Below are 56,608 nucleotides of genomic sequence, written 5' to 3'. Positions count from 1 at the left end.
GGAGGTCTCCAAGTGGGAGGAACAGGTCGGTCTGACCTTCACCACCTTCTACCGGGGCGAGCGCAAGAATGACGGCTCTCCCCATGAGCCCCTCAGCGATGGCGCCGTCAGTGCCATTAATCATCGGCTGGATCAGGCCTACGACCTCTTCGTCAATGCCGTCAGCAAGTACCGCGGCCTGGCTACTGACGCGGTGATCGCCACCCAGGCCGGACTGTTTAGCGGTCCAGAGGCCATTGGCGTTGGGCTCGCCGACGAACTGGCCAGTCCGCAAGACTTCATCAACGCCCTGGCCGCCAAGGTGACTCAAGAAAACACGCCTACCCAGCGTATCGGCCTGCGGGCCCGCGCCATGGATCAGCAAGTCACGCTCTAGCCCTGCGGCGGAGCACACACCACTAGGCCCCGAAAGGGGCTTTTTTTATTCCAAAAGGAACCATCGATATGAAGACGATCGAAGAACTCCGCCGCCAACGCGCCGACATCAATGCCAAGGTTCAGGCCCTGGCCAAGGTTGAGGCCGAGGGCGGCTCTCTCTCCGCCGAGCAGTTGACCGAATTTAACCAACTCTCCGGAGAGTTTGAACAACTCTCAGCCCAGATTGGTCGCATGGAAGCGGCTGAACGCATGAACGCTGCACAGGCCAAGCCGGTGACGGCAATCATCGGCGGCGCGAGCGCTGCTGTACATGTCAAGCCTGAGCTGAAGCAGTATGAAGGCGCCAAGATGGCTCGCTTGGCCATGTCGATTGCCGCAGGTAAGGGCGATCTGCAACTGGCCGAGCAATTTGCCTCCCAGGAAATCGGTGATGCCGAGGTGGCGATGGCCATCAGCACCGCCTCCGGTTCCGGTGGGGCCTTGGTGCCTGAAGCCTTTCACTCCGAGGTTATTGAGCTGCTGCGCCCCCGCACCGTGATCCGCCGCCTGGGGGCCCGCTCCGTACCGCTTCCTAACGGCAACCTGACCATGCCGCGCATGGCTGGCGGTGCCACTGCCAGTTATGTCGGTGAAGGTGTTGATGCCAAGGCAACCGAAGGCAGCTTCGATGACGTCAAGCTCTCCGCCAAGACCATGATCACCATCGTGCCCATGTCCAATCAGTTGATTGGCAGCGCAGGTTATAACGTGGAGCAACTGGTGCTGGGTGACATGCTGGCTGCCATGGCGGTGCGCGAAGACAAGGCCTTCCTGCGTGATGACGGTACCGACAATACCCCGACCGGCTTCAAGGCCGTGGCCACTGCCGCCAGCCGCACCAAAACCTGGTCCGGTACCGCCGACCTGGCGACCATCGACGCCTACCTCGATGCTCTCATCCTGATGCTGATGGGTTCCGATTCTCTGATGATCAATCCTGGCTGGGCCATGAGTCCGCGCAGCTACATGAAGCTGTTCGGCCTGCGGGATGGCAATGGCAACAAGGTCTATCCGGAACTGGCCCAGGGCCTGCTCAAGGGCTACCCCATCGCCCACACCAACACCATCCCGGTTAACCTGGGCGCCGGTACCAACGAGTCTGAGATCTACTTTGCCGATTTCAACGATGTGGTGATCGGTGAGCAGGACAACATGACCATGGACTTCTCCCGTGAAGCCACTTACGTCGATGCCGCTGGCACCATCGTGACGGCATTCTCCCGTAATCAGTCCGTATTGCGGCTGGTGGCCAATCACGACGTCGGCTTCCGCCACCCGGAAGGCCTAGCACTGGGTACCGGCATCACCTGGTAACTCATCTGGGCCTCGTTGTTTCGGGGCCCATCAACTTCCAATCTCGATTCCATAAGGAGCCGACATGGCTACTCAGAAGTCTACCGATGACAAATCGAAACAAGATGGCGCCGCCCAGGGTGAGCTGCAATCTCAGAACGCAAGCGTGACCACTGATACCCTGGTCACCCTGCTTGGCCCCTACAAGAACTACAGCAAGGGGGATATCACCCGTTTCTCTGCCGAGGTAGCGGAGCGCCTCATCAAGTCCAAGCTGGCCGTGCCGTATCAAGCCCAGTTGTCTGGCAATGAGGCTGCTTCAGATAAGGATCAGGAGTAACCCATGCTGATCAGCCTGGATGATGCCAAGCGCCAATGTCGACTTGAGCTGGACGATACCAGTGAAGATGAGCACCTGACGGTGCTGATTGAAGCGGCGATCGCAAAGATCGAGAACGACACCAATAAGCAGTTGATTGCAGTAGATCAGACGCCCGTTGTTAGCACTGATCCTGACAGCGGTGCAGTGGTGCCGCCCTATCAGCAACAGCTTACCCCGGCACTGCGTATGGCTGCGCTCTTGCTGATCAGTCATTGGTACACCAACCGGGAGGCGGTGGTCACCGGTACCATCGCCACCACCATGCCGCTGGCGTATGAGAGCCTGATCCAGGCTTATCGTGATCTGGCGGTCGGGTAGGGGGACGCATGCTCAAAAGTGGTGAACTCAATACTCGGTTGACTTGGATCGGCCAAGGTGATGGAACGCCGCCAAGTTGGACAGTGCTGGGGAGCATGTGGGGCAAGCTGGTGGCCCCCAAGTCTGCCGGCCGGGAATCACAGGCAAGCATCTACGCCAGCGGCACCACCTTCATCAGTATCCGACCCCGGTCAGGCGTACTGCCAGGTCAATTGCTTAAGCAAGGTGGCGATTGGTTCCTCATTGAGGACATCAATGGGACACCGGGCGAGCTGCAGCTGGCCGCCCGCAAACTGGCTGGCGAACCGGCACAGTACATTCCCAAATCTGGCGAATCCTATATGGTGACCGCTTGGCTTGCCCAGGAGAACATCCTGGTTGGCGCCCGTTCCGAGCCTCGCCAACAGATAGACCTGATCCTGCCGGAGCTGGTCTGGCCCTTTGCCCGCGTGGGTGATCAGTTGTCAATGCGTGGCCGGCTCTATCGGATCGAAGGCAAAGTCGAGGGCTCCGACAACGGCACTACCCTCAGGGTCATGGTGAGCTGATGCCGGGAGGAACGAGTCGCAAGCGCCAACCGAAGGCAATCAGTCTGACCGGGCTGACCGAGAACAAACAAGCCTTTGCCGATCTGCCGGCAACCCTGCGGAAACAGGTATCCGCGATCATCAATACCAAAGCCAAGGCGATCCAGGCCGACCTGATTCAGCGCATTAGCGCCGACGGATTTGCTCCGGCCTCGGTCAAGGCACGGATCAAGCTCACCACCGCTTCATCAAAGAAAGACGAGGCCACCCTCACGCTCAACACCAAGCGTGTGCCGTTCTCCCGCGTCAAGTTCACCACCCAGATCCAGGACCAAACCGGAACCCGGGCCAGCGTCTTTGTGCTGAGGGGCGGTAAGCGGGTGCAGGTCTACGGCTTCGTGAATCCCTACGGTAAGAAGCAAAAGCCGCTGATCCGCTATCAGAAGGCGGGCAAGCAGCGGCTGGTGGCCGCCGGCGGGATCGGGCTGAAACAGTGGTGGGATGGCATTCTCACCGATGACTATCTGGCCAGGATCCGCAATGAACTGGCCAGCCAGATCACCCAGGAGCTGACTAAATGACCCAGGCTACCGAGATAGTGAATGCCATGCTGGCCAAGTTACGGGGGGTAGCGGCGTTTGAAACACCTGAACAGGTGTGCGATGCCGACCCTCAGTTGGATGAGTACACGATACTGCCCATTGCCCATCTACGTGAGATCCGGGAAAGCAATATCGAGCGCCGGGCAGGCGGTTGGAAACGCAGCCGGGTACTGCAGTTAGATCTCTATCAACCGGCTGAAGATGGACGGGCCGGGCGCGACGCCTTGCTGGATGCCGTACTCGAACAGGTGTCGCCCATAGGAAATGGCATACCGTTCCCGGGTACAAAGCTGATCAAACTCACCATAGGGGAAATCACCCTGGAGCCCGAGGAGATAGCGGCCTCCGTGCTGCTGACCCAGATCCCCATCACCATCGAATACCTCGCCAGCAACTAACCCTGGCACCACACTACCACCGGCCCTGCGCCGGTTTTTTTATACCTGGATCCTGCATAGGAGAATCCAACTATGAGTCTGTTTGTTGATACCGGCCTGGTGCTTGCGGGTGACGTATACCTGGCAGAAATTACCAATGGCGTGCGCGGCCCCCTGATTGGCCCCATCAACCTCACCGGCATCTCCATCACGCCGCCCACCACCGAAGAAAAGAACCGGCTGTCCAATAAGAAGATCGACTTCGGCCAGAACCTTGGCACAGTGAATATTCCCAAGGATCCGGCCAAGCTCAAGATCTCCTGGGACACCATGACCAAGAGCTTGTTGGCGGACGCTCTGGCCGGTACCGGCGAAGAGTTCAGCGTGGCCGAGTCTACCGTCACCGATGAGGCTATCACGCTCACCGGTGCGGGCTATGTCACCCTGGCCAACGACGGCATCAGCAATGTTGTCGTCAAGCTGGCGTCAGACAACTCCGTGCTGGTGGCGGACACCGACTACCAGGTCAATCTGGACATGGGCATGATCATCGCCCTGACAGAAACTGCGGCGGCAGCGGTAACGGTCAGCTACACCGTCGATGCCAAGACCGGCTATGTGGTTTCCGGCGCCACCGAGGTCTTAAAGCCCCGCTACATTCTCATCGATGGCGAAAACAAGGACACCCAGAAGCGGGTCAAGATGGAAGTGTGGCAGGTTCAGCTTTCCGCCACCGGGACCGCTGAATTGATGTCCGGTGACTACATGGAAGGTGAGCTGGAAGGCTCCATGGTCACCCCGGCAGGTAAAACCGCCCCTTATACCTACAAGGAATTCAACTGATCTATCCCCTAGGCCCGGCGCCTGTCGGGCCTACCTCCTTTCTCAATCCAGATCCTCAGACCCCGCCATCGTGCGGGGTTTTCTTTTTGTGAGATCCCATGGCCAAGAATCAATCCGACATTCAGCTCAAGATCACCGCCGCCATCGATGGCCTGGTGGAAGTCGGCAAGCTGGTCAACGAGCTGGACAAGCTGGGCGGCCAGTCGGATGAGTCCAGTACCGAGGTGGAGCGGCTGGTCAAGGAGCTGGACGAGCTGCGCCAGCAGGATCAGCTCATCAGCCAGTTCGCTCAGCTCAAGAAGGGCACCGCCGATCTGGCTGCCACCCTGGAGACTACCCGCACCAAGGCCACCGCCATGGGCAAGGGGCTGGCCGAGCAAAAGCAGCAGCTCACCCAGACCAATCAGGCCTATAGCCAGAGCAAGCGCGAGACCGCCGCCCTGGCAGATGAGTGGACCCAGGCCAAGGCTAAGGTAGATCTGCTGGCCCAGGGGATCCGCAACAGCAACAAGCCCACCCGCGAGCAGCGTGACGAGCTCAAGCAGGCGAAGGTGGAAGCCAAGGCACTGGGGGAGCAATACCGAGTATCCGTCAACCAGACCAAGGATCTGCAGCGGGAGGCCACCGCCGTCGGCAAGGCCGTCGGCCAGCAGGAAAAGGAGTTCACCGCTGCCCGCAAAGAGGTTACCCGCCTCGATGCCCAATACCAGAAGCAGAACGCCAGCCTCAACAGCCTGCGGACCAACCTGCAGCAATCCGGCGTCAACACTCGCCAGCTGGGGAATGCCCAGCGGGAGTTGGCCTCTGCCACCGCTCAGGCCGAACAGAAGGTGTCGGCGCTGGCGACAGACATGCAGAGCTCGGTGGAGCGCCAGCGCCAGCTTAACCAGCAGCTGGCCAGCACCAAGCAGGGGATGGGGCAATATGCCAGCGGGGCAGCCAATGCCCGCGGTGCCACCGCAGAACTGACGGCAGAGCTGGGCCGTGGCAACAGTGGTCTGCTGGCCTGGACCAAGGGGCTGCTGGCCAGCGCCGCCGCTCTGCTCTCCATCGGCAAGGCCAAGGATGCCCTGGTGGATGTGGTCAGCACCGGCGCCGACATGGAGCTGATGGCGAAGAATGCCGAGCGGGCCGGGCTGTCGTTTGATGAGCTCAACCGGTTCGCCGGTGACACCGCGCTGCAGCTGACCGAAGTGATGGACGTAGCCATCAAGACCAAGAACTACGGTCTGGATCCCATGTCAGGTGCCCTGCAGGCCGCCACCGATGCCGCCGCCGCCAGCGGCAAGGGTTATGAGCAGGTGGATGGCATCCTCACCGCGCTTGGGCAGGCCTACACCAAGACCAAGCTGCAGCAAGAAGAGATGAACCAGCTGGCCGAGCGGGGCATCCCTGCCTGGTCGCTGCTGGCTGAGGCTACCGGCAAGTCGGTACCCGAGCTGCAGGCCCTGGCCACCGCCGGGGCCCTGGGCCGCGAAGAGATCGACCTGCTGATCCAGGCCATCGGCACCGAGTTCGCCGGGGCCGCTAAGAAGGCCATGGATAACACCAAGGGCCTGGCCTCCAACCTGGCGGACGAATTCACCAAGGCCAAGACAGAGGTGGCCAACGCTGGGCTGATGGAGTACGTCAACGACCAGCTGCGGGATGTCATCGCCTACCTGAAGCAGTTACGCCAGGATGGCACCCTCAAGGAGTGGGGCAAGGACATCACCGACACGCTCAAGGCGGTGGGGGATTACACCTCGACCGCCATTGCCGGCATCAAGGCTATGAGCGGCGAGTTGAAGCTGCTGGCCCATATCTGGATCGGCCTCAAGATCATCCAGTGGACCAAGGACATCAAGAGTCTTGGCACAGGGTTCCTTGGGCTGGCAGATAGCGCCCGCAAAGCCGGCGAAGCCATGACGACCACCCAGGTTTCCTCGTCGATGGCCACCGCCTCCTTCGGCAAGATGGCGCCAGCCGTCAAGGGACTTACCTCCCTCGTTCAGGGTCTCAAGACCGCGGCGGCTGGTTTGGCCGTCAGTTGGGGTATTGGCAAGATCCTGGAGGCGGTGGATGCCTACCGCCAGATGAAGAATGCCCAGGAGGCAGCGGCCAAGTCTGCCTCTCTGCAAAAGCAGACCTCGCTGCAGCTCAAGGAGCAGTACGCCCTGCTCTCCAAGCAGTTGGGCATCACCATCACCAATATGGGTGAGTTCGATGCGCTGATGGAATCCGGCGCCATCCATTTTGATGAAGCCACCGGGTCTTACAAAAAGGGCCCCCCGGCCATTGCCGCCGTGGGGGAGGCCGCCGCCAAGGCGGCACCCAAGTTCGATCCGATCAACGAGCGCATCGAAGAGCTGAAGAAGAAGCTGACCGAGCTCAAGCCAGGCAGCGATGAGGCCACCAAGGTGGTGGCGGACATGTTTGGCGAGATGGAGGCCAGCAGTCGCACCTCGGTGGCGTTCGTGCTGCGCCAGCTCACCGACCTGCAAGCGCAGGGGGCACTGACCGGCAAGAACCTGACCGACGGCTTTGGGGCCGCCATCAAGCAGCTCACCGCCGAGCAGCTTGGCCAGCTTCGCGAGAGCCTGGCTGAAACCGGCAAGCTGATGACCAGCACCGGCACCCAGGCCAGAGCTGCAGCGAAGCAGATCAACCAGGAGCTGTTTGCCCGCATCGGCTTAGATCTGCAACAGATGCGTAATGGCTTCACCGAGGCTGGGCAGGCCACCATCGATACCTTCAGCCAGATAGTGCAATCCGGCCAGTTCTCCAGTGCCGAGATCCGCGCAGCTTTTGCCAAGTCCATGGACAGTGCCGCCACTAAGGCAGAAGCCAACAAGCTGATCACCATCTATCAAGAGGCAGGTAAAAGCGGCTTGGTGGCCGGCACAGACATTCAGAAGGGACTGGCGCTGGCTAACAAGCAAACTGGCCAGCTACAAAACGCCACCGGTGATCTGGGAAGCGCCTATACCCAGCTTGGCATCAGCTCTGCTGCCGCCCTGGAGAAAACAGCGGCGGCCAACCGCCAGGCTTGGCAAGAGATCCAGCGTTCAGGGGCCACCATAGAGGTGCAGCGAGAGGCCTTCCTGTCCTATGCCAAGGCAGAACTGGAGGCGGCTAATGCGGCTCATCGTGTTGCCGATGGCTCACTGGCCAGCCAGGCCGCAGCCTTGGGATTGAGTCAGCAGTATGAGGCGCTCAAAACGGCAGCCAAGACGGCCGGTGCAGAAAATCTGGTGCTGGGTGATGCCATCGATCATGTCAAAAACAAAGCAGGTGAAGCTGGCGACGCTGTTCAGCAACTCACCCAAGACGAGCTGGAACTAAAGGCTGCCCACGAAGGCGCGGCCACCGCCAGCCAGTTCCTGGCGGATCATACGTCCTCTCTGCAGGCCAAGCTGGCCGAGTGCTCCCCCCAGGCCCAGAGCCTGATGAACAGCATCATGGGTTGGCGCAATGCCAGCGCAGCCGCCAGCTCCGAGCTAGAAACCCTCAACCAGCGGCTGGCCGAGAACGGCGAACGGCTGCGCACCGTCCGCTTGGCCGTGACCCTGGATGACATTCAGGGCTATCTCAAGGACACCTCCGAGGCCTATTTGACCGCCGAGCGGGCCTACCTGCGCCAGGCCGTCGCCGCCGAGAAGATGAAAACCCGCTTGGAGGACACCTCCGGGATCAGCCAGACCCTGGTGACCCGGGGCGAGGCCATGGTTACACAGATGCGCCTGCTGGATGATGAGGACCTCTCCTGCCTGCGCAGCGCCATCGACTCCGCCAAGCAGAAGTTGGCGAGCATGAAGGATGAGGCCAAATCCGCCGCCGACACATTGGCCAATCTGCAGAACGAGTGGGATTCCCTCAATGGCAACGACGCCGCCGTGGCCCAGCGTGAGCAGCTGCAAAAGCTGGCCGAGCTCCAGGCCAAACTCACCGAAGCCCGCGCCGCTGGCAACAGGGAGGCCATCCAGAGCTACCAGCAGGCCATCGATCTGCAAGAAAAGCTCTACGCAGCCAAGGAGAAGCAGCGCCAGGCCGATGAGGCCGCCGCCAAATCTCAAGCGCAGGCCGATAAGACCGCCAAGCAAGCCACCTCCCAAACCATTCAGGCATCCAGCCGCACCATCACCCTCCAGTTTGAGGGCAAACAAGCCCAGATCCAGGTCACACCCACCCAAGAGGCGAGCCTGGATAGCTTACTGGATCAATTGCAGCAGCAAGGGCTGCGCACATCCTAAAGGACCGCCATGGCCATCACCCTGGACGAGATTGAGCTGCCGGAACAGTTGGACTGGCAGGACGAGTTTTTCTGGGCGCCTGTTGCCCAGACCATCACCCCAACCCTGACCGGCTACCTCATCGTGGAGGAGAACGCCGCGCCAATGGGCCGACCCATCACCTTGGTGAGCGATGGCGGCGTCTGGGCTCCCCGCGCTCTGGTCAAAGCCGTCAAGGCAAAAGAGGCCCAGGTTAACACCCCCATGACTCTGACCCTGCACGATGGCCGCCAGTTCAAGGTGGTTTGGCGGCGTGATGACAAGGGGGTGGATGCCAGCCAGATCATCCGCATCTGCGATCCAGACGATACCGACCTGTACGACATCAACTTGAGATTCACGGAGATCGACTAATGCCCATTTTACAAGGCGACATCAAGCTGCTGGCCAGCCAGGTGATGGCGGATACGGATGACGGTGGCGGCGCCATGACCAACACCGAGATTGTGGATGGCGAGCATAACGCCATGTTTCCCGACATCAGCGATCTGGACCGGGCCTATGGCCGGGTGAACCTGCGCAAGGCCTTTATGGCGGTGCAGACCGATGATACCGAGGTCTATTACGGGTCCCATATCATCGTCAAGAAGCCGCCGACCGACCCCAATGTGGCCATCACCCTGTTTTCTACCGATGACCCCTTCGATGTGCGGGCCGACGCCCAGGATCGGATGGAAAGCTATCTGGCCCGTGGCCCGCGCTGGCAGGGGTTCTTGTACGACACCCAGATTAAGGGCCAGCGGGCGCTGCGCTTCTTCCAGCGCCAGGCCGTGCGCCTGCCGGAAGTGGGGGAGGTGCTGGTGCTCATCGGTGACGAAGGCAAGGCCACCGAGTTTGAGCAGTATGTCCGCATCACCGGCGTGGCGGCGGTGGACACCAAGTTTTTGGTGAGCGGCTACAGCCAGGAGTTTGTCCGCACCGTGGTGACGGCCGAGATTGCCGACCCGCTGCGCTACACCTTTGAGGGGCAATCCCCGACGCCGTTTGACGATGCCAAGCAGGCCACCGGCTTTCGGGAGACGGTGGTGGCCGATGCCGCTCAATACTATGGCACCGTCCGGCTGGCCAAGGATGCCGACTTTGGCAGCCTGCAGGTGCAGGCCGAGACCATTTTCACCCAGCTGGTGCCGTCCAGCCGCACCGAGACGCCGGCCATTGACCTGACCGCCGGCGGCAAGTCCAGCACCCTGAGTCCGTCGGATAATGGCACGGTCGCCATCAGCACCACGGTGGCCATCGCCGCCGGCAAGGCCTTTTACCTGGGCACCGGTTGCCAGCCTGGCAGCCTGGCGATTGTGATCGGCGCGGCCACCATCAGCGACAAGGGCGGCGCCCTGCTGCTGGCCGGCACCCAAGTGGGCACCATCGACTATGCCGCCGGCACCCTGAGCTTTACCAGCCAGTGCCCGGATTACGGCACCGCCAGCAAGGCCATCAGCTTCAAGCCGGCCAGCGCCATCATACGGGTGAGCGATACCCAGGCCATTGAGGTCAACGAGAACACCCGGGGTTATGCCTATGTCGGCACCCTGTTGCCCATCCCGGCCCCGGGCAGCCTCACCTTCTCCTACATGGCCCAGGGCAAATGGTACGAGCTGACCGACAACGGCCGCGGCGAGCTGTACGGCGCCGATAGCGCCTATGGCTCCGGCACCCTCAACTACACCACCGGCAGCTACATGGTGACCCTGGGGGCCCTGCCGGATACCGGATCCCATATCCTGCTGGCCTGGGGGGCCCCCACCACCAGCTTTAACCGGGCCAACGTGGCCAGCTCGGCCCTCAAGATCCGAGCCTGTCTGGGGGATGCCCTTTATCCGGACACCCGCAATGGCGGCCAGGCCTACCTGGGCAACATCGCCGCCGGCACCTGGACGGCTACCTGGGACGAGAACGGCACCGAGCGCACGGCTACCGCCGATGCCGCCGGGGTGGTGAGTGGCGATGCCACAGGCAGCCTGGATCATCGCACCGGCGATCTGGTGCTGATCCCCAACAAGCTGCCGTCCGTCGGCACCACGGTGGCCATGAGCTGGCAGCGCAACGGCGAACGCACCGAGCTGGCACTGGATGACCTGGGGCTGATGGTAGCCGGCCAGCAGGTCACCGGCACCCTGCCGAACGCGCCGACCATTCCTGGCCGCACCTTGCTGCGCTTGCCGCTGCAGCTGACCGACGAGGTGGAGGCGGTCAACCCCTTGGTGTATGTCACCCTGTACGACACCCCGGCGGGTCAGCTCATCAACCAGGCCGACGGCAGTGTGCTGGGCAGCCTGGACGCCGCCACCGGCGCCTTTAGCATCGAGGCCCCCAGTACCGCCAAGTTTCTGGTGCGCCAGTACGAACGCCGCCGCGACCCGGCGAACAACTATCTCTATGCCTGGATGGTCACCAGCACCGGCTGGTCAGTGCAGCACTGTGCCCCCGCCGCCGAGGGGCTGGCCTGGGCCCGCACTCAGTACAGTGATGCCAGCAGCACGGTGAGCGCCGAGCAGACGCTAAGCGCCCTGTCCTGGGACTTTGTACCCAGCGCCGGCGAGCAGGTGGCCATTGGCTCGGTGCGCTTCGCGTTCGGCGGTTCCACCTACATAGACCGACAGGGGCTGCTCTATAAGGACGTGGATCCGGCCACCAACTCAGGCACCCAGGCCGGCAGCTTCGACTATGCCAATGGGGTGGCCAAGGTGACCCAGTGGACGGTGGGGCAGGCCAACGGGGATGTGGTGCTGCAGTCCTTGCTCACCTACCTGGACGAGCACACCGTCTCCTCGGTGGCCTTTCGCACTCCGGGTGCGCCGCTGCGCCCGGGCTCACTCTATGTCCAGTGCCTGGATACCGATGGCAACCTGCACAGCTTCACTGCCAGCGCCGATGGCGTGATCAATACCGGCATTTTTGACGGCAGCGTGGATCACGACACCGGGGTGGTAAAGCTGCACTTTGGCAGCCTGGTGGTGGCCGACGAGAACACCCAGGCCGAGTGGTACGATCAGGATCTGGTGGATGCCAACGGCTATATCTGGCGCTCAAAGCAGATCCGGGCCGACTCCATCCGCTTCAACTGTGTGACCTACAGTTACCTGCCGCTGGATGCCGACATCATCAAGCTGGATCCGGTCCGCCTGCCCTCAGACGGTCGGGTGCCTATCCTGCGCAAGGGCAACGTGGTGGTGATCCACTCCACCCGCCGCACCGAGTTTCCCAATCCTGTCTCTGCCGGCTATCAGCTGGACTTGAACCGGGAGCGGATCTCCCGCCTGAGTCTTGAAGATGCCACCGGCACCCAGCTCGATGGCGCCCTGTGGCAGGCGGATCTTGATTACGGGATTGTCACCCTGGCCAGCCCGCTGGATCTGTCTGGTTACACCCAGCCCATCACGGTGGTGCATGAGGTGGAGGACATGAGCCTCATCACCGACGTGGAGATCAGCGGCAAGCTGACCCTCTCCAAGGCGCTGAGCCATGACTATGCTGCCGCCGACACTTACGTTAGTTCGGCGCTCATCATCGACGACATGTGGGCTAGGGCCAACAATGTCTTTGACCAGACCACCTGGACCGGCGCCTGGTCGAACACCCTCATCGGAAGCCAGACCAATGCCCAGTTTAACGCCACCGATTACCCCATCACGGTAACCAACCGGGGCGCCATCACCGAGCGCTGGGCGCTGGTGTTCACCAGCACCACCACCTTCAAGATCATCGGGGAACACCTGGGGCAGATCGGCACCGGCAACATCAACGAGATCTGTGCCCCGCTGCGGCCCGCCGTAAACGTGCCCTATTGGTCTATCAACCCCCTGGCGTTTGGCGCCGGCTGGTCTGACGGCAACGTGGTGCGCTTCAACACCATCGGGGCCAATGCCCCTTTCCAGACCGCCCGCACCATCTTGCAGTCGGATGCGGCCATCGATGACGACGAATTTGCCCTGCAGCTGCGCGGCAACATCAATAAGGAGTAAGGCATGAGCCATTCCGTTAAGTGGTATTCCAGCGCCATGCAAGGCGCCCCCCTGCTGTCCAGCGGCAGCGGCGGCGCCGCCCACACCGTGCCCCAGGGCAGCCTGATTGCTCTGCTCAAGGCCATTCTGGTGACCGGGTTCGGCGTCCAGGCCCTGGGCTCAGCGGTGTATGACAGCCAGGCGGCCACCATTACCCTGACCCTTTCCAGTGGCCATGCCTATCTCAAAGACTCGATCATTGAGGTGAGCGGGGCCAACGAGGCAGGCTTTAATGGTGAGTTTCGGGTGCAGTCAACCACCACCAATACTGTGGTGGTGGGGCTGGAGAATGGCACCCCGGGCGCGGCGGCCGCCACCGGGGATCTGGCCATCAAGATCCCCGGCCTGGGCTGGGAGGTGCTGTTTGAGGATGCCGCCAACTACAAGATCATCTTTGGCCGTACCGACGAGAACGCCACCCCCATCAAGCTGATGGTGGATAACAGCGCCTGGACCAACTGGAACGCCTATTCAGGGCACTTGGCCAAGGTGGCCATGGTGGAGGATGTCACCGACATCAACACCTATACCACCGTCTACGAGCACCGTTGGCCCTGTTCCCACAACTATGCGGTGCCAGAGTGGCAGGCGGTGGGGGATAGCTTGCTGCTGTACTTTATGCCGGCCTATGGGATGGGTGGCACTTCCAACTACAAGACCCGCGCCCTCTTTGCCTTTGGTGACATCAACAGCGTCCGGCCAGGGGATCAGTACCACTGCCTGCTGATCTCGTACTCACAGACCTCAAACACCAATTACTGGAACAACACAGCAACGAGCATTTATAACGACGCCCTGCTGTTTTCCAACGCAAACTACAAAACCATGGCGCGCAGCCATCACCAGCTGCCTGGTGCTGTGAGCGCACTCTGGCGCGGTCTGTCAGGGGCATTTGGTGAAGGCATGAGCTTTCCCAATCCGGCCGACAACGGTTTTTATGTTTCGACTGAACCGGTGCCGGTGCATGACAACCTGAGCTATCGCGGCAGCCTGCCCGGGGTGGTGGTGCCTTATGCCTCGCCAATTGCCTTTGACAAGACGCATCTGAATAATCTGCCTGGTCTACCGGATAAGCTGATCCGTCTGTTGCTGTGCAATAACCAAACGGCTGCTGGATCAGGCACTGATTATCGCCGGCTCATCGGCTTTGACATCAAGGGGCCGTGGCGATGAGTAGCTATGGCACAGACTTTTCCGCTGGATTGCCTGCTGCCAGCGAGTACGTCACAGGGTTTGCCGTTGCAGGCACCACCATGGACATTAGCTTCAACGCCATAGAGCAAGCGGCTGAGCTGAGCGTCGCATCCGTCAACAGTGGTTGGTTTTTCCCATCCTGGGTAAACGATGGGCAACAAGATCAATTGGTCTGCGAGCTTGATTATGAGTTTCTCTCAGACCCATCCGGTAGACGACATGCTGGCTTGTGGTTGGCAACCTCTACCGGTGTTATCGGTTACCGCATCACCCATCTGGATAGCATCTGGAGAATATCAAAAATCACGGCATGGACTGGTTCGGAAACAGTCATTCAGGAGATAGCTGATACGGCTTTCCCCATGGAGATAGGCGCTCGGCGCACCATCAGAGTGGAGAAGTTAGGTGAAACAATTACTGTCATGATCGATGGGTATCTGTGCGCAGTGTTCTTTGATAACACCTACAACAGCCTATTCCCGGGGGTTCACCTGTACGGCTGCACCGTCAGAGTCTACGAGCTGAGCTATCAATCGCCAGTGCAGTTGGGTGCCGTTCGGGCGGGGTTATCCGGTGGCAGTCTAGAATGGGCCAACGCTGAAACCCAGGCCCAAGCCTTCCCTGGGCAAAACCACTGGGCCCCCCTGGCCGCCAACCCGCCTGAGTTGGCTGTGCCGATCAGCCAGGTGCCGCACCTTACCACCCCTCCGACCCGCGCCGAGCTGGGCTATATCGCCGGGGTGGTGACGGTCAAACAGGTGCCGGCCCCGGGCCGCACGGTACGCTGCTTTGACCCAACCATGACCCTGGTGGCCGAGACGGTGAGTGATGCCGGCGGCCATTACCGCTTTGATAACCTGCTGCGCAATCGGCGCTATCTCATCCTGGCCCAGGACACCTGGGAGTTTAACTATGCCCCGGTGGGGGCGGACCGTAGAACGCCGGAGGCCTACCCATGAGCATGACTTACTCCCTGGCCATCAAGCAGGCCCGGGCCAATATCCTGGCCAGCGCCCTGGCTGCAAACGGTCAGTCCACCATCACCCTCTATACCGGCGTGGCGCCGGATGGCGTGGGGGAGATCACCGACCAGGCGGCGGTGGTGACCCTGACCCTGGATGCCAGCCCGGTGGCGTCGGTGGAGAGCGGGGTGATCACCTTGGTGCCCATCGAGGAGCAGATGATCCTGGTGACGGATACCGTGGGCTGGGCTCGCCTGGCCGATGGGGCAGGCACTGCATTGGCGGATCTGGCTGTCGGCCTGCTGGCTTCCGGGGCCGATCTGGCTCTGCCCACCCTGGACCTGATTGCCGGCAGTTACCTGCGCCTGTCCAACGTCCAGATCCGCGAGGCCTAACCCCGGGAGCCACCCATGGCAGAACCGTTAAACCTGGACCTATGGCAGGCGCCAGCGGGTGATGGGCCGCTTAACCTGGACCTGGGGGCCACTGGCGAGGCGATCAGCCGGGTCTATGGCACCCTGGATGCCCAGGGCCCTACCAGCCAGATCAGCCTGCAGGCGCGCCTGACCAGCCAGGGCAACCTCATAGGCCGCAGCCTGTGGCAGCGGGCCATCACCCAAGCCAGGCTGACCCTGGTGGGCCAGGGTGGGGCAGTTTGCCCCACTGAGACCCTGCGTGGGGATCTGCACTGGCTGTGGATCGGCAACCTGTACGCCACGCCCCCCGGCCCTGGCCGGGCCCATGCGGTGACCACCGTCGATCTGAATGTCTACCGCGACCCCATGGGCCTGGGTGGCGACACCTGGCGCAAACAGGGGCAACCCATCGCGCCGGCGGCCACGGCCATTGACTGGCAACATGCCCCCCGGCTCACCGCCAAGCCTGCCACCGCCTGGCAGCAGGCCGAAGCCCAGCAGCAACAACCCGGCTGGCACCAGGCCCATCTGCCGCGCTTGCGTCATGCGCCATCGGCCTGCCATAGCGAGGCGCCAGAACTGGGGCAGGGGGCCGCCTTCTCCCATGGGGATCTGGCGCGGTTGCGGCGCACTCCCGCGCTGGCCCATGCCGAGGCACCGGGCATCGACCGCCAGCCCAGGCTGCTGTTCATGGATCTGCTGCCACGGCGGCACCGGCTCGCCAGTCTCGCCTGGCGCAGCTGTGATCCGGCCATTATCCGCCATCAGACCGATAAGACCGCCCGCGCCCTGGCCCGCCATCTGGCGCTGGTCAGCCGCTATGAGGAGGCGATTTACCCAGGGCCTGGCCGCCATGATCTGCCTCCGCCTGTACCACCCCTTGAGCCGCCATCAGGCTGGGTGGAGCTGGATTTTCAAGCCCTACGCCAGGCCACCACCGATCTGGAATTTGTCTGGGTCGAGCTGGCCGATGCGGCCGTTATCATTCCCACCCGGAGGGTGTATCTGGTGAGCAATAGTGCCTCTATCGTGCGGGCCTCCGATGGCCGCAACATCCCGGCCTCCTCGGTGAGCCTGGACGTGGACTGTGATTCCTGGGCCTGGCAGTTTTCCGCCAGCCTGCCACGGATTGTGGATGCCGAGGCCCTGGAAGGGGAGCAGGTGATCATCGAGGTGAACGGGCATCAATGGACCTGCCTGGTGGATGGCTGGAAGGATAACCGCGCCTGGAATAGCCAGGGGGCCACCATTAGAGGTCGCAGCCTGAGTGCCGAGCTGTCCGCCACCCACCTGCTGGCGGCGAGCTATGCCGAACCGGAGGCCCGCACCATGGGCCAGCTGGCCGGCCAGTTGCTGCCCGGCGCCTGGAGCCTGGACTGGCAGGCGGCCGACTGGCTGGTGCCGGGGGGCTGCTGGAGCTTTGATAATCAGGTGGCCATCGCCGCGCTGCAGACCCTGGCCGAGGCGGCCGGGGCATTTATCCGGCCGGATCACATGGCCCGCGCCCTGACGGTGCTGCCGCGCTATGGCATCAAGCCATGGGAGTTGGCCAGCAGCCAGGTGGATCTGTATGTGCCAGATGCCATCCTGGTGACCAAGGGCCGCGACCGGCAGGCTCGCACGGCAGGCGAGGGGATCTGGCTGTCCGGTGGGCAAGCCGGTGGCATCCAGGCCCTGGTGAAGCGTACCGGCACCGCCCCCAGTCAGCTGCTGCCGGATCTGGTCAACCCGCTGATCACCCATGTGGACGGCGCCCGGGCGCTTGGCATCCAGCAGCTGGCCGCCAGCATGTCGGTGAGCCTGGACACCCTGGAGCTGCCCATCAGCAGCGATACCGGGCTTATCTTGCCCGGCACCACCCTGCAGACCCTGGACGGCAAGGGCTACGGCCGCAGCCTCAAGGTGGCGGCGAGTATGAGCCAGGATCGCAAGCTGACGGTGCGGCAAACCATCGAGCTGGAGCGGCCGCTGGGCCTGTAACGAGGAGAGAAGCATGAACCTATTTCGCAAGTTCATCAGCCTGCTGCCCCAGACCGACCGGCGCGGCCTGGGCACCGTCACCGCCACCACGGCCACCACCACCACCCTGAGCACACTGGGGGGTGGCAGCATCACGGTGCAAGGCACCGGCGTGGAGGTCGGCAGCCAAGCCTACTACAAGGGCGAGGTGCTGGTAGGCGAAGCGCCCAACCTGCCGAGCTATGAAATCGAGGTATGAGATGGATCCGCGCCGGGCAAATCTAGTGCTGCGCACTCCGGCCATTACCTGCCCCCCATGACATCACATGGCCGTGCGTAGGAGTGTCTCCAAACTGGCAGTTTTATTCCTAATACTCACTCCATGACCACAAGCTAATCAATGGGATATGAAGGCCAATGTTTTAGGAAAAACCTCATTCCACCCTGACGAGACGGTGATTCACTGCGGATTTAAAATCCCTCGCTGGCAACGGCGTGCCGGTTCGACCCCGGCACCGGGCACCATATCGATCAATAAGTTATGGATGGCGGCACAGTCTTCTGTGCTCACCTTCCTAATATGCTTTCCTAATATTCCGCTCGAGTTTTGTTCCGTTGGTGCTGCCTCATGCTCATGGGGTGAGGGTGGCGCTGTGGTCAAGTCCGTGTGCCAAAACTGGGGGCGGGCTGGAAGCTGGCTATCGTTACATCCGTTCCACTTCATCAGATAACCGATTCGTGACTTTCCTCTAGGTTTTGCGGTTTGCAAGATTATTGTCTGTGTGCTACCGACGGAGTATGGTGGGGCTGTCCTTAGACCAGGGGTAGCTAATGGCGCTATTGCCGGCGCCAGCAGCGGGGAAAGGGCATGGCAGATTCGGCATCTGTGTCGGTGTGAGAACAGGGTATCGCCGATCAAGCGTGGGAGGGGGGATATGGCGAGTGAAGCGCTATTGACGGCCGAAGAGTTGGCCTTTATCCATGAGTTGGAGTGTGATCCCAGCCAGCTCAGCCGTTCCGATGCATCAGTGATTGAGTTGGGTGGTGATGCCCATGCCAATTCCCTTCTGGCCCGGCTTGGCCTGGCTAATGAGCTTAAGCTGGTGACCCTCTTTCGCCAGCACGAGCTGGTTTTCCCGGTCGATGTGGTGATGGATGAGACACAGTCCTTTCGGCTGGAACTCCATAGCCCCGAGATTTTCGAGTTGGGCGTTCGTCTGCGCAACTGGCGGCTTAAGTTGGCGACGCCGCTGCCGGTGCGCAGCCGGTTGGATCGGCGCCCGTTGGCGTTGGCCGAGATTTCGTCCACGGGCTTTTGTATTGATGGACGGGATGATGACGCGCCTGAGTTTCTCGAGCTGGACTTTCGCTTACCCGAGAGCCAGGAGCTGCTGCAGCTGAGTGGCATCAAGGTGCGTCGCACCCAAAGTGGCTGTACCGCCTACAGCATGGCGCTGGCCCCCGAACCCAGGGAACCGCTGCGTCGCTTTCTCTATCAATGCCACAAGCAAAATTATGAGGATTTGTCAGGGCAGAGCCCGGTTGCCTGAGACTATTTTGCTCGGCTCAATCACCTTTCTTCTATTTTCTCCTGCCAGATTGGCGGGCTTTTCTTGTTCCTCTTGCCTGCTGGTGTATGCTGCGGCCGTCTCGCCGGGGCACGTGTGTTATCGTGCCGACGTCATGTGGCGATAAGGGGTGTTGCACAGTGGACCTGATACGCGTCTTGTTGGCCTGGGCTGTCTTGCTCCTTGGCGGCGGCTGTCTGGCTCAGGAGTTCCGTTTTAACATGGGGCCAGCGGGTTATCCGCCTTACATGATAGTGCCAGCGCCGGGGCATGCGGCCGGTGGCATCATGTTTGATGTGTTGCAGCGCGCCAGCCAATCGCTGGGCCGGACGGTGAGCATTCGCCTGATCCCCCGCAAGCGGGTGAATCTGGCCCTGGCGGATCATGAGTTGGATGTGACGCCGCGGGCGCAGGAGTGGGAGCCTGATGCCGATCATTACGCCTTTACTCAGCCGGTGGTGATGTTGGGGGATGTGCTGTTTTGTCATTCGCGCCAGCCGCAGACCTTGGCCGATCTGAGCGGCCTCACATTGGGCACCAAGCTGGGGTATGCCTACCCTGAGCTGGCGACCGGGTTCAGCCAGGGCCAGTTCACCCGTCAGGATGCCAAGACCGAGCTGGCCATGCTGCGTAAGGTGCTGGCTCGGCGTACCGATTGCGCCGTGGTCAATCAGGCGGTGGGCCAATGGCTGATCCGCGCCAATCCTTCACTGGCCACCTTGCTGATGGCCGATGTGGGACTGCCCAAGGTGGGCTTTCGCTTCATGTTCCGCCAAGAGGATGCCGCGCTGGCATTGGCGCTTGACGAGCGGCTGAGCCAGCTGGCATCAAGCGGCGAGCTGCAACGCATCATTGCCCGCTATCTGCCCTGACCTGCAAACCGTAAAAAAAGCGAGCCCGAGGGCTCGCTTTTCGTTGATGAGTAGACTGTTGACTTACTCGCTGACGGTGATGAAGTCCGCCGCGCTGGTGCCATCGGGCAGGGCCAGGGCACCGGCCGTGGTACTGCTCACCACTATCTCCTTGGCCACGCTGAAGGTGACCGGCGTGGTGCTGGCGACATCGGCGGACGGGCTGACATACACCTGATAGGTGCCCGGTTCGATGATCCACTCATTGTCATCCGGGCTGAAGCTGGCCAGGATATAGGCCGGGATCTCAAAGCTCAGCTGCTCGCTGCTGCCGGCGTCCAGACTGGCGGTCTTGGCGTAGGCCTTCAGCTCGATGGCGGGCTTCTTGAGCTTCACCTCCGGAGCACTCACATAGACCTGGGCGACTTCTTTACCGGCCACACTGCCGCTGTTGGTAATGGTTGTCGTCACAGTCACGCTGCCCTTGGCACCATCACTGTCCAGCGTATTGCTGCCCACCGCCGTGCCCGCGTAGCTGAAGCTGGTGTAGGAGAGGCCATAGCCGAACGGGAAGCTCACCGCCTTGTCGAAGGAGCTGAAGTAGCGGTACCCCACATAGATGCCTTCGTTGTAATAGATGTCATCCGGGCTGCCGTCACCGTCCGTGTCCTCACCGGGGAAGGTGCTGGCCGATGGAATATCGTCATAGGATTTGGGGAAGGTCTGGGCCAACTTGCCGCTGGGGTTGACATCGCCGGAGAGCAGATCCGCCACCTGACGGCCGGTCTCCTGACCGCCCATATAGGCCAGCAGTATGCCGTCCACCTTGTCCTTCCACTGCTCGGTGTCGATGACGCCGTTGACATTCAGCACCACCACCACGGGCTTACCCTGGGCCTTGAACAGGGTGGAGACCTGGTCGATGAGCGCCAGCTCGGCGTCGCTCAGGTAGTAGTCACCGGCCTCGGCGCTGCGGTCCGCCCCTTCACCGGCCTGACGTCCGATGCTGATCACGCCCACATCATCGGCGCTGGCTGCCGTTGTGATCAGGCTGGTCAGCTCATCACTCAGGCTGGACTCGTCACAGGTGTAATAGCCCGCCGCCCCGAAGTTGCCGGTATGATAGACCTTGTTGGCCTCGTAATAGCTGGCGTAGAAGCTCTGCAGATCCGCGTTCACGGTGAAGCGCTCCGCCAGGCCGTCTGCGATGTTGACGGTATAGGCGGCATTGACGTCACCTGAGCCGGTGCCGCCCTTGTAGGTGGCGATCTGGTTGACGCCGAAGGTGGCCACCGTGTTGCTGTCGGCAATCGGCAGGGCGTTATTGTCGTTTTGCAGCAGCACCATGGACTCGTCACCGGCACGCCGGGCCAGGGCGGCGTGGCTGTTGAGATCCGGGTTGTTGCTGTAGGCATAACCCTGATAGCTGGGGCTCTTGAGCACCTGAGTAAGGATATGCAGGGCTGCGGTGTCCACGTCGCTCTGACTCAGGGTGCCGGCCTCCAGGGCGGCCGCCAGCTGGGCCTTGACGCCGCCCGGCTCGATGAGATCCTGCCCGGAGAGCACCTGCTTGTGGGCATTGTTGGACACATCGCCGGCAAACCAGTCGGACATGGCCAGGCCGTTAAAACCCCATTCATCCCGCAGTATGCTGGTGACCGCATCCCGACGCTCGTTGACATAGCTGCCGTTGACCTTGTTGTAGGAGGTCATCAGGGCCCAGGGTTGCGCTTCGGTGACCGCGATCTGGAAGCCCCGCAGGTAGATCTCCCGCCAGGTGCGGGGCTCGGCGATGTCGTTGATGCTGCTGCGGTTGGTCTCGGAGTTGTTGCCGAAGAAGTGCTTGATGGTGGTACCGACCCCGTTGGTCTCGATGCCGTTCACCATGGCGGCGGCCGTGTGGCCGGTGAGCACGGGATCCTCGGAATAGTATTCGAAATTTCGGCCGTTCAGCGGGTTGCGCTGAATGTTCATCCCTGGCGCCAGCAGGATATCCACGCCGTATTCCTTCACCTCGTTGCCAAAGGCTTCGCCCACTTCTTCTTGCAGTGCCGTATCCCAGCTGGAGGCCAGCAGGGAGCCGATGGGCCAGGCGGTGGCGTAGAAGGTGCCGCTTTGGCCATCCCGGCTTGACGAAATCCGCAGCCCGGCCGGGCCGTCCGCCAGCTTGAGGGCCGGGATATGCACGCCGGTCTCGTCGTTGAGGATGCCGTTGATGTAACCCGCCACGCCGGAGACATCGTTCACCAGGTTGGTGGGGCTCTCACCGTAGTAGGTGTTGGGGCCGGAGAGCAGATCCAGCTTCTCGCTGGTGCTGAGTTGCGCCAGCAGACCGGTGGCCTGGCTCAGATAGTAGGCATCATCTTTGGTGGTCGTTTGGGTCTGCTCGTCATCCGAGTTGCAGCCGACCATGGCGCCGGTGAGGGCCACCGCCACGGCCAGGGCCAGCAGTGTGCGTGTAGGGGTATGCGTCATCATATCGCGTCCTTTGGTGTTGTTGTCGATCCGGCGCGACGTTGGCGTCGGATGGCCACCTTGTGTGGCAGCGAACTGACGATAGCGAACTTGGCTTGGCGGGATTTGACCGATTGGTGCAGAAATTTGACCAACTGTTGCAGGCTGTGCAACTTTCGAAAGCGCTTTCAAATTTGCACTTTGTTACAAAAAAGGCGTGCTGCAGCGGCGGGACTCGGCGCGGGCAGATGAGGCTGGCGGGCAAACGGCATGCCGTTTGCCCGGGATCGGCTAGGCGCTGAGCCAGGGCGGGGTCAGCAGGGGGGCGGCGGGCCGCTGGGCGATGATCTGGCCCTGGCGCACCGACAGCCGTACATCCCCCTGGCGGCGCAGCACGCTGTAGTCGTCTTCGCCGTCCAGCAGGATGAGGTTGCCGGGGTTGCCCACGGCGATGCCGTAATCGGCGATCTGCAAGGTGCGGGCACTGTGGTCCGTGATGAAGTCCAGCGCCCGGCTGAAGTCCTGGTGGCCCATCATCTGGCAGATGTGCAGGCCGAAGTCCAGGGTGCGCAGCAGCTTGCCGTTGCCCAGGGAGTACCAGGGATCGAAGATGGAGTCCTGGCCCAGGCAGACGTTGAGGCCCGCCTTGTCCAGCTCCTTGACCCGGGTGACGCCCCGGCGCTTGGGATAGCTGTCGAAGCGGCCCTGCAGGTGGATGCTCTCGGTGGGGCAGGCGATGAAATTGAGATCGGCACGCTTGAGCAGGCGGAACAGCTTGGAGCAGTAGGCGTTGTCGTAGGAGTGCATGGCGGTGGTGTGGCTGGCGGTGACCCGGGGGCCCAGCCCGGCCTTCAGGGTCTCGTAGGCCAGCACCTCCAAAAAGCGCGACTGGCCGTCGTCCGTCTCGTCACAGTGCACGTCCACCAGCTTGTCATGCTTGACCGCCAGGGCGATGACCTGCTGCATGGAGGCCACTCCCAGCTCCCGGGTGTATTCAAAATGGGGGATGCCGCCGATGACGTCGGCCCCCACCTCGATGGCTTCTTCCATCAGCGCCAGGCCGCCCTCATAGGAGAGCAAACCTTCCTGAGGGAAGGCCACCACCTGCAGGTGGATCTTCTCTTTTAGTTCATCCCGCAGGGCGCAGAGGGTCTTGAGGCCGACCAGGCTGGGATCCGAGATGTCGGCATGGGTCCGCACATGCTGCACCCCCTGGCCGATCAGCAGCTCCAGGGTCTCGTGCACCCGGCGGCGGATATCGGCTTCGCTCAGCAGGGGCTTGCGCTCGGCCCAGCGCTCTATGCCTTCGAACAGGGTGCCACTTTGGTTCCAGTTCGGTTCGCCGGCGGTGAGGGCGGCATCCAGATGGATATGGGGTTCGATGAAGGGGGCGCAGGCCAGCAGCCCTTGGGCATCGTATTGGCCGCTTTGCGGGGCGAGCGGACCGGATTGGGCTTGGATGGCGGTGAAGCGCCCGTCAACCATGGTGAGGCTATGGAGCGCCGCCTGATGGCGCAAGCGGGCATTGATGATTTGCATAGGGACCTCGTGGGTGTCGGTCAGGCCTTAGCCTGATGAATATGGTGATGCTGCAACAAAATTTGTTCGATCAGCAGGGCATTTTGCAGGTTGAGGCGGCTGAAGGGGTCGCTCAGGCTGCGGCCGGTGAGTTGCTCTATTCGTTTTAGTCGATAACTCAAGGTGTTGCGGTGGATCCCCAGCTGCTGGGCCACCTCCTGCTGATTGTTGAGCTGATTGAGGTACTGGCTCAGGGTCTGTTTGAGCTCCCAGGGCTGTCCCTCCCGGGCAAAACAGAGCACGCCCAGCTGTTCACGGCAGAACTGGGCCAGCAGCTGACGTTGCGGGATGGCGGCAAACAACCGGGCTATGCCCAACTGCTCGGAGAAAAACAGGGGGCTGCCGGCCTGTTGGCCAAATTGCACCGCCTGACGGGCCTGATCCACGGCGCAGGCCAGCTGGCTCAGATCCGGCGTCAGCTCGCTGATGCCCAGATGGAGCGCCAGATCCGGGAACTTGCGCGTCAGCACCGCCAGGGCCTGCCGCAGTTCCTCGTCGAGGGCGGTGGCACTGCTCTGCTGGGTGGGCCAGAGGGCCAGCAGATCCTGATCCTGCCCCAGCACCGGCCAATCGATGTGCCGACGCTGCAACAGCTCCCCCAGGGCCTGTTCCAGTTGCTGGCGGCGGTGGAGCAGGGCGCAGCCAGGCGCTTGCTCAGACGTCTGCAGCTCGGCCCGCAGGGCCAGCACCACATAAGGGTGCCGGTCGGGCAGCCCCAGTTCGCTGGCCCGCAGGTGGATAAGTTCGGGCGCCTCGGCAAAGCCATTGATGAGGCGCGAGAGGAACAGCCGCACCGACTGGCCCAGCAGGTTGTCCTGGACGATGGCATTGCTGATCACCTCGGTGACCAGCACCATCTTGAGGGCATAGGGCTGCTCCAGCAGGGTGAAGTTCAGGTGGTTGGCCAGGGCCAGCACAGGCCCGGGTATCGCCTTGATGTATTCGGGCCCGGTGAGGATCACCATGCCCGCCACCTGCCGCTCCACTCCCTCGCGGATGAGCTGCTTGAGGTTCTCTTCGCTGCGCCTGTGGTTGATGCCGGTGACAAACACCAGCTCGCCGCCCTGTACCCAGGGGGCCAGGGTGTCATTCTCCACCACATAGGGCCAGCGGATGGGCTGTTGCGAGCCCTGCAGGCCGGCCCGCAGGCGGATGCTCTCCAGGCCGGGCAGATGGGGAATGTCGGCGCAGCGAATCGTCATAGCGGCACCTTAACGATCTTCCAGTGCCAGGCTGGCATCGGTCAGTGGCAGGCGCAAGAACAGGGCGTAGGCCGTCACGGCCACCGCCACGCCCACCACCGGCGGCACCAGGGGCGAGAAGTAGGCCGCCGTGGAGCCCAGGGCGTAGGCCAGCAGGCCGCACCAGTTGAAGGCCGGCAGCTGGGCTTGGGCCAGGCGCGGGTACTGCCCCTTATGCTTGAGCCAGAAGTCCGCCATGATGACGCCGCCGATGGGCGGGATGAAGGTGCCCAGCAACACCAAGAAGGGGATCAGCAGGTTGTACATGCCGCCTAAGGCCAGCAGGGTACCGATGGCGGCGCCGCCCAGGGTCACCAGACGGCGCTTGTCGGTGCGCAGCAGGTTGCAGCCGGCCACGGCGAAGTTGTAGATGGTGTTGTCCTGGGTGGTCCAGATGTTGAGAAACAGCATCAGCACCGCCAGCACCACGAAGCCCTGGGCCAGCATGACGTCCACTATGTCGGCCTGCTGGTAGATGAGGGTGCCCAGAGCACCGGTCAGCACCATGAGGCCATTACCGATGAAGAAGGCCGCCAGGGTGGCCAGCACGGCTATCTTGGGGGTGCGGGCGAAGCGACTCCAGTTGGTGGCCTGAGTCCCGCCGCTGACGAAGGTGCCTATGATGACGGTGATGGCCGAGGCCAGGCTCATCTGCTCGCTGGGGCTTTGCCCCATCAGGCCGCCCAGGCCGCCGATCTGGGTGAGGCCTGTGTACAGGCTGATGAGGATAAACAGCATCATCAGGGGCACGGCGATGCGCGAGAGCCAGTCCAGGCCGCGATAACCCACCATGGCGGTGATGCAGAAGGCCAGCCCGAAGAAGATGATAAGCGGGGTGCTCCAGGCCGGGTCCAGCCCAGTGGTCTTCACCAGCACCTCGACTATGGTGGCGGCGCCCCAGGCATACCAGCCGATCTGGGTGAAGCCCAGGATGAAGTCGGAGAGCTTGCTGCCCACCTCACCAAAGCAGAAGCGTCCCATCAGCACAGAGTTGAGACCGCTCTTGGCGGCAATATAGGCCAGGGTGGCGGCGTAGGCCCCCAGCAGCAGGTTGCCGATGAGGATGATCCCCATCAGTTCGCCAAAGCTGAAGGCCTTGCCGAGGGAGCCGCCGGCCCACATGGTGGCGGTGAAAAAGGTAAAGCCCAGCAGCACCACGGAGGTGGAGAGCAGTCCCTTGCGTGCCGCGTTGGGCACTTCGCTCAACGGATAGTCGGATTGTTCCATATCTGGCTTCCTTTAATGGATAGGCGCCCCAATGCGCCAGGCTGAGTAAGGCAACGGTCATGCCAGGAGGTGAGGCATTAAGGGTGCCCCCTGTTTGCTTGTCAGGCCTGTCGAAAAGTGCAACGGCGATTTTGTGCGAGCTGCACAAATCATACCGTCGGCCGGGATGGGCAATCACGGCGTGCCAGACCGACCTGGCGTGCCAGTTTGGTGCGATTGATCTGGGTTAGCCCCTAAGCGGTGCGGACCAGGCTGTTGACCGCGCACTTGGCTGACAGCCCGCCTGCAAAAATTCCGGCAAGAATCTGGCGCACGGCCTATGATGGCGGCCTCTTGTCTTAAGTTGTGCTTGGCTTAGGTCATTCTTGTTGTTGGTTGTGTCAGCGTGTCGGAGGAGTCGTGGCCGGTGTCGGTGTTTCGTTGATCGGATCCTTGCTGTTTGCCTTCTTGTATTACTACACCGGCTGGCTGCGGCCGCTCTCCGGTGAAGCCATCTATGGCTGGCGGGTGCTGCTGACCTTCCCCTTTTTGACCCTGCTGCTGTTGGTGCGGGGCCGCTGGGGCCAGGTGGGGCAGATAGGTCGTCGGCTGGCCCTGGGGGGCTGGCGCTCTGGCCTCTGGCTGCTCTCTTCGGCGGCCATGCTGGGGGTGCAGCTGTGGCTGTTTCTCTGGGCGCCGGTGAACGGACAGGGACTGGCGGTGTCCTTGGGTTACTTTCTGCTGCCCCTGACCCTGGTCCTCACCGGTCGGCTGCTGTTTGCCGATCCGGTATCCAGGCCCCAGTGGCTGGCCTGCGGCCTGGCCCTGTTGGGCGTGGGGCATGCCTTGCTGGGGGCGGGGGCCCTGGCCTGGCCTACCTGGCTCGTCTGTCTGGGCTATCCCGTTTACTTTGCCCTGCGTCGCTGGCGTGCCATTCCTTCCTTGGGGGGGCTCTGGTGGGATCTCTTGCTGAGCCTGCCGGTGGCCCTGTGGTTTGCGCTGGAACACAGCCCGGTTGAGCTGTGGCAGGGGGGGCGGCTGGCCTGGCTTATCCTGGGGCTGGGCTTTATCAGCGCCCTGGCGTTGTCGTGCATGATGCTGGCCGGCGAGCGGCTGAGCCTGCCCTTGTTTGGCCTGCTGAGCTACGTGGAGCCTGTGCTGCTGGTGGTGGCGGCCTTGCTGCTGGGTGAGAGTCTCAGCGCCGAGCAGTGGTGGACCTATGGCCCCATCTGGCTGGCGGTGGCCCTGCTGGGGGGCGAGGGAGTCTGGCGGCTTATGGCGCGCCGACGCCCTGGCGCAGCGCCTGGATCTGCAGATTGATCACCCTCATCAACTCGGCCTGCCGGCGATTGCATTGGGCCGTGGTGATGAGTCCCTGCAGGGTGACGGCGAGCCAGGTGGTCAATACATCGAGATCGGCCTCTGCTGCCAACAGGCCCTGTTGCTGGGCCCGCAACAGGCTGGCTCGCAGATCGGTGGCGACTTCCTGGTAGTTGCCCTGGATCTGCGCCTGCAAGGCGGGATCCTGTTCGGCCAGCTCCATCAGGGTGCGGACCAGCAGGCAGGCGCCCCTCAAGGTATCGTCCACCACCTGGTTCATGTAAGCGGCGATACCATCCAGGGCATCGCCGGCGGCCAGACAGGCATGGCGGCGCGCGCGCTTGGTGTCGATGTAATGATCCACCACGGCGGTCAGCAGGCCGCGCTTGTTGCCAAAGGCGGCATACAGGCTGCCCGGATGCAGACCGGTGGCGCTGACCAGCTCCTGCATGGTGGTCTTGGCATAGCCCTTGGTGCTGAACAGGGCCATGGCCTGCTGCAGCACATGCTGGCGATCGAATTCGGCACTGCGCATGGTGTCTCCTCTTGGGGCAATCAGTGTACCCTAGTTGCTGCTGGCCTCCAATAATCTTGAATGAGCGTTCAAAAATAAGTTGCAAACCGGGCTGAAAGGATTTTGAATGGCCATTCAAGAATCAGCCTGGAGCTAATCATGACCGCCACCTTGCTTGAACCCTATGTGCTCAACGACACCCTCACCCTGGCCAACCGTATCCTGATGGCCCCCTTGACCCGTTGCATGGCCGGCCCCGGTCTGGTGCCCACCCAGCAGATGGCTGATTACTATGCCCGTCGCGCCCAGGTGGGGCTCATCATCTCCGAAGCCACCATCATTCGGCCTGACGGCCAGGGCTATCCCAATACCCCCGGCATCTACAGTGCCGGACAGATCGCCGGCTGGCGCTTGGTGACCGATGCCGTTCATGCCCAGGGCGGCAAGATCTTCGCCCAGCTGTGGCACACGGGGCGTATCTCCCACTCCTTTTTCCATGGCCAGACACCGGTGGCGCCGTCGGCGGTAGCCTGGGAGGGCACCTTGCCGCGGATGCGCGAGCTGCACTACGAGTTGCCCCGCGCCCTGAGTGAGGCCGAAATTGCCGAGTTGGTGAGCCAATATGCCCAGGCGGCAGTCAATGCGCGGGAGGCCGGCTTCGATGGCGTGGAGATCCACGGCGCCAACGGTTATCTCATCGATCAGTTCCTGCACCACGAGACCAACCTGCGGCAGGATGGCTACGGCGGAACCCCGGAGAAGATGGCGCGCTTCGCCCTGGAGATCGTCGATGCGGTGTGCCGGCAGATCGGTGGTGAGCGGGTGGGGCTGCGTCTCTCCCCGGGTGGCTATGCCCACCTGAAGGGGGACGCGCGGGATCGTGCCGTATTCGATCACCTGCTGGCTGAGCTCAACGAGCGAGAGCTGGCCTACCTGCACCTGGGGATCTTCGATGACAGCCTGACCTTCGATTACCTGGGCGGCCGCGCCAGTGACTATCTGCGGGCCCACTATCAGGGGCATCTGGTGGGTGTGGGTAACTACAACCCGCAGTCCGCCCAGGAAGCCATCCTGGCCGAGCGCTTCGATCTGGTGGCCATCGGCCGGCCGCTCATCGCCAATCCGGATTATGTGGCCCGGCTGCAGCAGGGCGAGCCCCTGGTGGCCTACGACGAGAGCATGCTCACCAGCCTGGTGTAAACCGGTTGAGTCGACAGTAAGGCGCTGGACGGCGCCTTTTTTCATCTGTTGGGCCCAGCCTGTCGGGTAGCCAGCGGGAGACCCCGGCTAAATTGACATCAAAAGGTCATGGGCATGTCACCTGGGCATCATCCGGCTGTCGCAGCCTTAACGGGTCCGCAGCCAGCAAGGAGATGCCCATGTCTGCCGTCAGCCCCCTCTATTTTTGCCGCGCCCTGTTTCTCTCCGATCTGCACCTGGGCAGTAAGGACTGCAAGGCCGACTACCTTCTCGATCTACTGGCTCAGGTGCGCCCCGAGCAGCTGTTCTTGGTGGGGGATGTGATCGATCTGTGGTCCCTCAAGCGGCAACCCTACTGGCCTGAGAGTCATCAGGCGGTGCTGGTGGCGCTGCGAGCCCTGGCCCAGCGCGGTACCCGGGTGATGTATATCCCGGGCAATCACGATGCAGCGCTGCGGGAGTTTGTCGGCAGTCAGCTGCTGGGGGTCGAGCTGCAGGAGGAGTGGGTCTACACCACGGCCCAGGGCAAACGGCTGCTGCTCATTCACGGCGATCAGTTTGACGGGGCCGTCATGGTGGGGCGTTTCACCAGCTGGCTGGGGGACAGAGGCTACGATCTGCTGCTGTGGCTCAACCGCTGGAGCCACTATGGCCGCCGTCGCATCGGCCTGAGTTATTGGTCCCTGGCCAGTTTCCTGAAGCATAGGGTGCAACTGGCCCAGCAGGCGGTGGAGCGGTTTGTGCGAGCGGCCGTGCATGAGGCCCGGGAACGGGGGCTCGATGGCATCGTCTGCGGTCACATTCATGCGCCGGATCTGCGCAGCCAGGCGGGCCTCCTCTACTGCAACACCGGCGATTGGGTGGAGAACTGCACCGCCTTGCTGGAGCAGCGGGACGGCCAGCTCACCCTGCTGCACTGGAGTGAGGTGCAGCGCCAGCTGGCGGTGCATCAACAGCCATCCGCCGCCTGAGCGTTCAGGCTGGGAGTGGGCCGTCCGCTGGGGTACAATCGCTGCCTTCGAGTTGGGAGGAGTTGGTGATGCAAACCTTTATGCTGGCGGGACACCCTCATGTGGCCCTGTGTGATCTGCTCAAGTTGCAGGGGTGGAGCGACAGCGGCGCCCATGCCAAATCGGCCATCGCCGATGGTCTGGTGACCGTGGATGGTCAGGTGGAGACCCGCAAGCGCTGCAAGATAGTGGCCGGGCAAGTGGTGGGCTTTGAAGGCCAGTCGGTGACGGTGACCGAGTAGTCATCTTGTGATGTCGACAGCAGTATCAAACATCAGGGGCCTCAGGGCCCCTGAGTCATTTGAGAAACTGACAGAAGTGACAGGGCACAGCAGTGCCGGCTGACTACAGTGATCAAGTGGACTCGGCAGTTGCTAGGTCTGACAGTCTTTGTCCTGTGGTCGACAGTGAGGGTGCCATGTCCAAGGAACTGTTCTGTTTTGCGCCGGAAGTGAATGAGGGGCTGGAGTCTGTGACGGGGGCCTGGCAGGTGCTCAGTGTCGAAGATGATCCCCAGTATCAGGCCACCCTGCATTTTTCATTACGCAACCTGCAGGTGCTCGGGCGGCCGTTGCAATTGCTCAAGGCCCAGTCCGCCGCCCAGGCCGTGAGCCTGATCCCGCAATACCCCAATCTGAGCGTCATTTTGCTGGATGTGGTGATGGAGCAGGATGATGCCGGCTTGCGACTGGTGCGCACCATCCGCGAGGTGCTGGGCAATGCCACGGTACGCATCATCTTACTCACCGGCCAGCCGGGGATGGCGCCGCGTGAAGATGTGATGCGGCGCTTTGATATCGATGATTACTGGTGCAAGTCCGAGCTGACCAGCGAACACCTGCACACCATCATCACCGGCAACATCCGCACCTGGCAGCAGCTGACCCAGCTGCAGCAGGCTCGCCAGAGCCTGCAACTGCTCATCGATGCCAGTCATAACCTGTATGCCAAACGGGATCTGGACAGCTTTGCCCAAGGGGTGCTCGAAGAGATCAGCCAGCTGCTGGATCACGATAATCACGGCATCGTCTGTACCCAGTACCAGCCAAAGAGCCAGCAGGCTGCCTCCACCATCATTGCCGCCAGCGGCGCCTACCGACAATATCTCGGTGCCTCGGTAGAGGTGCTGCCCGAACCCAGTATGGTGGAAGCCTTTCGCCTGGCGGCCCGCAGCCAGGATCATCTGTTTTTCCCCGATTATTCGGTGTTCTACTTTGGCAGCGAGGCGCCAGAGCCGCGCATCTATATGACCATGGTGCGCTGCACGCGCCCCCTGGAGGAGGCTCAGATCAGTCTGCTCAAGGTGTTTTGTGAAAATGTGCGTACCGGTTTCGTCAACGTCGCCCTCTACAACCGGCTGGGGGAGCTGGCCTACCGGGATCCGCATCTGGGCTGTTTCAATGGCAACTGGCTACTCCATGAGCTGGAGACCATGCGCAAAAGCGATTTGGAGCGGGCGCAGTTGATGCTGCTGCGGGTGGAGAACGTCAACGACATGAATGTCACCTTCGGCGCCGCCTTCTGTCAGACCCTGATGCAGGCCCTGTATGACAAGTTGCAGCTGGCCTTGCCCGGTGCCTTGATTGTTCGCATGGATGAGGCCAGTTTCGGCCTCTTGCAGGCGCAATCGGATCGGTATGACAAACGCTTCTTCGACCGGCTGCTGGAGGCACCACTGACGCTGTCCGGCAGCGCACATAGTCTGGCCATCACCCTGGGTGTGGTGGTGTTGGGGGATGTGCCGGATCTGGCGGCGCACTCGGGGGATCATCTGGTGCACCTGGCGCTCAGCACCCTGGATATGGCCCGCTACCGGCAGTGTGGTTACCTGCGTTACCAACCTCAGATTGAGCAGGCGATCGCCGAGCGTTACTCCCTGCTGAGTCAGCTGCGTCTGGCCTTGAATGAAGATCAGCTGTTTTTGGAATTACAGCCCAAGGTTCAAATGACGGACGGCAGCTTGGTGGGCTTCGAAGCCCTGGTGCGCTGGCGCCACCCAGAGGGCAAGATCATTCGACCCGATCAGTTTATTCCCCTGGCCGAGATGTCCGGGCTCATTGGTCGGCTGGATCACAAGGTGTTGCGCATGACCCTGGATGCCATCAAGGCGCTGCATCAGGCCGGCATTCGGGTGCCGGTGGCCTTTAATGCCTCGGGCATTGAGCTGGTGAGGCCACTGTTTTTTGAAACCCTGCAGCAAACCATCCAGGAGTCTGGCGTGGATCCATGCTGGCTGGAGCTGGAGATCACCGAGAGCCAGGCGGTGCAGGAGTATGACTTGATCACGCCAAACCTCAATCGCCTGATCCAGATGGGCATGCAGATCAGCATCGATGATTTTGGTACAGGCTATTCCTCGCTGACCCACTTGGCGGAGCTGGAGGCAACCACCTTGAAGATCGATAAGAGCTTCGTGCAACAGATGGGGGTTTCGGAATACGGTGATGAGTTGGTGACGGTGATCATCCGGCTCGCCAGCCGCTTCGGCTACAAGATCATTGCCGAAGGGGTGGAGACTCAGGCACAACGCGATCAGCTGCTGGCACTGGGCTGCCCCTTGGGACAAGGCTATCTGTTTGCCCGTCCCATGCCCCTGGCCGATGCGCTGGTGTGGTCTGAGTCGTATTTGGTCAAGGGGAGGGAGAGCCGCTAGATGTCTTTGTCGGTACTTAACAAGCCGCCCAACCTGGTCTGGCGCCTGTTCAGCCTCTGGTTGCCGCTGCTGGTGTTGATCGTGATGGGGGGCACCTTTGCCTATACCCAGAGTCGCGATGCCCGCCTGGCAACGGTGACCGCCGAGCAGACGGCCTATGTCAATCAGAGCATCACCCAGATCAGCGCCGAGCTGTCCCATCTGCGTCACCTGATGTTATTGCTCAAAGGCTCTGCTGCCATGCGGCAGGGTCTGCCGGCGGATGACAGCTGGCAGCTGATGCGCATTGAGAGTCTGTTTCGCCGTTTTGTCAATGTGGTTCCTGGCGTGTCCCAACTGCGCTGGTTGGATGAGCAGGGCATGGAGCGGATCCGCCTCAACATCGGCCCGAAGGGCGCGCTACGGGTGCCGGATAGCGAACTGCAGAACAAGGCCGATCGCTACTATGTTAGTCAGGGGATGCAGGTCGCCGCCGAGCACGTCTATTTTTCCCCGATCGATCTCAACGTGGAGCACGGCAAAATAGTCGAGCCCATCGAGCCAACCCTGCGGGCCACCCTGAGAACGGGGGTGGGTGATGGGCTGGCGCCGGGGCTGCTGGTGATGAATATCAACCTGGCGGATCTCTTTGAGCGGCTCAGCACGGCAGTGAGCGATGGCATGCACCTGGAGATCCTCAATGGACAGGGCTATTGGCTGCTACATCCCGACAAACGGCTCACCTGGGGATTTCAATACAATGCCGAGAAAAATAATCTGGCGGTCAGAGTCCCTCGTTTGTGGCAACAGATGGGACAGCACCACTATGCCAATGGTCAAGCCTTGGCTGGCGAATGGTTAAGTTACTCGCTCATTCAGATCGAAGATCAGGACGAGGCGCCTCGCTATCTATATCTGCTGGTCACCACGGACGATGGGCGCTTGGCGCAAATTCATGCCGCCTTGCTGCCGCCCATCCTGGCGGTCTGTCTGCTCTGTCTGTTGGGAGGGGGCGCCGTCCTCTATCGCATCGGCCGCGCCGACCATGAGCGTTGGCAGTTGGGTCATCGCCTTGCCAAAGAGCAGGCCGCTCTCCGTCAAGCCTATGAGGATCTGGCCCGACTCCATGAGACCTCTCAGCTGCTGCAAGACGAGCTGGTGGAAACCCGCAAGCTCTCGGCATTGGGCATGATGGTGGCCGGCGTCGCCCATGAGCTCAATACTCCGACCGGCGGGGCCCTGGTCACCCTGTCCACCCTGCACAAACAGCTGCACCAGTTAGAAGAGCAGCTCAGCAGCGGATTAAGGCGCAGCGATCTGGAGCGCTTCGTCGGCCAATGTGATGAGGGCTTGCGTCTGGCCCTGCACAATCTGCAGCGGGTGGCTGGACTCATCAAGCGCTTCAAGCGTCTGGCGGTGGATCGTTCCCAGGAGCAGGTGCACAAGTTTGAGCTTAAGCAGTGCGTCGACGACTTGCTGGCCAGCCTGCATCCCTTACTCAAGCATCAGCCGGTCCAGCTGCATGTGACGATACCGGACCAGCTGATGCTGCACAGCTTCCCCGGCGTGCTCTCCCAGGTACTGCAGAACCTGATCGATAACGGGGTTCAGCATGGCTTGCTGCCAAAAGATGGTGGCAACCTCTGGCTGGAGGCCAGCAAGGTGGAGCGGCAGCAACTGGAGATCCGCCTGCGGGACGATGGGGTGGGCATGAGTGCCGAACAACTGGCCACCATCTTCGATCCCTTCGTGACCTCAGGACGGCATCAGGGGCATATCGGCTTGGGAATGCACCTGGTTCACCAATGGGTGACCCAGGTGCTGCAAGGCTCGTTGAAGGTCAGCTCGGTGCCCGGGGAGGGCAGCTGCTTCGTGTTGACCCTGCCGTTGACAGTGCGAGAGCCGGTGGCCGAAGCGATCGATTAGTGCTCTTGCTTACGCAGGCTCTGCCAGATGGCATGAAAGCCCATCAGCAGCAAGCCAGCCAGTAACCCGGTACTCAGGTTAAACAGCAGGCTGGTGAGACTGGCCAGCACTCCCCCATCAAGCAGATGCGCCTGTAGCCGTTCCAGGCCATGGTGCAGATGGGGGCTGCCGTGGGCCAGGATACTGCCTCCCACCAGGAACATGGCCAGTGTGCCCAGCACGCTCAATACCTTCATCAGCCGCGGTGCCAACTGGATCAGGCCTAGCGCCACCGTCTGAGTGGCCTTACCGGCACCCGGCCGCTTCTGCAGCCAGAACCCCAGATCGTCGAGCTTGACGATCCCCGCCACCAGGGCATACACCCCGACCGTCATAAAGAAGGCGATGAGGGAGACCACCGCCAGTTGCAGCCAGAAGCCGTTGCCCTGCACCGTGCCCAGGGCGATGACGATGATCTCCGCCGACAGGATAAAGTCGGTACGAATGGCGCCGCGGATCTTCTGCTGCTCCAGGCTGGGCAGATCCGTTTGTTGTGCCAGCTCTTGCAAGCGGGCCAGCGCCGCCTCGGGGGCCTCCGCCTTGGGCCACAGGGCATGGGCCACCTTCTCCATGCCTTCGAAGCACAGATAGGCACCGCCTAGCATCAATAGCGGCTGGATCAACCAGGGGGCTATTGCGCTGATCAGCAACGCCAAGGGCACCAGGATCAGCTTGTTGCGTAGCGATCCCTTGGCCACCGCCCAGACCACGGGTAGCTCCCGCTCGGCGCGAACCCCCGAGACCTGCTGGGCATTGAGGGCCAAGTCGTCACCCAGCACGGCGGCGGTTTTCTTGGCCCCCAATTTGGTCATCAGGGCGATGTCATCCAGCAGGGTGGCAATGTCATCCAAGAGTGCGAGCAGGCTGGTGCCGGCCATGGTGAAGACTCCTCAATCTAGGGGGGCGACCAGTATAAGGCCTGCTGCGGCGCTTGCCAGCCAGCATCCGCTGCTATGCTGGAAAAACGGTCCCTGTAAAACAACCCAGGTTGAGGCAATGCCATGGCACTGACAGATCGAGACCACAGATTGCGGGCACAAGTGACGCCTGAGGCCTTGTTTCACGACAGGCGCAGGGTACTCAAGGCCTTGGGGCTGTTGGGGGCGGGCGCCAGCCTGAGCCCCTTGGCGCAGGCTGGCCTGCTGGATTTATTCTCGACCCCGGCCAAAGCGGATGGCCGCTTGCCGCTGCCCCATGCCAAGCCGGCGGCCTACCAGGCGGCGCTGCCCTTGACGCCAGAAGAGAAGGTGCTGGGCTACAACAATTATTATGAGTTCGGCATGGGCAAGGGGGATCCCGCCAAGCAGGCTCAGGGGCTGGTGACAGAGCCCTGGTCACTGACCATAGACGGCCTGGTGGCCAAGCCGCTGACCCTGACGGTAGCGGAGCTCGGCCAACGCTTTGCCTTGGAGGAGCGCATCTATCGGCTGCGTTGCGTGGAGGCCTGGTCCATGGTGATCCCCTGGCTCGGCTTTGAGTTGAACCAGCTGCTGGCGCTGGTGGAGCCCTTGCCGACGGCCCGCTATGTTGCCTTCGAAACCCTCTATGATCCCAAGCAGATGCCTGGTCAGGCCAGCTCCCGCATCGGCGGTGGACTTGTGTATCCCTATGTGGAAGGCTTGCGGCTGGATGAGGCCCGCCATCCGCTGACCCTGCTGGCGCTGGGGCTCTACGGCAAACAACTGGCCCCCCAAAATGGCGCCCCCTTGCGCCTGGTGGTGCCCTGGAAATATGGCTTCAAGAGCATCAAGGCCATAGTGCGTATCCGTTTGGTGGCCAGCCAGCCGCCCACCACCTGGAGTCAGGCTGCACCCAATGAGTATGGGTTTTATGCCAATGTGAATCCTGCGGTGGATCATCCGCGCTGGTCCCAGGCCAGCGAGCGGGTCATAGGTCCTGGGGGTTTGTTGGACATCCGCCGTCAGCCCACACTGCCATTCAACGGCTATGCCGACGAGGTGGCGGAGTTGTATCAGGGGATGGATCTAAGGCAATGGTTTTAGAGCGGATGAAGGCAATCAAGCTGTTATTGCACCTTATGTGTCTGGCACCGTTAGGCTGGGCCTGGCTGCATCTGGTGCAGGGTGGCTTTGGTGCCGATCCGGTCAAGGAGCTTATCCATTTTGGTGGCAGGACCACGCTGCAGCTGCTGATCCTGACGTTGTCGGTCAGCCCCCTGGCCCGCGGATTACACAAACCGGAACTCATCCGGGTCCGCAGGTTGTTGGGGCTCTGGTGCTTCGCCTGGGCCTGTGGCCATGTGACCGCCTATCTGCTGCTGGAGTTGGCCGGTGATGGCTGGCTGTTGCTGAGCGAGATACTGCGGCGGCCAAACCTGCTGTTGGGTGCCATGGCCTGGCTCATCCTGCTGTCCCTGGCGCTGACCTCCAATCGCTGGTCTCAACGTCGATTGGGGCGGGCCTGGCAGCGGCTGCATTGGGGAGTGTACGCCGTGGCGATACTGGCCCCCTGGCATTATCTGTGGTCGGTGAAGAGTCTGAGCCCGGAACCCTGGATTTACGCCGGCCTGCTGGCCGGCTTGTTGCTCTGGCGAGTGTGGCGGCGCTGGCGACGCCTCAACCCAGCGCCTTGTGCAGCAGGACCTGCTGGTCGGCGGTGAAGGGCAGCTTGAGGGCCGCAGCGTGGCCGGCATCGGACATCTTGCGCCAGGTTTTTTGCAAGATGTCGATGAGCTTGTCTTCGCTCTTACCCTGGGCGAACTCATCCAGGTAGTAACGTAAAAACACCAGGCAAACCACGTCCTCCAAGGTCTGACTTTCAGGATCCCGCTTCATCTGCTCCTTGCGCAACAAGGCGCCTACCCGTTCTATCATCTGCGTCTCATAACCGGCCTGGGCCAGAATGTCGCCCGCCCGCTGGGCATGCAGCGCCTTGAGGGCGGTGCGCCAAGCCAGATAACCGGCCCGGTCCATGGGGTAGTCCTGGCGGGGGATGCGCCAACGCTCTATGTGCTGGGCCCGGGCTGCCAGTTGCAGTGCCTCGCTGGCGTGGGGACAAAATGCCGCCAGCTCATCGCTCATGCGCTTGGCATAGAGCAGCTCGGTGGGGTGGGATTGGCCCTGGGCGTCCTGGCTCTGACGGGGGTCCTGAGCATTGGCGGCGTCCATGGCCTCCAGGGCACACAGCAGGCGTTGATTGTCACTGTCTCGGGTCATGATGTGGATGTCTCGTTGGCAATTGGATTGCGGTCGGTGGACTGGCATGACGCTGTTATACCAGACTTTTCCCTTCGCCCCCAAAACCAAGCGGTTGAGCTCGCAGGCTCTGGGGACCATGGCATGCACTAGATAAAAGATAAGCCAAGTATCCACAGCGGGAGTCGGGGGGCCGCGGGCCATAGACGGGAAACCTGCGGTCGCCGAAGAAGACGCTTAGATTGTCTGGGGATTTTTTGTTTTATTTCCAGTAGCATGGGTGCGTTTTTCGCGCTTGCAAGGAACTGCCCATGCCCGCTTTGTACTCTATTTCCGCGCTCGACCGCACGGCTCAAGCCCAGATCCAGGCCCGCATCGACAATAAAACCAAACCCCTCGGTGCTCTGGGCCAATTGGAGCCGCTAGCCCTGCAACTGGCCCTGATCCAGCAAACCCCCACGCTGCGCCTGTCTAATCCGACCCTGCTGGTGTTTGCCGGGGATCACGGGGTTGCCGCCGAGGGCGTTAGCATAGCGCCGGCGGCGGTCACCCGGCAGATGGTGCTGAACTTCCTGGCGGGGGGCGCCGCCATCAACTGCTTCTGCCGCACCCTGGGCTGGCAGCTCAAGGTGGTGGATGCCGGTATCCTGGAACCCATAGACGATCCCCGTCTCATCACGCAGCGGCTGGGGGCGGGAACCGCCAATCTGGCTCTGGAGTCCGCCATGAGCCAGACCCAGTGTCAGCAGGGGCTGCAGCTGGGCGCAGCGCTGGCCCGGCGCGAGATAGCATCGGGAGCCGACCTGTTGGCCTTCGGCGAGATGGGCATCGCCAACACCACCTCGGCTACCGCCTTGCTGGCGGCCCTCACGGGCGCCCCGGTGGCCGCCTGTATCGGTCGCGGCACCGGCATCAATGATACTCAGCTGGCTCATAAGCAGGCCTTGATCGAGCAGGCCGTGGCCAGGGTGGCGGGGCAAACCGATCCGCAAGTGCTGCTGGCGGAGCTGGGCGGTTTTGAGCTGGTGCAGATCTGCGGCGCCATCCTGGCGGCGGCCGAAGCCAGGGTGCCCATGCTCATCGATGGCTTCATCGTCAGTGCTGCCGCCCTGGTGGCCTGCCGCATCGCGCTGGCCTGCCGGGATTACATGCTGTTCAGCCATGGCTCCGCAGAACCCGGTCATGCCAGGCTGCTGGCGGCCATGCAGGCCGAACCCTTGCTGGATCTGGGGCTGCGGTTGGGCGAGGGGACGGGGGCGGCGCTGGCGCTGCCGCTGTTGCAGGCGGCGGTCAGCTTCTACAACGACATGGCGAGCTTCGAGTCAGCCGGAGTCACCGTCTGATGACTCGCCTTGGGTGCCTCGCCAACGATTTTTGGTTGGCGCTGGCTTATTTTAGTCGGTTGCCTGTGCCATCGGGTACCGTCTATAGCCCAGAGGCCCAGCAGCGGGCCATCGGCTATTTTTCCCTGATCGGCTGGCTGCTGGGGGGCATACAGGCCCTTGCGCTGTGGGGTGCCTGCCAGATCTGGCCTCAGCCGGTGGCGGTGCTCTTGGCCATGGTGCTGGGGCTGCTGCTCACGGGCGCCCTGCATGAAGATGGCCTGAGTGACATGTGCGACGGTCTGGGCGGCGGTCTGGATCCAGCCAGCAAGCTGGCGATCATGAAAGACTCCCGCCTGGGGACCTATGGTGCCCTGGCGCTGGTGACCAGCTTGTTGCTCAAGGCCGGCCTGCTGGTGAGCCTGGCCGCGCCCTGGTGGGCCCTGCTGCTGGCCCAGCCCTTATCCCGTGTTCTGGCCGGCAGCCTGATGTTTGTGTTGCCCTATGTGCGCGTCGAGTCCGCCAAGGCCGGGGCTGTGGTGGGCAAGTCGAGCCGGTGGCAGCGGCTTGGGCTGTGGGCCGGTGGCGCCCTGGCGCTGTGGCTATTGCCCTGGCCCCTGGCGTTGGCCTGTATTCTGCTGTTAGGGCTCTTGTTTGTCTGGCTGGTGCGTTTTTTCACCCGTCATCTCGGCGGCTATACCGGTGACTGCCTGGGGGGCGCTCAACAGCTGGCGGAGCTGCTGATCTATCTGCTGCTGGCCACCCAATTACCCGGAGGTGTGACATGGCCCATGTGACCCTGATCCTTGGCGGTGCCCGCTCGGGCAAGTCGGCCCTGGCCGAACGATTGGCGCAAGACAGTGGCCTGGCGGTCACCTATATCGCCACCGCCCAGGCTGGCGATGCCGAGATGGCGGCCAGGATCGCCCATCATCGGGCCCGGCGTCCCGCCCATTGGCGCCTGGTGGAAGCCCCCTTGGCCTTGGCGTCGACCCTGGCTCGCGAGGCTGACACCCATACCCTGCTGCTGGTGGATTGTCTGACCCTGTGGCTCACCAATCTGCTCTGTCAGGCGCAGCCGCCGGATGATGCCGGTTTGGCCGCCCTGTCTGCTGAGCTGGCGGATCAATTAGCCCAGCTTCCCGGGGAGGTGCTGCTGGTCAGCAACGAGGTGGGATTGGGTGTTGTGCCCATGGGGGCCTTGTCCCGGCGCTTCGTCGATGAGGCAGGCCGGCTCAATCAGGCCCTGGCGGCCCGGGCGCAGCGTGTTGCCTTTGTGGCGGCCGGTCTGCCCCTGTGGTTAAAGGGGACGGCCCCGTCCGCCTTTGGAGTAGCCCATGAGTGACAGACCCGGCTGTGTGCATCTGCTGCGCCATGGCCCGGTGGCCGGCGCGCCGGCGCTCTATGGCCGCACCGATGTGGCGTTGGCACCGGAGGCCCAGACCCTGCTGGCGCCGCTGTTTGCGCAGGCTTCTCCCTATGACCAGATCATCAGCTCGCCCCGGACCCGCTGCCTGCAGTCCGCCCAGGCGCTGGCCGGTCACTGGCAGGTTCCGCTGACGGTTCGGCCTGAGTGGGCCGAGCTGGACTTCGGTGACTTAGACGGCCGGCCCTTTAGTGAGCTGACCGAGCAGTGGCCGCTGCTGGAGGCCTTCTGGCAGGCCCCAGCCCGTCATACCCTGCCTGGGGCCGAGCCCCTGGTGCACTTTCATGCCCGGGTGCTGGCCACCTGGCAGAGTCTGCTGGCGGAGCTGGGTGAGCAACGGGTGCTGGTGGTGACTCACGGCGGTGTCATCCGGCAACTGGTGGGTCAGTTGCTGGCAGCGGATTGGCGCAGTGGCGCCCTGCAGCAGGGGCTCCATCTGCCCTACGCCAGCCTGACCCGCATCTGGTGCTGGGCCGGTGAGCCCCCTGTGTGTCAGATCCGCCAGCTGGCCGCCAGCCCGGCGCAGCTGTTGTGGCAAGAGGAAGCAGCATGGCGTCTTATGTAGATAATCCACCGACGGTGGCCCAGACCCTGATGGTGCAAGGCACCAGCTCGGATGCGGGCAAGAGCCTGATGGTGGCTGGGCTGTGCCGCCTGTTGGCCCGCGCCGGTCACCAGGTGGCGCCCTTCAAGCCGCAGAACATGGCGCTCAACAGTGCCGTCACCGCCGAAGGGGGCGAAATTGGCCGGGCCCAGTCGGTCCAGGCCCTGGCCGCCGGCCTGGCGCCCCATACCGACTTCAATCCTGTGCTGCTCAAGCCCTCCTCGGATACCGGCTGCCAGGTGATCTTGAATGGCCGGGCGGTGACCGACATGGAGGCGGCGGCCTATCACAACTACAAGCAGGTGGCCATGCACACCGTGCTGGCGGCCCATGATCGCCTGCGGGCGCGCTTTGCGCAGATCATTGTGGAGGGGGCGGGCAGCCCGGCGGAGATCAACCTGCGCCAAGGGGATATCGCCAACATGGGCTTTGCCGAGGCGGTGGACTGCCCGGTGATCTTGGTGGCCGACATCGACCGTGGCGGGGTGTTTGCCCAGCTGGTGGGCACCTTGGCGCTGATCAGTCAAAGTGAGCAAGACAGGATCAAGGGCTTCATCATCAACAAGTTCCGTGGTGACGTCGCCCTGCTGCAACCCGGGCTCGATTGGCTGGAGCAGCATACCGGCAAGCCGGTGCTGGGGGTGGTGCCCTATCTGCAGGATCTGGAGATAGCGGCGGAGGACGCCATCATGACCCAGGATCACAGCACACAGCCGCTGATCCGGGTGGCGGTGCCGGTGCTGGGCCGGATCAGCAATCACACCGACTTCGATCCCCTGCGCCTGCATCCCCAGGTCCAGCTGAGCTACGTGGCGCCCCATGCCGCCTTGCCGCCGTGCGATCTGCTGATCCTGCCCGGCAGCAAGAACGTGCGGGCGGATCTGGCGCAGCTCAAGGCCCAGTGGGGTGAGCAGATCGCCCGCCACCTGCGTTATGGCGGCAAGGTGCTGGGGATCTGCGGCGGCTACCAGATGCTGGGTGAGACCATTCACGATCCCCTGGGCCTGGAGGGCCCCGCCGGCAGCAGTGCGGGCCTGGGTTACCTGCCGGTGCACACCACACTGGCGCCGGAAAAACAGTTATGTCATACCCAGGGGCAGCTGCAACTGGGCGAGCACCAGGCGCCGGTCCGGGGCTATGAGATCCATCAGGGGCGCAGCACGGTAGGCGATGCGGCCGCCGTGGTGCGGCTGGACTCGGGCGCTGCCGATGGGGCCCTGAGTGCCGATGGCCAGGTGGCCGGCACCTACCTGCACGGTCTGTTTGACGAGCCGGCGGCCTTAGCCGCCGTGTTGGCCTGGGCCGGTGCTGTGGTGACGCCACCACAAGATTATCAAGTTCAGCAATTGGCCGCCCTGGATCGGCTGGCGGATTGTCTGGCGCAACAGCTGGACATGGCGCGGATCGCGGCGCTGCTGTCCCCACAGTGGAGAAATACCTGATGGTAGATGAACAACAACAGGCCGAGCGTCATAAGGCCCGGCAACAACGCCTCAAGGAAAAGGTGGATGCGCGCATCGCGGCCGCCCAGGAAGAGCGGGGTCTCCTCATCGTCATCACAGGCGATGGCAAGGGCAAGAGCACTTCGGGATTCGGTACCGTCTGCCGCGCCGTGGGCCATGGCCTCAAGCCGGCGGTGGCCCAGTTTATCAAGGGCACTTGGGCCTGCGGCGAACGCACCTTGCTGGAAGGTGCCGGGGTGCCCTTTGCGGTGATGGCCACCGGCTTCACCTGGGAGACCCAGGACAGGGCCCAGGATACGGCGGCGGCCCAGGCGGTCTGGCAGGTGGCCAAGGGCTGGCTCACGGATCCGACCTTGGATCTGGTGCTGTTGGACGAGCTGACCTATATGCTGGCCTATGACTACCTGGATCTGGATGAGGTGCTGGAGGCCTTGGTCAACCGGCCGCCGCGGCAGCATGTGGTGGTCACAGGCCGTGGTTGCCATCGCGCCCTGCTGGAGCTGGCGGATACGGTCAGCGAAGTGAAGAAGGTCAAACATGCCTTCGATGCCGGCATCAAGGCGCAACAGGGCGTGGATTGGTAAGGAGCCCCAGATGAAGAGTAAATTCAGCCCAACAGAACTGCGGGTCATCGCCTGCCTGATTGAAAAGCAGGTGAGCACCCCGGATCAATACCCTCTGACCTTCAACAGCCTGCTCAATGCCTGCAATCAAAAGAGCAATCGCGAGCCGGTGCTGAATCTGAGCGAGGTGGCGCTGCAGGCGGCCCTGGATGGCCTGGTGGCCAAGCGCCTGGTGCACAATGTGGCGGGCTTCAACGCCCGGGTGCCCAAATACCAGCACAGGTTCTGCAACAGCGAATTCGGCGAGCTGCAGTTTGACCCTCAGGAGTTGGGGGTGCTCTGCGAGCTGATGTTGCGGGGGCCCCAGACGCCGGGCGAGTTGCGCTCCCGCACCGCCCGTCTGTGCAGCTTTACCGAGGTCAGCGAGGTGGACAAGGTACTGGAGCGCCTGATGGCCGCCGGCCACGTGCAGCGACTGGAGCGGGAACCTGGCAAGCGGGAAAACCGTTACTGCCAGCTGTTTGGCGGCGAGCCGCCGGCCAGCGTGGTGCCTGTGGGGAGTGCCCTGGATAGGACGGCTGAGCTGGAGGCCGAAGTGGCCCGGTTGCGCCAACAGGTGGCAGATCTGGAAGCAGCACTGGCCCGCTATCAGAGCGAATAACCAAGATAAACAACACGAGGAGAGCAAAGCGTGCAGCCTTATTCATTGTGGCGGGGCCCCTGGCTGGCCTGGTTCAGCAAACCCTTCTACCAGCATCTGGGGCGCTATGGCCGCGGTATTGGTTTTGTCTATCTGCTGGGGCTGAGCGCCCTGTGCAGCCTGCCCAGCTACTGGTTTATTCAAAATGCGGTGGATCACTTCTACGACCAGCAGCTGGATGACTATCTGCGGCAGGTGCCGACCCTGCACTTTCGTGATGGCAGCTTGAGCATCGATGAGCCTGCGCCGGTGGAGATCCGCGATGCCGACATGTCCCTGGTGGTGATCGACCCCAGCGGGCGCTACCAGTCCCTGGATGAGGTGGATGCCCCCGTGCTGGTGACTCGCCATGAGCTCATCATGCGCAAGGGCCCGAGCCGTACCGAGCACATGGAGTTCAGCCAGTTCCCCGATATGGTGGTGGATCAGCCGATGATGCGGCGCCTGTTTGACGAGGTGCGCCGGATTGCCGGCAAGTTTGTCTACCCGCTGATCTGGCTGTCCGACTGGGGCTATCGCACCTTCCAGGCCTTGATGCTGGGGGGCTTTGCCCTGCTGCTGGCGCGCCGGCGCAATCTGGCCATGACCTATGGCACCGGCATTCGTCTGGCCGCGGTGGCCTTGACCCCGGCTATCCTGCTGCAAGCCTTGCTGGTGTGGTTGAACCTGAGCCTGCCGGCCGCCTGGTTGCTGTTTTTGGCCCTGGAGCTGGGTTACGTCTATTTTGCGGTGGCCCAGCAAAGTGACCAGGACGAGACGCCGACGGATACCCTGGTGGTCTAGGCTGTAGGCAAGGACGACTAACACCGGAGCGGACATGGTCAGTTGGGGGTTGTTATTGGCGGGTTTGCTGTTGCCTATCCAGCAGCAGGGGGTCATGGCGGAGCAGAGCTGGGTCACCGTCAGTCGCTCCGCCTTGCCCTATGCCCCCCAGCCCCAGGCCTTGTCTCTGTTCACCGATAACAGCAGCCTGCAGCCGCTGGAGGTGCAGGCCACCGACACCGGCTGGCGGATCCTGTTTCGTGAACGGATCCGCGGCCCTGTGAACCTCTATCTGGACGAGGCGGTGCCACCGGCGGTAGAGGCGCCCAAGGCCGCTCCCAACGCCAGTCGCGGGCCGGCCGTCTGCTACCGGGTCACGCGATCGAGCGATACCCTGTGGCGGGCCGGGCAATCCCTGACTGTGGCCGGCGAGGATCCCTATCTGATGGTGCTGGCGCTGTTTGCCAGCAACAAGGAGCGCTTGGGCAATGATCCTGATGGATTGCGTCTGGGGGACGAGCTGCTGTGTCCATCGGCCGAGGTATTGAGCTACTTCACCAACATGGACACGCCAACCCGGCGTAACCTGTACCGCCGACTGGAGGCTTATGGCCGGCGGCTGCAGCGTTAAGGGTTTGGCTTGTCTGAATCGTCCGACAGTGATAACATCCCGCGCTGCTTTACCCGAGGTGCCGGACGGTCGCATCCGACACCAAAATTCACTTAGATAAAGAGAGAACGACTATGTCTTTCGTATTTGAAGCTCAACAACGTACCGACCTGGGGAAAGGTGCGAGCCGCCGCCTGCGTCGTGACGAAAAGGTACCGGCCGTAGTTTACGGTGGCACCGAAGCCGCTGTGTCCGTCACCCTGGATTTCAACAAGGTGAACGTGGCTCAACAGCAAGACGCTTTCTACAGCGATGTACTGACTCTGAACATCGATGGCAAGGAAGTGAAGGTGAAGCTGGCTGCCGTTCAACGTCACCCGGTTAAGACACAAGTGGTTCACCTGGACTTCGTACGCGCCTAATCGCGTACCGCTTCAGACTAAAGGCGCTCAGTAGAGCGCCTTTTTTGTTGTCATCCTTAAACCACGAACGTTCCGTCGGGGCTATGCCCGTAGAGCGCCCATGCTCGGGCGTCTTCATCAATATAGGCATGTTGAATAAACCATCTGTCGTGGTTGTGTCATCATGCTGGCTAAGGGGTTGTTATCCCTTGCCGCTGGCCGAGGAGAGCGGGCCGGCCGGGCGCGAGGCAGGGAAGCCGAGCGAGTTATCGCCGTGTTGGGAACACGTCGATAACGACCGAGAAGCCGGACCGATAGACGAGGACACCCGCAGGGCCAGCGGGCAGGGATTGCTGGGGATTGCCAAGGGGGACCCTTGGCCCGCCACCGCCAAGCCGGGGGTAGAAAGAGCGCGATAGTGGAGAAAGGCGGCACGGACAAAATCCGCATCAAACAACCGACGTTGGTTTATGCCTCAGGTCTGATAACTCTACGCTTGAGTGAGACAGCCCCCTTCTAGGGGGCCAATCAAAGCCACCTGCTATGCAGGTGGCTTTTTACTGCCCGATCACCAGATGGGCTGGCTGAGGAAGGGGTTGCTGACCCGCTCGTGACCCAAGGTGGAGTTGGGGCCATGACCCGGGATGAACAGCACCTCGTCGCCCAGTGGCAGCAGCTTGTGATTGATGGCGTCCAGCAGGTCGGCATGGTTGCCCTTGGGAAAGTCGGTGCGACCGATGGAGCCGTTGAACAGCACATCCCCCACCAGTGCCAGTTTGGCGGCCTGGCTGTAGAACACCACATGTCCCGGCGTATGGCCCGGGCAATGCAGCACCTGTAGCTGTTCCTGGCCCAGGCTCAGGGTGTCACCCTCGTTGAGCCAGCGATCTGGCACGAAGCTCTCTTGATGGGGAAAGCCGAACATTTGCGATTGGGCGGGCAGGGCCTCAAACCAGAAGGCATCGGCCTGGTGCGGGCCTATGATGGGGCAGCCGGTCTGCTGGCGCAGCTCGTCGGCGGCCCCCACGTGATCCAGATGGCCGTGGGTCAGCCACAGCTGGGTCAGGGTCAGGCCAGCCTCGGCCACCGCCTTGCGCAGCAGCGCCGGCTCGCCGCCGGGATCCACCAGGGCCGCCTCATGGGTCTGATCACACCACAGTAGGGTGCAATTTTGCATGAAGGGGGTGACCGGCAAAATTTTGTACTTGAGCATGAAGGCTCCACAGTCAACAGGAAAAGGGCATTCTACCCCGCACTGGCCGAGGGGCCAACCGAGGCGCCGAAGACCTGGCTAAGCGCCTGGGCAATGGCCGCATGATCCTGCGCCGTCCAGTGCAGCCCGTCCGGGCTGTCGCCCAGTAAGGGGGCCGGATCCACGCACGTCAGCTGCCAGCGCTCGGCGATTGCTTGCCACAGGGGCAACAGTGCCGGGGCCAGCGTATGGCTGGCGCTAAACAAGCTGCGCCAGGCCCCCTGCAAGGCGGGGATCGGCGCCGGGGCGAGCAGCACGAGCCGGCCAGGCCGCCCGGCATGGTGCCAATCGCCAAGATAGGCTTCCAGTGCCTGGCCAATCTCAGCCGGGTGGCCACCGGCGGCCAGATCGTTGATCCCCAAGGCCAGCACCAGGTAAGCCGGCTGTTCGGCCAGGGCTGCTTGCCAGCTGGCACGGTCAGAAACCAGCCCGAGGCTGGGGTCTTCACACACCAGGGTGCGCCCCGGCTGACCAAGATTGCGCAAGGAGTGACCCAGCGATTTGGCCAGTTGCTCCGGCCAGCGGTCTGCCGCCGGATGCCGACCGCCTGCCGGGTGCCAACCCCAGCAATTAGAATCACCAAAACAGAGCAACATGCCTTCACTCCTGCCACACAAAACACACAGGGTACCCTCTACCCTCAGCGGGTGCCAGGGGATGGATCAAAGCCCCGCAGTTGAACGGCCGCATGCGGCGCTCTTGTCGGTAAATGGTTAACAAAGAGGGGAAGAAAAAACGCTTTCAGTGGTCGGATCAGATGAAATTTTCGCACTGACAGGTACAATTTTAACATTTAATCTAAGTGCATCTTATTACCAAGGATCACATATGTTGTACCATTGGCTGGCCCGGTTTTCCCTGCGTCGCTTCACCCTGCTTTGTTCACTCCTCATCTTGTTGTCCATCCTGAGCACCACGCTGTTGGGTATGCGCCTGAGTAAGCAGATAGATCATCTGGGGGCTGAGGCGGCTCATCTCAACCATATTCAGGATGCGCTGCAGGCACTGCGCTTTCACACCTCCCAGATCCAGCAATTCCTAACCGATGCGTCGTTAACCGGTGATGCAGATGCGGTGTCCGAGGCAAGGTCTCATCAAGCGGCGGCCCAGGCGTTACTGCCGACAGTGCAGGAAGAGAAGATCGCACTGCAAGGCCTGATGGAGCAGCAGCTCAGGGTTGGGCTACAGATGGTGCAAGCCTATCAGCAGCAAGGGGCCCAGGCGGGCAATGCCCTGATGAAGGCGCCAGTTCAGGGATTTGATGCCATCTCAGCCAACATTGCCCAGCAGTTAGATGCGGCCTTGCAACAGCATGGCGCCGAACTGGCCCAGTCCCGCCAGCAGCGACTGGCCCTGGAGCAGACATTGTCTAGCCAAACCCTGTGGTTGCAGGGGATCAACGGTCTGCTGGTGCTGCTGATCCTGGCGGCCCTGCTAGTCAAGGTGCTGACGCCTTTGAAGGCACTGGCGCTCAACCTGGATAACCTGGCGCGGGGAAACAAGAATCTGGCGTTTCGTCTGCCGGTGGTGGGGCAGGATGAATTTGCCCGGCTGGCCAAGACCTTTAACCATTTCCTAGGGGATCTGGATCATATCGTTGGCACGGTACAGGGGGTCTCAGAGCAGAATGGCCACAAGATCGAGGGGCTCAAGCAGCAGACCCGGATGACGCAATCGAGCATGGATCAGGTGCAACAGAATACCGATGCCCTGGCGACGGCCATCAACGAGATGGCCAGCACGGTGCAGGAGATCGCCCGCAACACGGATGAGGCCAAACAAGAGACGGAACAGACCCAGCAGGCGGCGAGCATGGGCCAACAGCGGGTAGCTCAGGCGGTGAACCTTATTCAGGAGGTGGCCACCGAGATTGAGCAGGCGGCCGGCATCATCAACCGGCTGGAACAGGAAAGCGGCCAGATCGGCGAGATCCTCAATGTCATCCGTACCATCTCGGATCAGACCAACTTGCTGGCCCTCAATGCCGCCATCGAGGCGGCCCGGGCCGGCGAGGCAGGGCGGGGGTTTGCCGTGGTGGCCGATGAGGTGCGCATGTTGGCCAACCGGACCCAGGGTGCCACGGTGGAGATACAACAGAAGATAGAACAGCTGCAGCTGCGTACCGCCGAGGCGGTCAACACCATGCACGAGACCAGTCGGCTTAGCGAACAGGCGGTGTTGCAGGCCAGTGATGCCGGTCAGACGCTGCATGCTATCGTCAGCGCCGTAGACAGGATCACCGGGCTCAATACCCAGATTGCCGCGGCCGCCGAGGAGCAGTCGCTGGTGGCCGAAGAGACCAGCCGCAACGTGGTGGAGGTGGCGGACATTGCCCGTCAGACGCTCGAGCTGGCGCATCGCAGTGCTCGGCGCGCCCAGGAGGTGGGCTTTGGCAGTGAGGAGATCCGCCTGCTCGGTTCTCAATTCAAGGTCAGTTATCACTCCACTCAGCAGACAGATGGCAACATAGTCAACTGGAGCCCTGCCTTCAGTGTGGATGTGGCGGAGGTTGATGGTCAGCATAAGGGGCTGTTTGACGCCATGAACCACTTCTATCGGGCGCTCCACGACGGCAGTGCCGGTCATCAGATCAAGCAGCGGCTGGATCACTTGGTCAACCTGGCCAAGCAGCACCTGATCTCAGAGGAGGCCCTGATGCACAAGGCCAACTACAGCGATCTCAGTGGGCATAAGGAGGTGCACGTCAAGCTGCTCAAGGATCTGGATGCCCTGTTGCAGCGCTTTGCCCGGGGCGAGCCGGATGCGGATCTGGAGATTGTCATGTTTCTCAAGAGTTGGCTGATCGACCATATCTTCCGCGTCGACAAACACTATGTGGCCGAGCTACACGCCGCCGGCATTCGATAACCAAAAGGATGCAACGTAAACCGCCCAATCGGGCGGTTTTTTTATGGGGCGGGAGCGCGCAGAAAGGCCAGGCAGTCTGCCGCTGGCCCCTGAAACACCACCGGCTGGGGCCTGGCCTGCAGATGGCGGCGGTAGATGGGATCGTAGTATTGCGTCAGCAGGCGACCTATCCAGTCGGCGTGCCCCCCCCGATCCCCGGTCTGTTGTTGCGATTGTAAGGCGGCCTGCAGACTCTCCTGCAACTGGCGGCACAGCAGATTGCCCAGGCGCTTCTCCAACCGTTGCAGGGCGGTGCCCAGAAATTGTGCCAGCTGCTGCCAGGCGGCCTCCTCGTCCATCTGGCGGGCAAACCGAGCCCACAGGCCATCCACGTAGTCACGTTGAATGCGGGCGATCCGCTCATCCAGCGGTGCCTCCAGGATCACCAGCGGTGCCTGCTGCATGGCCTGGTAGAGGGACATGGGCAGGGTGCAGCGACCTATCATGCGGCTTTCGTCTTCCAGCACCAGGCCGGGGGCGCCGGTGCTGTGTTGACGCAGCATGGCCAGGCTCAGGCGGTTTTCAAAATCGATGTTGCTGGGTTGCCCCTCCGGCAGGCCGCCGAAGCTGGAGCCTCTGTGCTGAGCCAGGCCTTCCAGATCCACGCCGTTGGACAGTTTCAGCAGCAGATCTGTCTTGCCGGTGCCCGTCATACCACAGAGCACCAGTAGCGGCAGCTGGCTGCTGAGCCTGTCCAGGCTGTCGATCAGACAGCGGCGCAGCGCCTTGTAGCCCCCTTCGACCCGGGGGACCACACAGCCTTGCTCCGCCAGCCAGCGCTGTACCGTCTCGGAGCGCAGGCCACCCCGGGCGCAATACAGCAGGGTATCTGGTTGCTGTTGGATCTGGCTGAGCCAGGCGTCCATCCGGGCGGCGCGAATATCACCGCTGACCAGTTGATGGCCCAAGGCGATGGCGGCCGCCTGGCCCTGCTGTTTGTAGCAGGTGCCCACGGCGGCCCGCTCGGCATCGCTCATCAAGGGCAGGGAGATGGCCTGGGGCAAGGCCCCTTCGGCAAATTCGGCCGGGGCGCGCAGATCGATGAGGGGCCTGCCGCTGAGCAGCAGGTCGGCATCCGCCGCCAGAGTCGGCAGCGTCATGCCGGAGTGGACCAGTGAATGCGAGCGCCGGCCTCATAGGCGGCCAGCTCGCCGATGGCTTGCAGTGGCAGCCCTTGTTCGGCGGCACAGGCCAGAAACTCGGCGCAGCTGTCCGGGGCCACCGCCACCAGCAGACCCCCGCTGGTTTGGGGATCGCACACCAGGTTGCGTTCCGACTCGCCCAAGGGCGCCAGCTTGTGGCCATAGGCATCGAAGTTGCGCAGGGTGCCACCGGGGACGCAGCCCTGGGCGAGATAGAGCTCCAAGGCTGGTAGACGGGGCAGGGCGCCCAGATCCACCCGCGCCTGGAGATTAGCGCCCTCGCACATCTCCAGCAGGTGCCCGGCCAGGCCAAAACCGGTGACATCCGTCATGGCATGGACGCCGCTTAGGCGGGCAAAGGCGCGGCCCGGGGTGTTGAGCCGGCACATCTGCTCGGGGGCCAGCTGCGCATCTTCCTCCCGCAGCAGGCCTTTCTTCTGGGCGGTGGTGAGGATGCCCACGCCCAAGGGCTTGGTCAGAAACAGGCGATCACCGGCCTGGGCGGTATCGTTGCGCTTGAGCTCAGCCAGGCTGACCAGGCCGTTGACCGCCAGGCCGAAGATGGGCTCGGGGGAGTCAATGCTGTGGCCACCGGCCAGGCTGATCCCCGCCTCATGGCAGGCGGCGCGCCCGCCGTCGATCACCTGGGCCGCCACCTCCGGCGGCAGTTTGGCGATGGGCCAGCCCAGGATGGCGATGGCCACCAGGGGCGTACCGCCCATGGCGTAGACATCGCTGATGGCATTGGTGGCGGCGATGCGGCCGAAGGTGAAGGGATCGTCCACTATGGGCATGAAGAAGTCGGTGGTGGAGATGAGAGCCCGGCCATCCCCCAGGTCCACCACGGCGGCGTCATCCCGGCTGGCATTGCCCACCAGCAGGCGGGGATCGGTAAAGCCTGGCAAATTGCTGTGGAGTATGCTGTCGAGCACCTTGGGTGAGATCTTGCAGCCACAGCCGGCGCCGTGGCTATATTGGGTGAGACGAATGTCTGTCATGGCGGCTCCTTGCAAATTGAGCCGCCATTTTACGCCTGCAGGCAGGGCGAGACCAGACGGGGCCGTCCCTAACGGACGCGCACCACCAGGCCCTTGAGGTAGAAGCCTTCCGGGTAGGGGGTGGCGATGGGATGATCTGCCGCCTGGCCCATCCGCTCGAGGATCTGGGCCTCGCGCCCGGCATCCAGTGCGGCATCCGCCACTATCTTCTGGAACAGATCCGCATCCATCAGGCCGGAGCAGGAGAAGGTTAGCAGGATGCCGCCGGGATTGAGCAGCTGACAGGCCAGCAGGTTGATGTCCTTGTAGCCACGGCAGGCGCCTGGCAACTGAGCCTTGCTCTCGGCAAACTTGGGCGGATCCAGCACTATCATGTCGAAGCGCTGGCCCTCTTCGCGGTAGCGGCGCAGCAGCTTGAACACATCCTCATTGACGAACTGGGCACGACTCAGATCCAGCTGATTGTGCTCGGCGTTGCGGCGGGCGATGGCCAGGGCGGGATCGGAGACATCCACGTTGATCACCTCGCTGGCACCGCCCTTTAGGGCATAGACGCCAAAGCCGCCGGTGTAGCAGAAGCAGTTGAGCACCCGCCGGCCTTGGGCGTAGCGGCCGGCAATGGCACGGTTGTCACGCTGATCCAGATAGAAGCCGGTCTTGTGGCCGCCTTGGATGTCCACCTGGATCTGCACGCCGTTGTTCTCCTGGATCAGCAGATCGCTCGGCGGCAGCTGGCCATACACCAGCCCCTGGCTCTCCTCGAGCCCCTCTTTCTTGCGCACCGCCACATCGGAGCGCTCATACAGGCTGCAATCGGGATAGAGCTGCTTGAGGGCGGCGAACAGCTGCTCCTTATGGTACTCGGCACCGGCGCTGAGCAGTTGGCAGACCAGGAAATCGTTATAGCGGTCTATGGTGATGCCGGGCAGGCCGTCGGACTCGGCTGCCACCAGGCGGTAGGCACTCAGGCCCTGGCGCTGGATCAGCGCATCCCGCCCGGCCTGGGCCCAGCGTAGCCGGTTGATGAAGAAGTCGGTGTCGATGGTTTCCTGCCGATCGAAGGTCCAGATCCGGGCGCGGATCTGGGAGGCCGGGGACCAGGCGGCGCGGGCCAGCCAGCGGCCATCGTGCGTGAAGAGATCCACGGGCTCACCGGCGGTGGGCTTGCCCTTCACCTTGTCGATGGCCTTGGAGAAGATCCAGGGGTGGCGGCGCAGTACGGAACGCTCGCGCCCGGCTTGCAGGAAAATGGCGGCACTCATCAAATTGATCCTGATGCTCAAATGGGGGGCATATTGTAGGGGGGCCGGCGCACAAAAGAAACCGCCGGCCTGGTCGACGCATCGCTAGAGGGCGCTGGAGTGGGTCAGCCGCACGCCGGCGTTGCTCATGGCCTGCAGGGCGTTGATGCCATCGCCGGGGGTGAGCTCTACCGCGGCAACCGCATCCAGCACCACTGTGGTGTCAAAACCCGCCTTGATGGCATCCAGGGCGGTAGCCTTGACACAGTAGTCGGTGGCCAACCCCACGATATACAGGTGATCCACCTGGGCCTGGTGCAGGGTCTGGGCCAGATCCAGGTTGGTGGCTTCGAAGGCCGAGTAGCCGTCGTCGGCCTGGCCCGTGCCCTTGTACAGCCGCACCTGGATGGCATCGGCCTGCAAGTCGGGGTGCAGGGCCGCCCCCTGGCTCTCTTGCACACAGTGCACGGGCCAGCGCTCAAAGTGTCGGCTCTGGGCAGGATGCCAGTCCTGAGAACTCAGCACCAGCGGAAAACGGTCCAGCAGGCGATTGATCACGGGAACCACCTGATCCCCTTGCGGCACCGCCAGGGCACCACCGGGGCAGAAGTCGTTCTGGACGTCGACGATAAGCAGGGCGCGTTGCATAGGCACTCCTTCATGGTTGCTCAGACGGGAACTCATGGCGCTGTCGTTACTTACCAAGCTAGCAAGGGTGCGGCGTCAGGCAAAGGCGTGACAAAGAAAAAGGCGGCGTCGGCACGGGTTACTGGGGGCGGAGGCAGGACTGGATGGAGCCCCCGGCAGGATGGGCCGGGGTAACAGGAGGAGCCCGGCCTGGGCTCCCGACAATTAGATCTCTTCGTCAGCCAGATCCCGGGCCAGGGTCAGCGGCTCCACTTCGATACCATCGAGGTCAGCATTCCAGTTGATGCCCATCAGTACCTGATCTTCCGCCAGATCGTTGACCCATTCCTCCATGAATTCCTCCAGGGCGATGGGAGCGGCCCGGTAGTCGGCCCATTCATCCACGCAGTGCCGTTGGGCATCCTCCTGGGCAGACCAGATGGGCATGACTTCGCGGCCCGGCTGCTCGGCGGAGTCACACACGACCCACTCATCGTCAAACTGCAGGGCCCAGACCTGCTGAGTGTCCTGGGATTGTTGGATGAAGAGGGCATAGTTTTGCTGAATGTCGCTGGTGAGCTGGCTCATGATGATCTCGTGACGATAAATGTGGGGGGATCCTCGCCGATCCGTCGGCCAGGTACAAGTGCGGCGCCGATGTGGCGCCGCAAAACTTAGGGCTGTTGCACCTGCACCGTCGCCTCGGCATGCCGGGGCGCCTTGTGATCCAACGGATGCCAGCCCATGGTGAGCAGCAGCACCACGAAGCCCACCAGATAGGCGAGGCAAACATGCCAGCCGTGTCTGAGCCAGAGCACCACGGAGCGGGCCTGCGGGAACATGCCCGATAAGGCCACCCCGGCGGAGGAGCCAAACCACAGCATGGAGCCGCCGAATCCGACCGCGTAGGCCAGAACTCCCCAGTCATACCCCCCTTGCACCAGGCAGAGTTTGGTCAGTGGGATGTTATCAAAAACGGCGGAGATGAAGCCCAGACTCAGTGCCGTCTGCCAGGAGGCGGCAGGCAGCTGCTCCACCGGCATCAGGGAGGCACAGGTCACCAAAGAGACTAGGAAGATGGTGCCGGGCAGGGCGTGCTTGAGTTCGTCCCAGGGGGTCTTGGTCAGCAGGGCACCGACGAGGATGGCCACCCAGACCCCCAGAGCCGGAAAGTCGAACAGGTAGTTGGTGACGATGGCCATCACCAGGATCAGCGCCACCACCAGCAGGCGAACCTTATCGATACGACAGCCATTTTCGGCGGAGGCCAGCATGGGTTGGTGCTTGTGTTGCTGCTTGGCCGCAATCACACCAAACACCAGCAGGGCAATGGCAGCAGCCACATAGGCGTGCAATACCTCAATCGGGGCCACACCATCGATCCACATCAGGGTGGTGGTGGTGTCGCCCACCACGGAGCCGGAACCCCCGGCGTTGCTGGCGGCCACCACACCAGCCAGGTAACCGATGTGTACCTTGCCGTTATACATCACATAGGCCATGGCGCCCCCTATCATGGCCGCGGCGATGTTATCCAGGAAGGAGCTGAATACAAACACCAACACCAGCAACAGGAAGCCGCCGCGCCAGTCGGTGGGCAATACCCGCGGGAACCATTGGGGCAGGTTGGAGGCGTCGAAGTGCTTGGCGAGAATGGCAAAGCCGAATAAGAGGCCGATCAAGTTCAGCAGAATGCGCCATTCACCATGGTGGTGGGCATCACCTAACAGGTGCCCGATGAATGAAAAACTGTCATCAAACAGGTATTTGACAAACAGTATGGCCATGAGGCCCAACAGAGCGACCCACATGGTGTGGTTGTGATACAGGGCCACCCCCAACAGGGTGGCTGCAAACAGAATAAACTCCAGGCGAATGCCCCCCAGGGAGGGCACAGTACCGTGGTGCATCAGCCAGGTGACCGACGGCAGCACGAAAAACAGCAGTGCCGCCATCACTATCTTCGGAAGATACCAACTCAGACGATTGCTTTTCATCAGTCACCTCCCTGGTGACAAGTCAGTTTATTGTTGTGAGATGATCCAATGCTGGAACGCCTTACGGGTGGCAGGGTCGGCTTGCAGATACCATTGCTTGAGGGCCTCAAGGGTCTTGTTGCCGGCATCTCCCATGGTTTGTGTCGAGCTACTTGCTGTTGTTACTGTTTGGTTACTGAGTGCGGGAGCCGTTTGCGGCAGGGGCAAACTGTCGAAAGACCAACCCAGGGCCATCAGCTCTTCTTTATAGTCGCGGCCAATTTGTAACCCCTCTTTCTTTGGCATCACCTTGATCTCGGCCGGGTAGGCCTTGCCAGCGGCATCCACCAGCGTCACG

At 62.3% G+C, this 56,608-nt stretch carries 53 protein-coding genes (2 of these 53 cut by a window edge); 37 read left to right on the top strand and 16 right to left on the bottom strand.

Annotated elements, in window-relative coordinates; genetic code table 11:
* The 18 genes from ABD847_RS01560 to ABD847_RS01475 form a co-directional block, all read left to right on the top strand.
* Positions 1 to 376, top strand: partial view of a S49 family peptidase gene (locus ABD847_RS01560; RefSeq protein ID WP_345009364.1) — the 3' portion only. 557 nt of this gene lie to the left of the window's left edge; the window shows 376 of its 933 coding nt (coding positions 558–933); the start codon falls outside the window, past its left edge; it ends in the stop codon at positions 374 to 376.
* Between the two features lie 68 nt (positions 377 to 444).
* The gene (locus ABD847_RS01555) at positions 445 to 1,731 is read left to right on the top strand and encodes a phage major capsid protein (RefSeq protein WP_345009362.1); all 1,287 of its coding nucleotides are present in this window, start codon (positions 445 to 447) and stop codon (positions 1,729 to 1,731) included.
* 64 nt (positions 1,732 to 1,795) lie between these two features.
* A complete protein-coding gene (locus ABD847_RS01550; RefSeq protein WP_345009360.1) occupies positions 1,796 to 2,050 on the top strand; it encodes a hypothetical protein in 255 nt (84 codons plus the stop codon).
* 3 nt (positions 2,051 to 2,053) lie between these two features.
* Complete coding sequence (locus tag ABD847_RS01545) at positions 2,054 to 2,410, top strand: head-tail connector protein (RefSeq protein ID WP_345009358.1); 357 nt, start codon at positions 2,054 to 2,056, stop codon at positions 2,408 to 2,410.
* Positions 2,411 to 2,418: 8 nt separating this feature from the next.
* Positions 2,419 to 2,958, top strand: a complete 540-nt coding sequence (locus ABD847_RS01540) for a head-tail adaptor protein (RefSeq protein WP_345009356.1) — start codon at positions 2,419 to 2,421, stop codon at positions 2,956 to 2,958.
* A complete protein-coding gene (locus tag ABD847_RS01535; RefSeq protein ID WP_345009354.1) occupies positions 2,958 to 3,518 on the top strand; it encodes a hypothetical protein in 561 nt (186 codons plus the stop codon). The genes ABD847_RS01540 and ABD847_RS01535 overlap by 1 nt, the downstream gene beginning before the upstream one ends.
* Positions 3,515 to 3,937, top strand: a complete 423-nt coding sequence (locus ABD847_RS01530; protein WP_345009352.1) for a hypothetical protein — start codon at positions 3,515 to 3,517, stop codon at positions 3,935 to 3,937. The genes ABD847_RS01535 and ABD847_RS01530 overlap by 4 nt, the downstream gene beginning before the upstream one ends.
* A gap of 72 nt (positions 3,938 to 4,009) precedes the next feature.
* Complete coding sequence (locus tag ABD847_RS01525) at positions 4,010 to 4,759, top strand: phage tail tube protein (RefSeq protein WP_345009350.1); 750 nt, start codon at positions 4,010 to 4,012, stop codon at positions 4,757 to 4,759.
* A 98-nt stretch (positions 4,760 to 4,857) separates the two neighbouring features.
* Complete coding sequence (locus ABD847_RS01520) at positions 4,858 to 8,991, top strand: tape measure protein (RefSeq protein WP_345009348.1); 4,134 nt, start codon at positions 4,858 to 4,860, stop codon at positions 8,989 to 8,991.
* A gap of 9 nt (positions 8,992 to 9,000) precedes the next feature.
* Positions 9,001 to 9,384 (top strand): hypothetical protein, encoded by a 384-nt coding sequence (locus ABD847_RS01515; protein ID WP_345009346.1) that lies wholly within the window; start codon positions 9,001 to 9,003, stop codon positions 9,382 to 9,384.
* Positions 9,384 to 12,992 carry a curculin (mannose-binding) lectin protein gene (locus ABD847_RS01510; RefSeq protein WP_345009344.1) on the top strand — a complete coding sequence of 1,203 codons (3,609 nt, stop codon included), beginning with the start codon at positions 9,384 to 9,386 and terminating at the stop codon, positions 12,990 to 12,992. Before ABD847_RS01515 ends, ABD847_RS01510 begins: the two co-directional genes overlap by 1 nt.
* Positions 12,993 to 12,995: 3 nt before the next feature.
* Positions 12,996 to 14,204: a hypothetical protein gene (locus tag ABD847_RS01505; RefSeq protein ID WP_345009342.1), complete on the top strand. Its 1,209-nt coding sequence runs from the start codon at positions 12,996 to 12,998 to the stop codon at positions 14,202 to 14,204.
* Positions 14,205 to 14,647: 443 nt separating this feature from the next.
* The gene (locus tag ABD847_RS01500; RefSeq protein ID WP_345009341.1) at positions 14,648 to 15,184 is read left to right on the top strand and encodes a hypothetical protein; all 537 of its coding nucleotides are present in this window, start codon (positions 14,648 to 14,650) and stop codon (positions 15,182 to 15,184) included.
* Positions 15,181 to 15,582 carry a hypothetical protein gene (locus ABD847_RS01495; protein WP_345009340.1) on the top strand — a complete coding sequence of 134 codons (402 nt, stop codon included), beginning with the start codon at positions 15,181 to 15,183 and terminating at the stop codon, positions 15,580 to 15,582. Before ABD847_RS01500 ends, ABD847_RS01495 begins: the two co-directional genes overlap by 4 nt.
* 15 nt (positions 15,583 to 15,597) lie before the next feature.
* Positions 15,598 to 17,583, top strand: a complete 1,986-nt coding sequence (locus ABD847_RS01490) for a hypothetical protein (RefSeq protein WP_345009338.1) — start codon at positions 15,598 to 15,600, stop codon at positions 17,581 to 17,583.
* 13 nt (positions 17,584 to 17,596) lie between these two features.
* On the top strand, positions 17,597 to 17,821 hold the full coding sequence (locus tag ABD847_RS01485) for a hypothetical protein (protein ID WP_345009336.1): 225 nt from the start codon (positions 17,597 to 17,599) through the stop codon (positions 17,819 to 17,821).
* Positions 17,822 to 18,497: 676 nt separating this feature from the next.
* Positions 18,498 to 19,112: a hypothetical protein gene (locus tag ABD847_RS01480; RefSeq protein ID WP_345009334.1), complete on the top strand. Its 615-nt coding sequence runs from the start codon at positions 18,498 to 18,500 to the stop codon at positions 19,110 to 19,112.
* Positions 19,113 to 19,270: 158 nt separating this feature from the next.
* Entirely contained in the window at positions 19,271 to 20,002 is a 732-nt protein-coding gene (locus tag ABD847_RS01475) for a substrate-binding periplasmic protein (protein ID WP_345009332.1), read from the top strand.
* A gap of 63 nt (positions 20,003 to 20,065) precedes the next feature.
* Here the strand turns inward: ABD847_RS01475 and ABD847_RS01470 are convergent, their stop codons facing one another.
* The 4 genes from ABD847_RS01470 to codB all read right to left on the bottom strand — a co-directional run bounded on the left by ABD847_RS01470 (position 20,066) and on the right by codB (position 26,481).
* The gene (locus tag ABD847_RS01470) at positions 20,066 to 22,456 is read right to left on the bottom strand and encodes a glycoside hydrolase family 3 C-terminal domain-containing protein (protein WP_345009724.1); all 2,391 of its coding nucleotides are present in this window, start codon (positions 22,454 to 22,456) and stop codon (positions 20,066 to 20,068) included.
* A 270-nt stretch (positions 22,457 to 22,726) separates the two neighbouring features.
* Positions 22,727 to 23,974 (bottom strand): cytosine deaminase, encoded by a 1,248-nt coding sequence (gene codA, locus ABD847_RS01465; protein WP_345009330.1) that lies wholly within the window; start codon positions 23,972 to 23,974, stop codon positions 22,727 to 22,729.
* 20 nt (positions 23,975 to 23,994) lie between these two features.
* On the bottom strand, positions 23,995 to 25,215 hold the full coding sequence (locus tag ABD847_RS01460; protein WP_345009328.1) for a PucR family transcriptional regulator: 1,221 nt from the start codon (positions 25,213 to 25,215) through the stop codon (positions 23,995 to 23,997).
* A gap of 9 nt (positions 25,216 to 25,224) precedes the next feature.
* Positions 25,225 to 26,481 (bottom strand): cytosine permease, encoded by a 1,257-nt coding sequence (gene codB, locus ABD847_RS01455; protein WP_345009326.1) that lies wholly within the window; start codon positions 26,479 to 26,481, stop codon positions 25,225 to 25,227.
* Positions 26,482 to 26,826: 345 nt separating this feature from the next.
* Between codB and rarD the strand changes: the two genes are divergently transcribed.
* A complete protein-coding gene (gene rarD, locus ABD847_RS01450; protein ID WP_345009324.1) occupies positions 26,827 to 27,780 on the top strand; it encodes an EamA family transporter RarD in 954 nt (317 codons plus the stop codon).
* On the opposite strand, the gene ABD847_RS01445 is transcribed toward rarD, so the two are convergent.
* Positions 27,734 to 28,315 carry a TetR/AcrR family transcriptional regulator gene (locus tag ABD847_RS01445; protein ID WP_345009322.1) on the bottom strand — a complete coding sequence of 194 codons (582 nt, stop codon included), beginning with the start codon at positions 28,313 to 28,315 and terminating at the stop codon, positions 27,734 to 27,736. The genes rarD and ABD847_RS01445 overlap by 47 nt on opposite strands.
* Positions 28,316 to 28,453: 138 nt before the next feature.
* Between ABD847_RS01445 and ABD847_RS01440 the strand changes: the two genes are divergently transcribed.
* From ABD847_RS01440 to ABD847_RS01420, 5 genes are all read left to right on the top strand, one after another.
* Positions 28,454 to 29,494, top strand: coding sequence for an alkene reductase (locus ABD847_RS01440; protein ID WP_345009320.1), 1,041 nt, complete (start codon positions 28,454 to 28,456; stop codon positions 29,492 to 29,494).
* A gap of 179 nt (positions 29,495 to 29,673) precedes the next feature.
* A complete protein-coding gene (locus ABD847_RS01435) occupies positions 29,674 to 30,465 on the top strand; it encodes a UDP-2,3-diacylglucosamine diphosphatase (protein WP_345009318.1) in 792 nt (263 codons plus the stop codon).
* A 68-nt stretch (positions 30,466 to 30,533) separates the two neighbouring features.
* Positions 30,534 to 30,746 carry a ribosome-associated protein YbcJ gene (gene ybcJ / locus ABD847_RS01430; protein WP_345009316.1) on the top strand — a complete coding sequence of 71 codons (213 nt, stop codon included), beginning with the start codon at positions 30,534 to 30,536 and terminating at the stop codon, positions 30,744 to 30,746.
* Between the two features lie 176 nt (positions 30,747 to 30,922).
* Complete coding sequence (locus ABD847_RS01425; RefSeq protein WP_345009314.1) at positions 30,923 to 33,157, top strand: GGDEF/EAL domain-containing response regulator; 2,235 nt, start codon at positions 30,923 to 30,925, stop codon at positions 33,155 to 33,157.
* Entirely contained in the window at positions 33,158 to 35,062 is a 1,905-nt protein-coding gene (locus tag ABD847_RS01420; protein ID WP_345009312.1) for a sensor histidine kinase, read from the top strand.
* Here ABD847_RS01420 and ABD847_RS01415 read toward each other — a convergent pair.
* Positions 35,059 to 35,979: a DUF808 domain-containing protein gene (locus tag ABD847_RS01415; protein ID WP_345009310.1), complete on the bottom strand. Its 921-nt coding sequence runs from the start codon at positions 35,977 to 35,979 to the stop codon at positions 35,059 to 35,061. The genes ABD847_RS01420 and ABD847_RS01415 overlap by 4 nt on opposite strands.
* Positions 35,980 to 36,102: 123 nt before the next feature.
* On the opposite strand from ABD847_RS01415, the gene msrP reads away from it, so the two are divergent.
* Both msrP and ABD847_RS01405 read left to right on the top strand, forming a co-directional pair.
* Positions 36,103 to 37,104, top strand: coding sequence for a protein-methionine-sulfoxide reductase catalytic subunit MsrP (msrP, locus tag ABD847_RS01410; RefSeq protein ID WP_345009309.1), 1,002 nt, complete (start codon positions 36,103 to 36,105; stop codon positions 37,102 to 37,104).
* Between the two features lie 5 nt (positions 37,105 to 37,109).
* A complete protein-coding gene (locus ABD847_RS01405) occupies positions 37,110 to 37,721 on the top strand; it encodes a protein-methionine-sulfoxide reductase heme-binding subunit MsrQ (RefSeq protein WP_345009307.1) in 612 nt (203 codons plus the stop codon).
* Here the strand turns inward: ABD847_RS01405 and ABD847_RS01400 are convergent.
* Complete coding sequence (locus tag ABD847_RS01400; RefSeq protein ID WP_345009305.1) at positions 37,678 to 38,277, bottom strand: DUF4202 domain-containing protein; 600 nt, start codon at positions 38,275 to 38,277, stop codon at positions 37,678 to 37,680. The two genes, ABD847_RS01405 and ABD847_RS01400, sit on opposite strands and share 44 nt — an antisense overlap.
* Before the next feature lie 290 nt (positions 38,278 to 38,567).
* Here ABD847_RS01400 and cobT point away from each other — a divergent pair, with 290 nt between their 5' ends.
* The 10 genes from cobT (at position 38,568) to rplY (ending at position 46,128) form a co-directional block, all read left to right on the top strand.
* Complete coding sequence (gene cobT / locus ABD847_RS01395) at positions 38,568 to 39,599, top strand: nicotinate-nucleotide--dimethylbenzimidazole phosphoribosyltransferase (protein ID WP_345009303.1); 1,032 nt, start codon at positions 38,568 to 38,570, stop codon at positions 39,597 to 39,599.
* Positions 39,599 to 40,375, top strand: coding sequence for an adenosylcobinamide-GDP ribazoletransferase (locus ABD847_RS01390; RefSeq protein WP_345009300.1), 777 nt, complete (start codon positions 39,599 to 39,601; stop codon positions 40,373 to 40,375). The genes cobT and ABD847_RS01390 overlap by 1 nt, the downstream gene beginning before the upstream one ends.
* The gene (gene cobU / locus ABD847_RS01385; protein ID WP_345009298.1) at positions 40,363 to 40,923 is read left to right on the top strand and encodes a bifunctional adenosylcobinamide kinase/adenosylcobinamide-phosphate guanylyltransferase; all 561 of its coding nucleotides are present in this window, start codon (positions 40,363 to 40,365) and stop codon (positions 40,921 to 40,923) included. The genes ABD847_RS01390 and cobU overlap by 13 nt, the downstream gene beginning before the upstream one ends.
* Positions 40,916 to 41,569, top strand: coding sequence for a histidine phosphatase family protein (locus ABD847_RS01380; protein ID WP_345009296.1), 654 nt, complete (start codon positions 40,916 to 40,918; stop codon positions 41,567 to 41,569). The genes cobU and ABD847_RS01380 overlap by 8 nt, the downstream gene beginning before the upstream one ends.
* On the top strand, positions 41,554 to 43,050 hold the full coding sequence (locus ABD847_RS01375) for a cobyric acid synthase (RefSeq protein ID WP_345009294.1): 1,497 nt from the start codon (positions 41,554 to 41,556) through the stop codon (positions 43,048 to 43,050). Before ABD847_RS01380 ends, ABD847_RS01375 begins: the two co-directional genes overlap by 16 nt.
* Positions 43,050 to 43,655, top strand: a complete 606-nt coding sequence (gene cobO, locus ABD847_RS01370) for a cob(I)yrinic acid a,c-diamide adenosyltransferase (protein WP_345009292.1) — start codon at positions 43,050 to 43,052, stop codon at positions 43,653 to 43,655. Before ABD847_RS01375 ends, cobO begins: the two co-directional genes overlap by 1 nt.
* A 10-nt stretch (positions 43,656 to 43,665) precedes the next feature.
* Positions 43,666 to 44,295: a YceH family protein gene (locus ABD847_RS01365; RefSeq protein WP_345009290.1), complete on the top strand. Its 630-nt coding sequence runs from the start codon at positions 43,666 to 43,668 to the stop codon at positions 44,293 to 44,295.
* Between the two features lie 30 nt (positions 44,296 to 44,325).
* Positions 44,326 to 45,117 (top strand): DUF1189 family protein, encoded by a 792-nt coding sequence (locus ABD847_RS01360; protein ID WP_345009288.1) that lies wholly within the window; start codon positions 44,326 to 44,328, stop codon positions 45,115 to 45,117.
* 34 nt (positions 45,118 to 45,151) lie between these two features.
* A complete protein-coding gene (locus ABD847_RS01355; protein ID WP_345009286.1) occupies positions 45,152 to 45,727 on the top strand; it encodes a hypothetical protein in 576 nt (191 codons plus the stop codon).
* A 113-nt stretch (positions 45,728 to 45,840) separates the two neighbouring features.
* Positions 45,841 to 46,128, top strand: coding sequence for a 50S ribosomal protein L25 (gene rplY, locus ABD847_RS01350; RefSeq protein ID WP_345009285.1), 288 nt, complete (start codon positions 45,841 to 45,843; stop codon positions 46,126 to 46,128).
* 547 nt (positions 46,129 to 46,675) lie between these two features.
* On the opposite strand, the gene ABD847_RS01345 is transcribed toward rplY, so the two are convergent.
* Positions 46,676 to 47,320: an MBL fold metallo-hydrolase gene (locus ABD847_RS01345; RefSeq protein ID WP_345009283.1), complete on the bottom strand. Its 645-nt coding sequence runs from the start codon at positions 47,318 to 47,320 to the stop codon at positions 46,676 to 46,678.
* Between the two features lie 32 nt (positions 47,321 to 47,352).
* Entirely contained in the window at positions 47,353 to 47,955 is a 603-nt protein-coding gene (locus tag ABD847_RS01340) for a GDSL-type esterase/lipase family protein (protein ID WP_345009281.1), read from the bottom strand.
* Between the two features lie 232 nt (positions 47,956 to 48,187).
* Between ABD847_RS01340 and ABD847_RS01335 the strand changes: the two genes are divergently transcribed.
* A complete protein-coding gene (locus ABD847_RS01335; protein WP_345009279.1) occupies positions 48,188 to 50,227 on the top strand; it encodes a bacteriohemerythrin in 2,040 nt (679 codons plus the stop codon).
* 41 nt (positions 50,228 to 50,268) lie between these two features.
* Here ABD847_RS01335 and mnmH read toward each other — a convergent pair whose 3' ends face one another.
* The 7 genes from mnmH to ABD847_RS01300 all read right to left on the bottom strand — a co-directional run.
* Complete coding sequence (mnmH, locus tag ABD847_RS01330; protein ID WP_345009277.1) at positions 50,269 to 51,366, bottom strand: tRNA 2-selenouridine(34) synthase MnmH; 1,098 nt, start codon at positions 51,364 to 51,366, stop codon at positions 50,269 to 50,271.
* Complete coding sequence (gene selD, locus ABD847_RS01325) at positions 51,363 to 52,406, bottom strand: selenide, water dikinase SelD (protein WP_345009275.1); 1,044 nt, start codon at positions 52,404 to 52,406, stop codon at positions 51,363 to 51,365. The genes mnmH and selD overlap by 4 nt, the downstream gene beginning before the upstream one ends.
* 68 nt (positions 52,407 to 52,474) lie before the next feature.
* Positions 52,475 to 53,668, bottom strand: coding sequence for a class I SAM-dependent methyltransferase (locus ABD847_RS01320; protein WP_345009273.1), 1,194 nt, complete (start codon positions 53,666 to 53,668; stop codon positions 52,475 to 52,477).
* 84 nt (positions 53,669 to 53,752) lie between these two features.
* Entirely contained in the window at positions 53,753 to 54,295 is a 543-nt protein-coding gene (locus tag ABD847_RS01315) for a nicotinamidase (RefSeq protein WP_345009271.1), read from the bottom strand.
* Positions 54,296 to 54,499: 204 nt separating this feature from the next.
* Positions 54,500 to 54,862, bottom strand: a complete 363-nt coding sequence (locus tag ABD847_RS01310; RefSeq protein WP_345009269.1) for a DUF2750 domain-containing protein — start codon at positions 54,860 to 54,862, stop codon at positions 54,500 to 54,502.
* 86 nt (positions 54,863 to 54,948) lie between these two features.
* On the bottom strand, positions 54,949 to 56,271 hold the full coding sequence (locus tag ABD847_RS01305) for a citrate transporter (RefSeq protein ID WP_345009267.1): 1,323 nt from the start codon (positions 56,269 to 56,271) through the stop codon (positions 54,949 to 54,951).
* A 27-nt stretch (positions 56,272 to 56,298) separates the two neighbouring features.
* Positions 56,299 to 56,608, bottom strand: the final stretch of a protein-coding gene (locus ABD847_RS01300; protein WP_345009265.1) for a YccT family protein. Its footprint extends 353 nt past the window's final position; the window shows 310 of its 663 coding nt (coding positions 354–663); the start codon falls outside the window, past its right edge — the gene reads right to left on this strand; it ends in the stop codon at positions 56,299 to 56,301.

It is taken from the genome of Pseudaeromonas paramecii, assembly GCF_039540575.1.
GTDB lineage: Bacteria > Pseudomonadota > Gammaproteobacteria > Enterobacterales > Aeromonadaceae > Pseudaeromonas > Pseudaeromonas paramecii.
This window is presented reverse-complemented; position numbering and strand designations above follow the sequence as displayed.

Bases quoted from the DNA above. Each gene is read 5' to 3' on its own strand.
- ABD847_RS01400 (WP_345009305.1), bottom strand. From the start codon at position 38,277: ATGACCCGAGACAGTGACAATCAACGCCTGCTGTGTGCCCTGGAGGCC.
- mnmH (WP_345009277.1), bottom strand. From the start codon at position 51,366: ATGACGCTGCCGACTCTGGCGGCGGATGCCGACCTGCTGCTCAGCGGC.
- ABD847_RS01525 (WP_345009350.1), top strand. From the start codon at position 4,010: ATGAGTCTGTTTGTTGATACCGGCCTGGTGCTTGCGGGTGACGTATAC.
- ABD847_RS01520 (WP_345009348.1), top strand. From the start codon at position 4,858: ATGGCCAAGAATCAATCCGACATTCAGCTCAAGATCACCGCCGCCATC.
- ABD847_RS01420 (WP_345009312.1), top strand. From the start codon at position 33,158: ATGTCTTTGTCGGTACTTAACAAGCCGCCCAACCTGGTCTGGCGCCTG.
- ABD847_RS01480 (WP_345009334.1), top strand. From the start codon at position 18,498: ATGGCGAGTGAAGCGCTATTGACGGCCGAAGAGTTGGCCTTTATCCAT.
- ABD847_RS01540 (WP_345009356.1), top strand. From the start codon at position 2,419: ATGCTCAAAAGTGGTGAACTCAATACTCGGTTGACTTGGATCGGCCAA.
- ABD847_RS01470 (WP_345009724.1), bottom strand. From the start codon at position 22,456: ATGACGCATACCCCTACACGCACACTGCTGGCCCTGGCCGTGGCGGTG.
- ABD847_RS01530 (WP_345009352.1), top strand. From the start codon at position 3,515: ATGACCCAGGCTACCGAGATAGTGAATGCCATGCTGGCCAAGTTACGG.
- ABD847_RS01435 (WP_345009318.1), top strand. From the start codon at position 29,674: ATGTCTGCCGTCAGCCCCCTCTATTTTTGCCGCGCCCTGTTTCTCTCC.
- ABD847_RS01510 (WP_345009344.1), top strand. From the start codon at position 9,384: ATGCCCATTTTACAAGGCGACATCAAGCTGCTGGCCAGCCAGGTGATG.
- ABD847_RS01425 (WP_345009314.1), top strand. From the start codon at position 30,923: ATGTCCAAGGAACTGTTCTGTTTTGCGCCGGAAGTGAATGAGGGGCTG.
- ABD847_RS01445 (WP_345009322.1), bottom strand. From the start codon at position 28,315: ATGCGCAGTGCCGAATTCGATCGCCAGCATGTGCTGCAGCAGGCCATG.
- codB (WP_345009326.1), bottom strand. From the start codon at position 26,481: ATGGAACAATCCGACTATCCGTTGAGCGAAGTGCCCAACGCGGCACGC.
- ABD847_RS01505 (WP_345009342.1), top strand. From the start codon at position 12,996: ATGAGCCATTCCGTTAAGTGGTATTCCAGCGCCATGCAAGGCGCCCCC.
- ABD847_RS01545 (WP_345009358.1), top strand. From the start codon at position 2,054: ATGCTGATCAGCCTGGATGATGCCAAGCGCCAATGTCGACTTGAGCTG.
- cobU (WP_345009298.1), top strand. From the start codon at position 40,363: ATGGCCCATGTGACCCTGATCCTTGGCGGTGCCCGCTCGGGCAAGTCG.
- codA (WP_345009330.1), bottom strand. From the start codon at position 23,974: ATGCAAATCATCAATGCCCGCTTGCGCCATCAGGCGGCGCTCCATAGC.
- ABD847_RS01305 (WP_345009267.1), bottom strand. From the start codon at position 56,271: ATGAAAAGCAATCGTCTGAGTTGGTATCTTCCGAAGATAGTGATGGCG.
- ABD847_RS01380 (WP_345009296.1), top strand. From the start codon at position 40,916: ATGAGTGACAGACCCGGCTGTGTGCATCTGCTGCGCCATGGCCCGGTG.
- ABD847_RS01550 (WP_345009360.1), top strand. From the start codon at position 1,796: ATGGCTACTCAGAAGTCTACCGATGACAAATCGAAACAAGATGGCGCC.
- ABD847_RS01460 (WP_345009328.1), bottom strand. From the start codon at position 25,215: ATGACGATTCGCTGCGCCGACATTCCCCATCTGCCCGGCCTGGAGAGC.
- rplY (WP_345009285.1), top strand. From the start codon at position 45,841: ATGTCTTTCGTATTTGAAGCTCAACAACGTACCGACCTGGGGAAAGGT.
- ABD847_RS01320 (WP_345009273.1), bottom strand. From the start codon at position 53,668: ATGAGTGCCGCCATTTTCCTGCAAGCCGGGCGCGAGCGTTCCGTACTG.
- cobT (WP_345009303.1), top strand. From the start codon at position 38,568: ATGCCCGCTTTGTACTCTATTTCCGCGCTCGACCGCACGGCTCAAGCC.
- ABD847_RS01415 (WP_345009310.1), bottom strand. From the start codon at position 35,979: ATGGCCGGCACCAGCCTGCTCGCACTCTTGGATGACATTGCCACCCTG.
- ABD847_RS01490 (WP_345009338.1), top strand. From the start codon at position 15,598: ATGGCAGAACCGTTAAACCTGGACCTATGGCAGGCGCCAGCGGGTGAT.
- ABD847_RS01485 (WP_345009336.1), top strand. From the start codon at position 17,597: ATGAACCTATTTCGCAAGTTCATCAGCCTGCTGCCCCAGACCGACCGG.
- ybcJ (WP_345009316.1), top strand. From the start codon at position 30,534: ATGCAAACCTTTATGCTGGCGGGACACCCTCATGTGGCCCTGTGTGAT.
- ABD847_RS01375 (WP_345009294.1), top strand. From the start codon at position 41,554: ATGGCGTCTTATGTAGATAATCCACCGACGGTGGCCCAGACCCTGATG.
- ABD847_RS01535 (WP_345009354.1), top strand. From the start codon at position 2,958: ATGCCGGGAGGAACGAGTCGCAAGCGCCAACCGAAGGCAATCAGTCTG.
- cobO (WP_345009292.1), top strand. From the start codon at position 43,050: ATGGTAGATGAACAACAACAGGCCGAGCGTCATAAGGCCCGGCAACAA.
- msrP (WP_345009309.1), top strand. From the start codon at position 36,103: ATGGCACTGACAGATCGAGACCACAGATTGCGGGCACAAGTGACGCCT.
- ABD847_RS01355 (WP_345009286.1), top strand. From the start codon at position 45,152: ATGGTCAGTTGGGGGTTGTTATTGGCGGGTTTGCTGTTGCCTATCCAG.
- ABD847_RS01500 (WP_345009341.1), top strand. From the start codon at position 14,648: ATGATCGATGGGTATCTGTGCGCAGTGTTCTTTGATAACACCTACAAC.
- ABD847_RS01440 (WP_345009320.1), top strand. From the start codon at position 28,454: ATGACCGCCACCTTGCTTGAACCCTATGTGCTCAACGACACCCTCACC.
- ABD847_RS01515 (WP_345009346.1), top strand. From the start codon at position 9,001: ATGGCCATCACCCTGGACGAGATTGAGCTGCCGGAACAGTTGGACTGG.
- ABD847_RS01310 (WP_345009269.1), bottom strand. From the start codon at position 54,862: ATGAGCCAGCTCACCAGCGACATTCAGCAAAACTATGCCCTCTTCATC.
- ABD847_RS01340 (WP_345009281.1), bottom strand. From the start codon at position 47,955: ATGTTGCTCTGTTTTGGTGATTCTAATTGCTGGGGTTGGCACCCGGCA.
- ABD847_RS01495 (WP_345009340.1), top strand. From the start codon at position 15,181: ATGAGCATGACTTACTCCCTGGCCATCAAGCAGGCCCGGGCCAATATC.
- ABD847_RS01390 (WP_345009300.1), top strand. From the start codon at position 39,599: ATGACTCGCCTTGGGTGCCTCGCCAACGATTTTTGGTTGGCGCTGGCT.
- ABD847_RS01555 (WP_345009362.1), top strand. From the start codon at position 445: ATGAAGACGATCGAAGAACTCCGCCGCCAACGCGCCGACATCAATGCC.
- ABD847_RS01315 (WP_345009271.1), bottom strand. From the start codon at position 54,295: ATGCAACGCGCCCTGCTTATCGTCGACGTCCAGAACGACTTCTGCCCC.
- ABD847_RS01345 (WP_345009283.1), bottom strand. From the start codon at position 47,320: ATGCTCAAGTACAAAATTTTGCCGGTCACCCCCTTCATGCAAAATTGC.
- ABD847_RS01365 (WP_345009290.1), top strand. From the start codon at position 43,666: ATGAAGAGTAAATTCAGCCCAACAGAACTGCGGGTCATCGCCTGCCTG.
- ABD847_RS01405 (WP_345009307.1), top strand. From the start codon at position 37,110: ATGAAGGCAATCAAGCTGTTATTGCACCTTATGTGTCTGGCACCGTTA.
- selD (WP_345009275.1), bottom strand. From the start codon at position 52,406: ATGACAGACATTCGTCTCACCCAATATAGCCACGGCGCCGGCTGTGGC.
- ABD847_RS01335 (WP_345009279.1), top strand. From the start codon at position 48,188: ATGTTGTACCATTGGCTGGCCCGGTTTTCCCTGCGTCGCTTCACCCTG.